Here is a 57,671-nt window from a genome sequence, read left to right as displayed (position 1 = left end):
ACGACCAGCGATTCTGGCCTGAAATGCCAGATTGTCTCTGACTCTGAGGCTAGGGATCAGATTGAATTGCTGGAATACCAGCCCCAGGTGACTGCGCCGGTAGTCAGCACGGTCCGACTCACTCAACCGACTGAGCTCCTGCGTTTTAAAGTGTATTTTGCCAGAATCTGGCGTATCCAGCGCAGCGATCAGGTGCAGCAGCGTGCTCTTGCCACTGCCGGACTCGCCCATCAATGCCAGGCTGCTACCCTCAGCGAGTGTCAGATTGATATCCTTCAATACCGTCAATGGCCCTTGTGGGGTAGGGTACTGCTTATTCAACGTCTCTATTGTCAGCATCTGTGCTCATTCATCAAAACTCATTTATCAAAAGTCAGTCATCAAAAGTCAGCCATCAAAAAGTGAGGTCAATCAGTCTCATACGCGTGTCAGTCAAGCTGGATTGCTCTTCGCAAGGAAAGTCCAGTATGCAGGACATCCAAGCCTGATACGTTATACAATCATAGCGAAATTAACCCACTATGAGCATGCACTGGGGTGCGGATACCATGATGAAGGAAAGTCAGGGGCTGAAATGGCTGCTGGGGCTGGCGGGTGTTATCGTCATTATTGCTGGTCTCAAATCAGCCGAAACTATTGTGATACCGATCATGCTGGCGCTGTTTGTCGCGATCATCAGTATGCCTTTTCAAAGACTGTTAACCAAGCGAGGAGTACCGCCAAGCCTGTCAGTGCTGATTGTACTGCTGACATTGGTCGTGTTTGGTAGTTTGCTGGTAACCATAGTCACTCAATCGATCGACAGTTTCATATCTCGCCTGCCAACCTATCAGGCTCGCATGCAGGAGATCATGGCCGAGCTGTTGCCTTATATCGAAGGACATGGCCTCCCGCTCAGTAAAGAGCTGGTGATGGAGCACTTCAATCCGGGTCAGGCGATGGGGCTGGTCGGGACCATGCTCGCCAATGTCGGCTCCCTGCTGACCAACCTGTTTCTGGTACTGTTTATCGTGATTTTCCTTTTGCTGGAAGAGGCGGCCTTCTCGAAAAAACTGCGTGTTGCATTACCCAATGCAACCAAGCAACTGTCCAGCGCCAGTGGTTTCATGCGTCAGGTCAATCAATATCTTATGATCAAAACAACCATCAGTTTTGCAACAGGGATTCTGGTGACCTGTTGGCTCTGGATTCTGGATGTCGATTTTCCAGTACTCTGGGGTCTTATAGCGATGCTGATGAACTACATTCCCAATGTCGGTTCACTGATTGCTGCAGTGCCAGCTGTTCTGTTGTCTCTGGTACAGCTCGGTGTGGGTGATGCGATGTTGGTAGCGGCAGGTTATATCGCTATCAATGTGGTCATGGGTAATCTTATCGAGCCGCGTTATATGGGGCGTGGGTTGGGGTTGTCGCCGCTGGTGGTGTTTCTGTCATTGATTATCTGGGGCTGGCTATTTGGTCCGGCGGGTATGTTCCTGTCTATCCCGCTGACCATGATCGTTAAAATTGCATTGGAGCAGAATCACAGCACTGCCTGGATCGGTATCATGCTCGGTAGCGAGCCACTGGATGAGGCGGTGGCTAAAGCTGATCAGTTGGCACAGCAATCCGGTGAGAGCTGATGCCGGTTATTGAGCCTGCAGTCTGGGGTGTACTGGCCTTGATATCGGCGCTGCTGTTGCTGGCAGTGATGGCCTGGCGCGGTCAGTTGCGGTTGCGTGAGCAGTATCAGTATTGGTTGGATGAGGAAAAAATTGCTCATAAGGATCTGCAGGCCGAGTACCATCTGCTGCAGACCCAGCATGCTGCCCTGAGAGCGACCACACAGCAAAAGGACGGACATTTTGCCGAGCAGATCCAACAACTGGAAAACAGCCGTGAACGACTGAAACAGGAGTTTGAACTACTCGCGACTGAGATTCTGGAGCGCAAGGGGCGTACCTTTACCGAATTGAATGAGAGAAGTATTACCGGACTGCTGCAGCCTATTCAGACCGAGATGAAAGGCTTCAGGGACAAGGTTGAGAAAATTCATGAGCAGGAGTTGCAACAGAGGACAGAGTTGCGCATGGAGCTGAAGCATCTTCAGGCTCTCAACCGGGAGATCACTGAGCAGACACACCAGCTATCCACTGCACTGCAGGGGCAGAAGAAGATGCAGGGTAACTGGGGTGAGCTGATTCTGGAAAATGTGCTGGACAGTGCCGGTTTGAGGCCAGATCTGGATTACCGTCGCGAGGTCAGTTTCAATACGCTTGAAGGGCGTTTCAGACCTGATGTCGTGGTCTATCTGCCACAGAACAAGCATCTGGTAATTGATGCCAAGACCTCCTTGTCGGCCTATACCCGATACGTCAATGCCGAAGAGGATGAACCTCGCCAGATCGCATTGCGAGAACACTGTAAGGCGATTGCAGCACGAATTGATGAGCTTGCCGGCAAGAACTATGACCGTCTGCCGGGTATCAACAGCCCTGATCTGGTGATCATGTTCATCCCGATTGAGTCGGCCTTCAGCGAAGCAATTCGACATGATTCAACGCTGCATCAGAGAGCCATCGAACGGCATATACTGGTAGCCACCCCGAGCACGCTGCTGACGAGCCTGAATCTGGTACGTCAGCTCTGGCGCCTGGAGGATCAGAGTCGACACACTGCAGAACTGGCTGATAAAGCCGAAAGTTTTTATCGCAAACTGAACAGTTTTCTCAACAGCATGATGGATGTCGGCAAAAAACTCGACAGCGCTCGGGACAGTTATGATCGTGCATTGGGGCAGCTGTGTGATGGCAAGGGTAATCTGATCAAGCAAGCCGCTGAATTTCGGGATCTGGGCGTGGCGGTCAAGCAGGAGTTACCCGCAGAGTTAACGGAAAGAGCTGCCCTTGAACTGGAACGCTCATCTGAGCAGAAGATGCAGTAAATAGAAAACCATTTAACCACTTGATATAAAACTTATTTTTTATTTTACAGGGAAATTTTTTATCATGCGTAAACTGATAGCGGGCGTAGTGGTTGTGCTGACTGGTCTGATGACTTCTGTGCAGGTTTCTGCACATGATTTCCATACCGGTGATCTGAGAGTGGTGCACCCTTTTTCGATGCCAACCCCTCCAGCGGCGAGGGTTGGGGGCGTCTTTCTGGATCTTGATAATCAGGGTGATAAATCGATAGCACTGGTGGATGCTCGCTCAACACTGTCGGATGTGGTTGAGATACATAATATGGAGATGAAAGACGGCACCATGCGCATGTTCCGCATCGAGGAGCTGAGAGTGGAGCCTGGTGATGTGATCAAAATGCGTCCCGGTGGTGGGTATCATCTGATGCTGATTGGTCTGAAACAGCCTCTGGTGGAAGGGGAGCACTTTCCACTCTGGCTGACATTTTCAGATGGCAGCGAGTTGGAAGTGGAGGTCTGGGTTCAGTCTATGAGCGAAGGTGCAGCGGCTGCTGATGGCCATCATCACCATCAGCATTGAGCTGATAAAGCTCAGGTGCTGAAGAACCCTCGGACGATTGATGGTTTTTGCTGGCAATCGCCCGATTTAAGCCCATTCCGTTATAAGTAGTATTTTTCAGCTATAGTGAACAAGGGTGTTCTGATGTCTGAATGAATCAGGCAGCAATGGATATATCAGGGAGTGAATTGTGCTGGAATATCAAAATGAATGATGACAGCTTGCAAGAGCCTGTGACCCAGGCTGGCAGAGAGTTGGATGTCCATCTTATCCATTCAGAAAAGATGGCCAGTATCGGACAGCTGGCGGCAGGTGTGGCGCACGAGATCAATAATCCGGTTGGCTATGTGTTTTCCAACCTCAAGATCATGGCGAAGTATATTCGCGATATGCAGACGATCATTGATACGATTGATACCTCAGCCAGTCTGGATGAGGTCAAGGCGGTCAAGCGCAATATCGATTATGACTATATCAAGCAGGACCTTGAGGATATGCTGGGCGAGTCGGTCTATGGTGTAGAGACGATTATCGGTATTGTTTCTGCTCTGAAAGACTTCTCCTATGATGATGGTGATGAGTTCAAAGAGGTTGATCTATACAAGGGACTCAACAGTACGCTGAGTGTGGTTAATAATGAGATCAAATACAAAGCCGAGGTGGTGAAGCAGTTCAGTGACCTTCCGTTGGTTGAGTGCATACCCTCGAAGATCAATCAGGTGTTTATGAATCTGCTGGTCAACGCCGCGCACGCAATAGAGGATTCAGGGGTGATCACCCTCACGACTGGTGTGGATGGTGATCGGGTCTGGTTTGAGGTAGCTGATGATGGCGTTGGGATGGATGAGGCTACATTAAGCAGAATATATGAGCCTTTCTTCACCACCAAACCACCGGGACAGGGAACCGGGCTTGGTCTGGCAATTTGTTACAGTATTCTGAAAAAACATGATGCGACGCTTGAGGTTGTTTCAGAGCCTGGTGTCGGCACGACGTTCAAGATCTATCTGCCGATCAAGCGAAAAACCAGCGTGACCTGATGTTCGTTGAACATCCCCGGCAAACGATTTTGCTCCTGCTGATCAAGCGTTCTTCTCCCGGAACAGTCCATCAATGCCCGTGTGCTTAATCCAGTTGTCGACATCATTTGCTGGCATGGGATGCGCAATGAGATATCCCTGAGCCAGATCGCAGCCGTTTTCGCGCAGGTAGATAAAAGTTTCCTGGTCTTCTATCCCTTCGGCAGTCGTGGCCAACCCCAGACTATGTCCCAGATCGATGATCGATTTCACGACGGTTCTGGATTCCTGCGACTGTCTGGCTGTCAGCACAAAGGATTTATCAACCTTGATTTCGGTGAAAGGCAATCTGACCAGCTGCAACATGGAGGAGAAGCCTGTGCCGAAATCATCCAGCGACAGTTGAAAACCCTTCATGCGCAATCGTGTCAGCGTATCCAGCGAGGCGGTGGGGTCCTCCATTGCACTGGTTTCAGTCAGCTCGAAAATGATCTGTTCCGGCAGTATGTTCAGATCCTGACAATAACTTTCAATCTGCTCAAACAGTGCGATATCACCTATCGACAGGGCCGAAATATTCAGCGATAGCTTCAGTAGTTGCCCTTGATTGATACCGGATGGTGATCGAATCTCTGGTTTCTGGCAAAAAGCTGAAAACCAGGTGAGAGAGGTTTTTGCCATCTGGATCGTCAGTTTTTCTATCAACTGGTGTGACTCTGCCAGCATGATGAAGTGATCCGGGGCGATGAAGCCAAAAGTCGGATGTTGCCATCTGGCCAGCGCTTCAAATCCCGATAGACTGCCATTACAGCAATTGATTTTGGGTTGATAGAACGCCTGAATCTGCTCCTGTGCCAGCGCCTGTTGCAGATCGGCGGGGTTAAGAGAGGGGTTGCTGCGGTTCTGCACAATACCTGCTGAAATGCCTGCAGTATTACCTGCATTAGTCTCTACCGATGTTTCTGATGTCAGCAAATTGCGTAGCTGAGCAGGAGAAAAGGGCTTGGGTAGCACTCCGATGATATTTAACCCGTGCTCGGTGGCAGAGCGACCGGCAGCGTCCAGTACACGCCCACCCATGCCGCTGGTTATGATGATGCCTGCTCTGCAGTCACGCTTAGCCAGTTGGGTCATCACCTGTACACCATCCTGGCCAGGCATGATCAGATCAATGGCAATCATATCCGGACACCAGTTTTCGACCTGAATAAAGAATAACTCCGCTTCAGTTGTGAACTCCGCATCCCAGCCTGCCATTTTGGCGATGCGACGTATCGTCTGACCGATCATCGGATCATCATCCAGTATCAGGAGCCTGTTGGCTGAAGATGAGGTTTCATTCATAGTGGTTTATTCATTATGGCTACTCAGTGCTTCGCGCACTTTTTGCAGGAGATCATGTCGTTTATAGGGCTTTTCAAGTAGCAGTACACCTGGATCAAGCCGCCCGTTATGAACAATAGAGTTCTGTGTATAACCTGAAGTATAGAGTACTTTCAGTGATGGGTTATGTAATTGGCAGAGCCCGGCAAGGTCACGGCCGCTCATACCTCCAGGCATCACAACATCGGTGAAGAGAAGATCAATATCTTCGCTGCTCTTGAATATATCCAGTGCAATCGGCCCATTTTCAGCCGTTATTACATTATACCCTGCGAGTTCCAGCTGGCGTTTGGCAAACTGAAGAACCAGTTCATCATCCTCAACCAGCAGCAGTGTTTCATGCCCTTCGTGACTGCTCTGAACTTCAGTCGGTGTAGTGGGCAGTTCTTCACTGCTGTCGGCAGCACGGGGCAGATAGATTCTGATAGTGGTACCTTCTCCGAGTTCAGAGTAAATGTTGATATGCCCTTCTGATTGCTTCACAAACCCATACACCATACTCAGACCAAGTCCGGTACCCTTGCCTTTTTCCTTGGTAGTGAAAAAGGGCTCGAAAACGCGCGCCAGATGTTCATGGGAAATGCCCGATCCGGTGTCAGAAAGCGCCAGCACCACATATTCCCCTGGGGCTATCTCCCCATGATGTGCTGCGTAGGATTCATCCAGCTCAACATTGTTAGTTTCAATAGTCAGTTTGCCACCTGAAGGCATGGCGTCTCGGGCGTTGATGGCAAGGTTCAGCAGCGCACTTTCAAGCTGTCCAGGATCAACCATGGCAGGCCAGATATCGGGCAAGGCGATCAGACTGATCTCAATATGCTCTCCAAGTGTGTGCTGCAGCAGAGAGGTCATATTTCTGACAGCTTGGTTGATATCAATGATTTTAGGATCCAGCGGTTGACGGCGCGCAAAGGCCAGCAATCGGCTGGTCAGTTGAGAGCCTCGGTTGGCGGCATTACTGATAATCTCAGCCAGAGGCCATTTGTCATCTTCCGGAGATATCTCCTCCATCAGCAGTTCAGCATTGCCCATTATGACGGTCAGCAGGTTGTTGAAATCATGAGCGATACCACCCGTCAGATGCCCGAGTGATTCCAGGCGTTGAGCCTGGCGTAACTGCTCCTGATCCTTACGCTGCTGAGTGATATCCTGGAGATAGGCTGTCAGACCATCAGTGGCCGGGTAGGTACGCACGTCAAGCCACATATCATCAGCTTCCCAATGCGTTTCAAAAGCGGTGGCCTGGTGTGAGTCCAGTGTTATATAAAACTGCCTGATCAGCTCACTGTCTTGTGGAATATCGGTGACTTCCCAGATGATATTACCAATCAGTTGGTCATGATCTCTTTTGAGTATTGTCTGGGCTTTACTATTGATGAAGGTAAATCGAAACTGTTTATCCAGTGTGAAAAAACCATCTGTGATGCTTTCAATTGTGCTGCGCAGGCGTTGGGCAAGATATTCAGTCTCGCTCTGAAGATCTTTCAACTCCTGAACATCAATGGACGTACCATAGTATCGAACGATGACTCCATCAGCATTGCGTATTGGTGTGGCGCGTGTCAGATGCCACACATAGATGCCATCAGCGCGCAGTATTCTGAATTCAACATGGTATGAATCCTGGTTGTATGCAGCTTTTTGCCAGCTTTCAACAGCGTTCTCACGATCGTCAGGATGGATGATCATCAGCCAGCCACCGGGCTTTGTCAGTGCATCAGTCGGTACACCGGTAAACCGCGATAATTGGGTATTAAAGTATTCGATTTTACCGTCGGGTTTAGTCGTCCAGACAATAATCGGCATGGCGTCTGCCAGTTTTCGGAAGTTGTTTTCACTCAGCGCCAACTCCTTTTCAATTCGCTTCTGGCTCGATACATCCATGAAGGCACCTTCCACGGCATAGACTTTTCTGTTGCTATCAAGCAGCGGCTGGCCTATGGCTCTGACCCAGAGTGTGTTGCCATGCAGTGCGTTGATCTGCAAGTGCAGATCGAAGGCTGTTCCTTTGGACACACATTCGCTGAAGGCTTTTTCAATTTTGGGGCGACTTGTCTCAGTATAGTAATTGAGCGCCTCTTCAATGGTTGGTCTGTAACCGGGGGCATGGCCATGGAGAATCGCCACCTCATCTGACCATGTCATGGTTTGACTGGCGACATCAAAGTGCCAGCCGCCAAACTGCGCAATTTTGCCCGCCATGGTCAGTATGCGATTCTGCTCTTTTAGCCTGGTATCAGTAATCTGCAGCTGTTTGTTAACCGCTTTTAACCCGGCAACATAGCGCAGAGTTTGCATGCACAGCAGCCCTGTCAGGCCGATCGCAATGATACTGATAATACGATTGCCTATGATCAGGTGAAGGGAAAAACCTTCAGGTGCAGGAGGGGATATAAAGTACCCCAGTGCAGTCAGGGTCATGGCGGCAGCTGTGGCGAAGGTAATCAAACGGCTGTCGTGTGAGAACACCAGAAGCAACAGAAGTGGGCAGTAAAGCATGCCATGCGCAAAACCCAACTGGGTATATATTTCCAGCAAGAATAGAACAGTAAGACTTATGGCAGTTAAGGGCACCCAGACAACGGAAAGATGTTTTTCAGGTGGCCACACTGGCCATTTTGAAAGTACTGAATTCCTTTTGAATAGCCCCATGCCTGATGTTCTCCTGCGCGCCTTGTGGTCCTGAATAGAGCGGACATACTCAGTGTAATACATATCTGTTGAACATTGTGGATGAGAATCTTTAATTCCAGTTGGTTAAGGTAGGCAATAGCAGCTCAATAGCGCAAAGTATTGATGTCGCTTGTATTGTCGGCTATTCCCAGCTATATCTTTTGGCAGTCTCAGGTTTTTTGAGGCAGGTTCTATTTCGGAGCAGGCTCGGCATTGTTGATGCGCGGTTGTCGATGGAAACCATACATGACTGGATACCCTGTATGTCAAAGCTAAAATTCTGCAGGATGCGCATTTCGGCTTTCATGCTTGTGCTCCTCCTCTTCTCTACCCATGGAATTGCTGATGGTTCTCCAGTGGTCCGGCTGGGTGGATCGGGTTGGGTGGCTGATGCACCTACAAAAGTTGCAGATCTCAAGGGGTATTTCAACCCGGATTCTGCAGCTCCTCTCATCGAAGTGATTTATTTCAATTCGGGTAAAGAGACACTTGATAGTTTGTTGAGTGGCGACCTGGAAATAGCCTTGGCCGCAACCTCTCCTGTAGCGGCTCAGCTTTTACAAAGCGCTGAACGCAGGGGGACAGATGTTGATGATCTGGTGATACTGTCGTCGGTCAGTCTTTCCAATCAATCCCACTATATTATTGCCACCACTGATCGCGGAATCCATTCATTACAGGACCTCAATGGACGGCGCGTCGGTGTCATGTTGGGTACATCGGGACATTTTGCCTGGTATCGCTTTGCCAATACTCATGCACTGAAGACAGAGGGTATTACCTTGATCGATATGCCGATATCCGAACAGTCCACTCAGTTGCAGGCAGGGGAGGTTGATGCTGTCGTGAGCTGGGATCCCTGGGGGCTGCAGGTGCAGCAGGCGTTGGGTGAGAATGCCGTCATTTTCTCGGCCAGAGAGGTTCATACGGTAGACTGGTTAATTGTAGTGCGCAGAGGTTTTGCTGAAGAAAACCCTGATGTCATGGATCGCATCATATCAGGCTATGCCAAGGCCATCGAACTGATTCAGAATCAACCTGAATCAGCTCGCCAGTTACATGCCAAGTTCAGTGGTATTCCCACTGAAGAGCTCGCACGCATGGAAGAGGGTATCATCTGGCGTATGGCATTGAACTGGGCGGTACTGGCAAATGTGGAAGCGCAGTTTCAGTGGCTTAATAGCTGGCCTGAATACACCGATATCACGCCGCCGACACCTGCACAGTATCTCCATGCTGAGCCTTTTAATCGGGTAATTCCCGGTGGCGTGAATCTGCCGTCCTATATGTACAGTATGGATTCAATTCCATGAAGCTACGTCAGGTTTCAAGAGTATTCATCTTCTTCACCCTGGTTTGCCTGGCATTACTCAGTATTCAGGGAGTCTTGACCTGGCGTCAGGTGACAGGCGGGCTGACAGAAATTGAGTCCTTGCTGGAGGTCAGACAGCAGACAAACAAGGTGGCGTCGGCGATCGATTTTGTTTCTCTGCTCCGATATGACTCGATTATCATCGAAGGTGTGAAACAGGATGTCCTGCAGGTGAGCCAGAGGCTGAGTAGCTTTACGCGCCTGGAAGCTGAGGTTGCTCAGCAGCATATCAAAGAAATTGCCTACATCTGTGATCAGTTACTCGCTATCGAATCTCCCGGACAGGAGATGGATCGCTTTATTGCCAGTCAGTTGCTTTTGCACATCAATGGATTGAATGAATCCCTGGAGTTGCTGTTGGCAACCCCTTATGAAAATCTGATGCAACAGTTGCTGAGCGCGATGGCCAGCTTTGTGATTGGTGTCGTGGTATTTTCCTGCATGGCGCTGTTTGGTTTTGTGCTTATTTTTCGTCGTATCGGGTTACCCATCAGAACCATTCAGAAGAGTGTGCATGAGTTTGCCAAGGGCAACAGGCAGATCAGGATTCATCTGGATGGGGAGGATGAGCTGGCACAACTGGCAGCTTCCTTTAACCATATGGCAGCCCGGCTGGTGCAGAAAGAGCAGGCTCTGGCTTCGAGCGAGGAGCGTTTTCGCCTGCTGGCCAGGGCGACGGTGGATGCCATTTGGGACTGGGATCTGACCAGTGATCGGATCTGGTGGAGCGAAGGCCTGAGTACAACTTTTGGCTATAACTTGAAAGCGCTTGAGCAATCGTCGCAAACATTGACAGATCCTGTCCATCCGGAAGATCTGGCCTTGATGAAGGGAACATTGCAGGAGGCAATATCGTCAGGTAAAGAGGGTTGGCGAATGGAGTATCGCTACCGCAAACAGAACGGCGATTATGCTCATATCGAGAATAATGCGTTTGTTATTCATGATGCCAGCGGTCAGGCGGTCAGAGTCATCGGTGGCATGACTGATCTATCTGAGCAGGTACAACTTGAAGAGCAACTGCGGCAATCTCAACGGCTTGAATCCATCGGGCAATTGACGGGTGGGATTGCACATGATTTCAATAACTTGCTGACGGTTATTCTCGGCAATGCAGAGCTGCTTGAGGATGAGCTGAGCAGTAATGATGAACTCAGGCCGCTTGCGGAAATGATTGGAAAAGCGGCGCAGCGAGGAGCTGGCCTGACTCAGCATCTGTTGGCTTATGCCCGTCGCCAGGTGCTCCAGCCAGACTTGTTGGATGTCAATCGGATGGTGAGGGATATGAGCGATCTGCTCAAGCGCTCGCTCGGTGAACAGGTCGAGATAGAGATAAAGCTCCATCCAGACCTGTGGCCGGTATTGGCAGACAGGACTCAGCTTGAAAGTGCCATACTCAATCTCTGTATTAATGCACGTGACGCAATGCCAACAGGTGGTTCATTGATTATAGAGACAGATAATGTGCATCTGGACGATCATTATACGGTTCACTATCAAGACCTTAATCCCGGAGAGTATGTTCGGCTCGCCATTTCTGACAACGGTATTGGGATCGAAGAGGATTGTTTGAATAAGGTGTTCGAACCCTTTTTTACGACGAAGGAGCAGGGCAAGGGAACAGGCTTGGGTTTGAGTATGGTCTTCGGGTTCATCAAACAGTCTAACGGGCATATCAATATATATTCAGAGCTGGGTGAGGGTACGGTTGTCAGGCTTTATTTACCCAGAGCAGAGGAGACGGAAGAGGAGGGCACTCTATCAGATGCGCTGCAGGTCAGTGAGGCTCGTTGCAGGAAGGTGCTGGTGGTTGAGGATGATGAACTGGTCCGGGGCCATGCTGCGGAGTTGCTTGAATCGCTTGAATATCAAGTGCTTTCTGCGGAAAATGGGGCCGTTGCGCTTGATCTGATTCGCCAGGATGACACGATTGATATTCTGTTTACGGATATTATCATGCCGGGTGGCATGAATGGTCGTGAACTGGCGGATCAGGCGCTGCAGATACGACCTGAATTAAAAATACTGTTTACATCAGGATATACCGAACATGCAATTCTTCATCAAGGCTGGTTTGAACCCGGCATACAGATGCTAAGCAAGCCCTATCGACGCCAGGATCTGGTGGATAAGCTGACAACTCTCATGGATGGTACCGAAAAAATATCATGATCGATCTTATCTGGTGGCAGTACGCCCTGATCGGGCTGATTTTCATCTGGAGTGGTTTTGTTCGTTCCGGACTGGGTTTTGGTGGTGCGGTGCTGGCTCTGCCGTTTCTGCTGCTGATTCTGAACGAGCCGTTGGTTTTTCTACCGATCATCTCTGTGCACCTGTTAATCTTTTCCAGCTGGATTGCGTTACCGGGCTTTTTGCAATCACGACGTCAGGCGAAAGAATCTGGTGTCAGAGCTGAAGGGAATATCGATTGGCAGTATCTGGTCAAGAGCCTCAAGATCATGGCTATTCCGAAACTGATCGGCGTGTTCGGATTATTGACGTTGCCAGGCAATATCATGACGATCATCATCTTCGGTATCATATTGGTGTATGCCGTTGGCTATATTCTTAACAAACCCTTTCGCAGTAATAATCGATATCTGGATGCTCTGTTCCTGATGCTGGGTGGCTATGTCAGCGGTACATCCTTGATCGGGGCGCCGTTGATAGTCGCTGTCTATGCCACACATGTCGCCAGGCATCAGCTGCGAGATACGCTGTTTGTTCTCTGGTTTATTCTGGTAGCAATCAAGATGACCTCTTTCCTTATCGCAGGAGTGGATCTGCAGCTGATTCACCAGCTCTGGTTGCTACCCTGCGCCTGGATAGGTCACTTGATCGGCGAGCACTTTCATCGTCGGTTGGTCAAAACGGAAACAGCCACATTCTTTCGCGTGCTGGGAGTCATGCTTGTGATTGTCAGCCTGGTGGGGATCACCAGGCTGTTGATGGCATAGATATGGTTGATAAAGAGGGTTGGGGCCTGTCAGGACTCCTGAGCCTCCGCCACGGGTGTTTTTGCCGTGGTTGCTGATTGGTCTGTGGGCTTACGTTCTGATGGCGTCAACTGAGTCAGTTGTCTGAAATCATGGCCTGTTGGGGTTTGATGCAGGCGTAAACCGAATTCAGGTACCACGGCGACAATATGATCAAATATATCGCCCTGAATGCTCTCATACAGCACCCAGGCGGTGGTATTCGTAAAGGCATAGACCTGGAGTGGAATACCGTCACTGGTAGGCTCCAGCTGCCTGACCATCAGTGTCATATCCTGATGAATGCCGCTGTGTGCTTTCAGATAAGCCGTCAGATAAGCGCGGAAGGTACCCAGGTTGGTCAGTCTGCGACCATTGATACGGCTGCTGAGATCGGCCTTTTGCTCTTCGTTGTAACGTTTAATCTCATCCAGTCGGCTTTCAATATAGCCTGACAGCAGGTTGGCTTTGCGCAGATGCTGCGTCTCCTCCTCAGTCAGGAAATGCACGCTGCTGGCATCAATCCGGATGCTGCGCATGATCCTTCTGCCTCCGGAGTCCTGCATGCCGCGCCAGTTTTTGAAGGAGTCTGAAATCAGCGCGTAGGTAGGCACTGTGGTGATGGTGTGATCCCAGTTCTGAACTTTTACCGTCGTCAGCGTTATGTCGACGACATCGCCGTCGGCACCATACTTCGGCATCTCCAACCAATCACCAACCGCCAGCATGCGGTTTGCTGACAGCTGTATACCGGCTACCAGGCCCATGATCGGGTCTTTGAACACCAATAGCAAAACGGCCGTCATGGCACCCAGACCGCTGATCAGAATCACCGGAGATTTACCGATCAGCACTGAGATGGCCAGCACTGTGATAATCAGTGCAGAGATCAGTTTCAGCCCCTGAAAGATGCCTCTCAGCGGCAGATCCTTGCTCAGGCCGCTGTAGCGAGACAGCTCAAGTAGTGCATCGAGCAGGGAATAGAGAGTCAGCAAGCCAAACAGCAGCATCCAGAGTTGTGTGGCACTGGTGATCAACAGTAACGAAAATGAGCCTGATTCAAGCCAGAGACCTGCCTGTATCTGGATAATGGCAGCCTGAATGGTGAAGGCAAAGTGATTGAACAACTTCCCCTCGAAGAGCGCCTTGTTCCAGACACGTTTGGAGCGGCTGGCCAGTCGCTCAACGATACGTCGTAGAATTCTGTGCAGCAGAAAGTGTGTCAGGATTGCGATGACCAGAATCAGCGTCAATGCAACGATCAGCGACGTCAGTGAGGTCGATTCAACATTGATGTATTCCAGCCATTTTGAAACAAGTTCGAGCATCATTAAGTCCATCTGGTCGTTGACACGGTATCAATAGCCCACAAGTTTAGCATGAGTGAGGGGTGTCTGATGAATGACGAAAATTACAGGCCCATCAAGGTGCAGTAATCAGTTGAAAACTGGCATATCTTGACTAAAGTCATAGTACACGCGCACTCGTGTCATGTACTATCGCCGCGCGGTGCTTAGATTGTAGCGGTGAGTGCAATAAGTTTTGTTACAAGAGTTGTTACAGTTATCGCAAAAGGAGTCATGGCAAGTGCACAACAGGACGTTGAATCAGTGAGTTTTTGTATAAAATATATGCGATTGTCTCTTATTTTTTCTGATGATGTGTTAGCATGCCGCGCTTCTGAATACCTCTCGCATGCAATGCATCAGATTACCCTTTTCTTCAGCTCCTTTTTCCGGATTGATACATGAGAACCGCCGCTCGCGCTTTGATATCGCTTTATTCCAGCTATGGTCTGCTGGTATTGGCAAATGCTCTGTTTACCACAGTGATCAGCCTGCGTGCCGATATAGAAGGTTTTGTCATGCAGACCATTGGTCTGTTGATGGCCTGTTACTTTCTGGGCATGTTTGTCGGCGCGCGTTTCACCTCCGGTATTATTGAGCGAGCGGGGCATATTCGTGCGTTTGGCGCGTTTGCATCCTTTATCTCCATCTCACCCTTGATGCATATTCTGTGGATTGATCCCTGGGTCTGGGGCGTGTTGCGTTTGATGGATGGCTTTTGTCTTGCCGGGCTTTTTATCATTACCGAGAGCTGGCTGAATGCCCGTTCAAGTAACGAGACTCGTGGCAGCATCATGGCGCTGTATATGGTAGTGAACTACCTTGCGTCCGGCTTGGGACAGCTGTTGCTGATCTTTGCCGAACCGGGTGATTTCCAGCTGTTTGCCATAGCTTCCATCTGTTTCTCCTTATCATTACTGCCGCTGTTGATGACGCGCACTGAGGCCCCAGCCCCGCAGCCGGTGAAAGGATTCACGGTCAAACCGCTGTTGAAGGTAGCACCAACAGGCTTATTTGGTGCGGTATGCTCAGGTTCAGTCAATGCTGCTTTCTTTTCAATGGCGCCTATCTTTGCCCAAGGGATGGGGATGTCTGTCAGGGATATCTCATTCTTTATGATGGCCGGTGTTTTTTCCGGTCTGGTGCTGCAGATTCCGATCGGTAAACTGTCTGACAGAATTGAGCGACGCAAGGTGATAGCCGGGGTCAGTTTTGGTGCGCTGATGTGCAGTCTGTCGATGATATTGATCGTGCAGTTGGGTTTGCCAATCTATTGGCTGTTTTTCAATGTCTTTGCCTATGGATCCCTGGCATTTGTGATCTATCCGCTGTCGGCAGCGCACGTGAATGACTGGAGCGACCCGGATCAGTTGATGCAGACCTCATCGGGGCTGTTGGTGGGCTATGGTTGTGGCGCGATATTCGGTCCGATGCTCAGTGCAGGACTTATGGGTAAATTCGGACCATCTGCTCTGTTTATCTATATTGCCGTTAACCTGTTCTTCATGATGCTGTTTGCCATCTATCAGTCTCGTGTGGCGGGTCTGCAGCGCGAGAAAATCGAGTTTATTCCTCAGGCTGCTGTCCAGTTCCCGACCGAAGAGCTTTATCATGCAGCGCAGGATGATGCTGATCCGGTCCCTGAAGAGTTGTACGACAGTGGAACTGATGAGCCGGAAGAGGCTAAACCGGAGCAGGCTGCCGGTGATGAGGACAATGAGACCAGTGGGCATGGTGTTGTTGAAGAGTATGTGACCGATGCACCGGATGATATGAGTTATGAAGAGCTGAAAAAAGAGCTCCAGGAAGAGATGCATGCTGATCCGGTAGAGATACAGGAAGATGCTGATTTTGAGGAAGAGCCGTCTGATAACGAGGCGAAAGAGGGCACGGATAAGAAAGAACCGAATAAGCCGAATGATTGAACGGTATCCGGTTTCAGTAATCCCGGTAGCAGTCATGTCGAGTGTGACATGACTGCTACCGGATCAGAAGGCGATGTTGCTGTTACTCTGCGTAAGCTTCCGTAGGAATGCATGAGCAGAACAGGTGGCGATCGCCGTAAACGTTATCTATGCGGTTGACCGTCGGCCACACTTTACCCTCTTTCAGCCAGGCAGCCGGGAAGGCGCCCTGCTCACGGCTGTAAGGGCGATCCCAGTCAGACAGCATATCATCCTGCGTATGCGGGGCGTTGCGTAGCGGGTTGTTTTCCGCATCGATCTGGCCCGATTCCACCAGTGCGATCTCTTCTCTGATCTTCTGCATCGCTTCGATGAAACGATCCAGCTCCGCTTTCGATTCTGATTCGGTCGGCTCGATCATCAAAGTGCCCGGCACAGGGAAAGACATGGTCGGAGCATGGAAACCAAAATCCATCAAACGCTTGGCGACATCCTCTTCAGAGATGCCAGTGCGCTCTTTCAGCGGGCGCAGGTCGATGATGCACTCGTGTGCGACATGCCCATTACGGCCGCTGTATAGAATCGGGAAGTGCTCGCCGAGCTTTTTAGCCAGATAGTTGGCATTCAGAATCGCTGTCTCGGTAGCTTGTCTCAGGCCTTGCCCACCCATCAGGGCGATATACACCCAACTGATGGACAAAATGCTGGCGCTGCCCCAGGGAGCTGCTGAAACCGCGCCATTTCCGGCATCCGGTCCGGCGATTGTCACAACCGGATGGTTGGCAACATGCGGGATCAGATGCTTCTTGATACCGATCGGTCCCATACCTGGGCCACCGCCACCATGAGGAATGCAGAAAGTCTTGTGCAGGTTCATGTGCGACACGTCGGCACCGATCTCTGCCGGTTGGCTGATAGCCACCTGCGCATTCAGGTTGGCACCATCCATATAGACCTGTCCACCATTGGTATGGATGATCTCGCAGATATCGCGAATACCCTCTTCGAACACGCCGTGCGTAGAAGGATAGGTGATCATCAGGCAAGAGAGGTCCTCTTTGTGCTGTTCCGCTTTCTGGCGCAGGTCATCAATCTCGACGTTGCCTTTGTCGTCACAGCTGACCAGCACCACCTTCATATCAGCAAGAGCCGCTGATGCTGGATTGGTGCCGTGAGCGGAGGTCGGGATCAGGCAGATGTTGCGGTGGCCCTGGCCCTGTGCCTGATGATAGCTGCGGATCGCCAGCAGGCCAGCGTACTCACCCTGAGCACCCGAGTTGGGCTGCATGCAGACCGCATCAAAGCCGGTGATGGCCATCAGCATCTGTTCCAGCTCGGCGATCATCTGCTGATAACCGTGGGTCTGTTCCTGTGGCGCAAAGGGGTGCATATTGCCCAGTTCAGGCCAGGTGACCGGAATCATTTCGGCGGTGGCGTTGAGCTTCATGGTGCATGAGCCCAGTGCGATCATGCTGTGTACCAGTGACAGGTCACGGTTCTCCAGACGCTTCAGATAACGCAGCATCTCGGTTTCACTGTGGTGCGTATTGAACACGGGATGGCTCAGGAAGTTGGATTGGCGCACCAGTGCTTCGGGAATCGAGCTTGAACCCTGAGCAACGATATCCGCATCAATGGCAGCCAGATCAAGTGAGTGATCCGCGCCGATGATGCAGTTCCAGAGGGTTTCGATCTCTTCGCGCCCGGTGCGCTCGTCGCAGGTGATACCGATACGGTCATCGCCGACTTTACGCAGATTGATCCCTTCGACCAGCGCACGGCTGGTGATGACATCGCGCATGTCACCGACACGGATGGTCAGAGTGTCGAACCAGTAGCGGTTGCAGATCTCGACATCGTACTTTTTCAAGCCGGCTGCCAATATATCGGTCAGTCGATGGACACGGTTAGCGATGGTTTTCAGGCCTTCAGGTCCGTGGTAGATGGCATAGAAGGCAGACATGTTGGCCAGCAGAGCCTGAGCAGTACAGATATTGGAGGTCGCTTTCTCACGACGGATATGCTGCTCGCGCGTCTGCATCGCCATGCGCAGGGCGGGCTTGCCGCGTGTATCTACTGAAACGCCGATAATACGTCCAGGTACTGAGCGTTTGTACTCATCGCGGGTGGCAAAGAAGGCAGCGTGAGGGCCACCGAAGCCCATCGGGACACCAAAACGCTGAGCGGAGCCGAATACAACATCGGCACCCAGTTCACCCGGTGGCGTCAGCAGAACAAGGCTCAGAATATCGGCAGCGACACAGAACAGCGCTTTCTTATCATGTGCCTTATCGATCAGGGTCTGGTAGTTGCTGATCTCACCGTGAGTATCGGGGTACTGCACGACAACACCGAAAATATCATGCTGATCAATCAGTTCGGCAACATCGCCGACAATCACGTCATAGCCGAGTGGTTCTGCTCGTGTCTGGATAACGCTGATATTCTGTGGGTGCAGGTTCTCATCCACCAGGAATACATTGGCTTTTTTGGCTTTGGACATGCGTTTGCACAGAGTCATCGCCTCTGCGGCGGCCGTGGCTTCATCCAGCAGCGAAGCGTTAGCCAGGTCCAGAGCGGTCAGATCCATGATCATCTGCTGAAAGTTCAGCAGGCCTTCAAGACGACCCTGAGCGATCTCGGGCTGATAGGGCGTGTAGGCAGTATACCAGCCTGGATTTTCCAGCACGTTGCGCAGAATTACATTTGGAGTGATGGTGTCGGTATAGCCCATGCCGATCATCGAGCGCTTAACCTGATTCAGACTGACCATCTGTTTCAGATAGCTCAGGACCTCGCTTTCGGTACGTGGTTCGGCAAGTGGTATCGGTTGCTTGACCTGGATCGACCCCGGGACTGTTTCCTTGATCAGTGCTTCCAGTGAATCAAGCCCCAGTGCATCAAGCATCGCTTGACGCTCATCATCTGATGGACCGATATGGCGACTGATGAAGTCTGCTTTCTGTTCAAGCGTATTCAGAGAGGACTGATTCTGTGCACTCATCGTTCAGGAATCCTGCGTTTAAAGTTCAGGGAGATTGAGAGTTCAGGCGTAAACTGCTTCTGGCAGCTTGAACTGGCCTGAAAATCGGTAGAGGCTATAATACTGCGTTTGTTTCTTTTTGTACAAAAAAATGATCATTTGTTTCCTATAGGAAACTTTTGTCCTGCCTCTATCACTTACGTGAAAATCGATGGTTATGATACACCTTAGAGCAGATTTTCACTAACGGCTATCGGATCATTCATGCAGACAAAGGTGAGGCTGGCTTAGAGGTGGTGTACAAGCGGGGAAAAGGGGGGAGTCATACAGACTGTCAGCCTCGATGAGCGAAAAGCTCAGGAGGCTGGCAGTTACTGTAAGGGTTCAGCTATTTTTTGCGCCACTGGCCATTGGCATCCTGAATATATTCGCCGGGCGCTGCTCGCTCATGCAGTCGTTGCCCCATTCTCTGCTCGAATATTTCCAGCGTGACGGATGCGCTTTCTGCGCTTGACTGGTAGTGCGCTTTACGTTTGTTGTTGATGTCATCCACCAGGGCTTTGAGATCTGCGTTCGGTGAAGTGGTTACAATGCCCAGATAGCCGTTGAGCTGCTCCCCCACTGCGCCGGATGACTTGGCCTCTTCAAGCGTCATGCTCCAGGCTGGCAGGGCAATCAGCAGGAGTGTCAGCAGGGCTAATGCTCGTTTAATGTGCCTTGTCATACTACCTCCTAGAACAGGTCGCTGTTCTCATTGAACAGATTGTCTATCTCTTTATCCACCTTGATCAGAATCTCATGCTGGATTTTGACATTGAGGTTGATTGTAATGGGCTCCGAAGGCGCTTCAACCTTCACTGTCGGGTTACAGCCGGTCAGAACGACCAGTAGGCCCGGCAGCAGAAGCCAGTGCCATCTGCGTTGTGTACCCATAACCGGATCTCCTTTCATTATCTTATGTAGTGCATGAGTCAAGTAGAACATACTTTAGCTGAACCTATCCCTAACAGCTGATGAAAACTATCTGCGTTGCCGCTATTGCATTAAAAACTACTGGGTGAAGTGCTGGTCGATACGATCCGTGATTCTGCCTGTCAGTTGCAGCGCCTTGAGAAGATCAAGTATGTTCTCCTCAATGCTGATAGTCAGATCAATCGGACGACCATCCTGCCATTCAGGGTTGCGGCCCTGAATTCTGGCAACAAGATTGGCATCGCCAGAGGGCTGATAATCCAAGGTCAGCTGTAACAGGCTGAACTGCATGTCGGTCAGGGCTTCAAAAGCCATTCTTAGCCCGAAGTTTCCTGTCGCCATACTCCCCAGAGCCTCATCAGGCGTATAACGTATTACTCCACCTTCTTCAGTACTGCGCAGAAACCCGCTGCTGATGCTGATCTGATTGTCTTTGATGGTCAGCGGCAGTTGTCCGGTAATGATCCCCTCTCCATAGATCCCTTGTTGGGCATAGAGCTCCAGTACATCCGTCAGTCTGATGCCTTCTATGCCAATCAGGAAGGTGTTTTGCGGATTCAGTGGGTTGATCTCGATGCCCGGCACATCAATTCTGCCGCCCAGCAGGGTGATATAGGAGGGTGTCAGCTTCAGCAATGGCGTTGTATCCGGGCTCATATTGAACTGATAACTGAGTGTGGGGCCACCGACTGGCAGGCCGATATCGATGTAACGGACACTGATCTCACCAATATCTCTGAGCTGACCCTGATCATTGAGCTGAAGCTCAGAGCGCCAGTTGATGCCCTCAATATGTGTCTCTTTCTGGCTCAGTTTCAGGTCGTCCAGCTGTTGTTGACTGGTCAATCTCCAGGTGTTGTTCTGAGTACTGAGTCGACCCTTGGCACTGAAATTACCCTGATGCAAAGTCAGATCAGCGGGTAGCTCCGGTATGAAACGTCTGAACAGTGGATACTGACCCTGTACAGAGAAGGGCGTCAGTTGCCAGTCGATAACCGCTTTTCCGGTTAGATCTGCCGATAGTTCGGCGTTGATCTCCAGCGGCAGTTCCGATGCCTTGATAAGAAGTTTGCTGCTGAGCTGCTGAGTCGCTGTATTGAAGGTGAAGTCGCTGTCAGCAGAGAACTTTGGTAGTTCACGGCCGTCAATGCTCGTGTTTACAGCCGGAAGGGTAATACGCCCCTTAAAAGTGTCATCACTCAGGGGGGCTGGCTGCAATGTGATGGTTACCGGTTCCATCTGCAGTTTATCAATCCCCTCAACTTTCAGGCTGGCTACCTTTATCTGCGTAGAAAGGGCAGAGCGCTGCCAGTCCGTTATTTGGGCTAGCGGACCACTGATCTGCAGGGGTTCCATTAATGAGACTTCCAGATCTGTCATTTTGAGGTCAGTCTGTATGACTTCTCGAATTTGAAAGCGACTGGTAGGAGCCAGATTGATGGTCACATCTCCAGCCTTTAATAGAGCGCTGCCCTGTGTTCTGATGCTCAGTTCGCCCAGATTCTGGTATCGCACTTGAGTATCTGCCAGCATGCCTACCTCAATATCCAGTGCTTGCAGCAGTGTTTCAGGGCCCAGGGGTAGTTGTTGTGGAAAACGTATCTGACTACCCAATGTCAGATCGCTTTTCAGTATATCCAACTCCAGGTTCAGTTCAGGTATCAAGGTGGCTATCCATTGCTTGATCTGTGATGGATCCAGTTGATGGCTGAGACTGAATAACCAGTCTTCTCCAGATGGCTCAAAATGGCCTGTTGCGTGGTAAAGGGTTTCTTCCAGATAGTGCAGCCGGGTAGTCAGTGCCAGATGCCTGTCGAGGGCAAGGTCGACATAGCCAACATGTTGGTTGTCATAACTGACATTCATTCGGGATTGAAACAGGTCTCTTGTAATCTCGACAAAACCGGAGGCTGAGACTCCGGGAGCCTCTTCAGCCAGGTAGTGAATATTCAGTTGGCCGATTATCAGGCGCTCAGAGGGGGCGAAAGCAAAGATGCTGCTCGGCAGCTCTGGTGGCAGTGGAAGAGTATCAAGCTTGCTCAGTTCATCCTCTATACGTTCAGGGATGCTGCTGTCGGCTTCTATGGTCAGATTGGCTTGCGCAACACGAACTTCGCTCAACTCCTGGAGCAGCAGTAGATTCAGTGGATCAAACATGACCTGCACAGGACCCGCTTCTACCTGCATGCGCCTGCCATCCTGCTCCTGAGTGAAGGCGAGATGGCTGATCTCTATCTGATTCCATCGTGGATGGGTCATCGTGAAACGGGTTTCTGAATAACCCTGCTCGGCAAACCAGTGTTCGATGGCATTACGTGCTAGATAAGGCAGGGCAGCATAGGATAGAGCAGCCATCAGTACTGGTAACAGCACCAGTAGTAATATCAGTTTGCGCATAGCTGCCCTCCCTTGTCTGCAATCAATCCCGTTTGCGGACTACATTCAGGCCATCGCGCAGTGTCAGAAAGATGTTTTCCACATCGGGATCCGTAGCAATGCGCTGATTGGTCTCGACCAGAATATCATCTATCTCGGATTCCGGTTGCAGAACTTTTCCAGACCAGAGCACATTATCCAGCACTATCAGGCCGCCAGGGCGGGTCATCTCCTTGACACGTTCATAATAGTTCAGATAGTTGCGTTTATCGGCATCAATGAATGTGAAGTCCAGCAGGATATCCAGTGTCTCAATTGTATCCAGTGCCCGACCGAATATGACCTCTATTTTGTGCCCATGTTCACTGCGATCAAAAAATGTCTGTGCCAGTTCAATGGCACGAGGATTGGTTTCGCAACAGATAAGGCGTCCGTCATCGGGCATGCCTTCGGCAATCGACAGGGCTGAATAGCCGGTAAACATGCCGATTTCAAGCGCAAATTTTGGACGTACCAGCGCTGACAGTATCTTCAGGCTCCGTCCCACAAGTCGGCCGGATAGCTTCTGTGGCCAACCCATATGCTCATGCGTGGCGTTAACCAGCTCCTGCAGTAGCGGGGGCTCCGAGGTGGTGCTGACGAAGGCATAGTCTTCGATACTTTCATCAACCAGATAAGGCGTATTAACCAGCTTCTTTGTCATGGATATCGGCGCATGTTAAGTGAGGTGAGGGCAAATTGTAGCACTAATCAACGCGTTAATTCAGCGTGATAGTGCGGTGCCAATCCAGTATCAGCCCAGAGCAAAACGAGATGCTCTGGATCGACTGGGGTTTGTTCTTGATTTCGAATACAATGCTCGGCCTTGATAAGGAGATGATAATGACTGACACCTTGATGATTTTTCTGCTGACCGGACTGGTATCCATGTCGGCTGCCCTGAGTGCCGGTACTCTTAATAAGTTGCCTGAGGATAAGCGCCCGGATTTTCTGAAAAGGCGCAATGGGCCTGTGACGGTTATCATGATAGGCAACTTTGCTGCTCTGACGTTGATCGGCGCTTTGGCCTTCGGTTTCAGAAAGCTGGACTGGTGGATTCCCCTGACCTGTATTTTTCTGACCTTTCCCGTGATTCATATTCTGATATTCCAGCGTCTGCTGGGTAACCTGCGTACTCTGTTCCTGATGGCGCCGTTGGTGCTGGTGTCTATAGTGGTGCTTTACCTTAACTGGTAAGAGGATGGTGTGCAGTCAGGTGTCGGTGCGTGTTTTTTCGTGCTGGCACTCAGGTTTTCAGAAGCAGGTTTATCAGAAGCAGGCTGATCAGAAGCATTTCTCAGGAAGTTTTCGGTATCTCGATATTCCCAGGGGACTCTTCTGGTTTTGTTTTCTACAAATACGCGTGTAAAACTGTTGCTTTTTGGTATTCGAAAATTCCATGAATAATCAAAATAGAAATTTGATTGTTTTGCGAGTATTCAAGACTAAAAAATGATATATCGTATTTTTTCAATATCAAATTTTGATTTAAATTAAAAATCCAATAATGAAAAAAATGCTATCAGTTATTTTGTAAGCGACAAAACTTTTCACCTTCATCTTTGCTACTCCATTGAAATTGATCAAAAATTACTCTAAAGATGTCAAAACACTGCCGATATACCTATGTAGAAAACAGTTGAATCTATACTGCTCCCTCGGTGATAATTGGTCTGTAACCGAGATTTTATTTGATTGAAAAGTTGGCCTGCAATTTGCGTTGTATTACACAGAGCCTCTTCTAATCGTTTTATAGGTGTGCTCAGAAACTATGCTGACTGGTAATAACATGATCGTAGCGCTCGATATCGGAACCTCAAAGGTGGTATGCCTGGTGGGTGAGCTACGGCCGGACGGCAGCATCGAAATCGTGGGGGTTGGCTCGCATCCTGCTACCGGGATGAAGCGTGGTGTTGTTGTTAATATCGATACGACTGTCGCAGCGATCCAGCGTGCGGTCGAAGAAGCTGAATTGATGGCAGGATGCAAGATTCATTCGGTATCTGCCGGTATCGCCGGTAGCCATATCAGCAGCCTGAACTCGCATGGAATCGTGGCAGTGCGCGATCGGGAAGTATCCGACTATGATCTGGAGCGTGTTATTGATGCTGCTCGTGCAGTGGCGATTCCTGCTGATCAGAAGATCCTTCATATATTGCCGCAGGAGTACATGATCGATAACCAGGAGGGTATCAAGGAGCCTCTGGGTATGTCTGGCGTGCGTCTTGAGGCCAAGGTCCACCTTGTGACCGGTGCAATCAACGCGATCCAGAATATCGATAAGTGTATCCGGCGCTGTGGACTGGAAGTTGATGCGATTGTACTTGAGCAACTGGCGTCCAGCTATTCAGTTCTGACCGAAGATGAAAAAGATCTGGGTGTCTGCATGGTGGACATCGGTGCAGGCACAACAGATATCGCTATTTTTACCGGTGGAGCTATTCGCCATACGGCCGTGATCCCGATTGCCGGAGATCAGGTTACAAACGATATTGCTATGGCGCTGCGCACGCCGACCCAGCATGCCGAGAAGATCAAGATCAAATATGCCTGTGCTCTGGCACAACTGGCTCATCCGGATGAGATGATAAAAGTGGCAAGTGTCGGTGATCGTCCGGCACGTGACCTGTCCCGCCAGTCGCTTGCCGAGGTGGTGGAGCCGCGTTATGAAGAGCTGTTTACTTTGGTGCAGGCAGAGCTGAGGCGTTCCGGCTTTGAGGATCTTGTGGCGGCCGGTATTGTACTGACGGGCGGCACTTCAAAAATGGAAGGAGCTGTTGAGTTGGCAGAAGAGGTGTTTCATATGCCGGTGCGTCTGGCGGTGCCTGATGGCGTTCGAGGTATGGAGAATCTGCTGCATAATCCAGTTTATGCCACGGGCATCGGTCTGCTGCATTATGCACGCCATGCGCAGAGCAGTATCAGTGAGTCAGGTTTGACTGTACCGGAGGCGGCCAAGAATCCGAAACAGCCTTCACGATTCATCATGCCGAATCTGCTGGGTCGGATGAAAACCTGGTTTCAGGGTAATTTTTAATACCTGGCCTATCACGCGGTAATAGATAGGGTAGGCGTAAGACAGTACAAGCGTATAACGAGCGTTTAATCAGTTAGATCAACTCGTCGCAGAGCGGGAAAATCCTGGAGGGATATGACAATGTTTGAGCTGGTTGATAGTCTGCCGCAGAGTGCGGTAATAAAGGTTGTCGGTGTTGGTGGTGGCGGTGGCAATGCGGTTGAGCATATGGTCACGACAGATGTCGAAGGGGTCGAATTCATCTGTGCTAACACCGATGCTCAGGCGCTGGCCAAGTTGGTCACGCGTACGGCGCTGCATATCGGCGGCGGCTTGACGAAGGGGCTGGGTGCCGGAGCGAATCCTGAAGTGGGCCGTCAGGCGGCTATTGAGGATCGCGAACGGATTGCTCAGTGTCTTGCCGGCGCCGATATGGTGTTTATCACTGCGGGCATGGGTGGTGGTACCGGTACCGGTGCTGCGCCTATCGTGGCTGAAGTGGCTAAAGAGATGGGTATATTGACGGTGGCAGTGGTCACCAAGCCTTTCCCATTTGAAGGTCGCAAGCGCATGAAGATCGCGGAAGAGGGGATTCGCGAGCTACAGGAACATGTTGATTCGCTGATCATCATTCCAAATGAAAAGTTGCTGCCTGTGCTGGGTAAGAACTGCAGTCTGCTGGAAGCTTTCAAGACGGCGAATGATGTTCTGAAAGGGGCGGTACAGGGGATTGCCGATCTGATTATTCGTCCGGGCATGATCAACGTCGACTTTGCTGATGTTCGCACTGTGATGTCCGAGATGGGCATGGCGATGATGGGTACAGGTTATGCGCGTGGCGAATCACGTGCGACGATTGCCACCGAGGCAGCCATCAACAGTCCGCTTCTGGAGGATATAGATCTGAAGGGGGCCAGTGGCATTCTGGTAAATATCACGGCAGGACTGGATCTGAGTCTGGGTGAGTTTACCGAGGTTGGTAGCATTGTTGAGGAGTATGCCTCCGAAAGTGCCACGATCGTTGTGGGTACCGTTATTGATCCTGAGATGCATGATGAGATCCGAGTCACGGTTGTGGCGACGGGCTTGTGTAAGGCGGGCTCTGTTTCATCCGTAGAGCCGATGCGTGTTGCCAGTGGCGACGCACGTGGCAGTAGCTTTACCAAGACAGCGGACTTCAGCCAGATGGACCTGCCAACGGTGGTTAGAAACAACCGCCAGCAGGATGATAAGTCAGCTGCGCGAAAAGCTGAGGAAAGGATCGAGCATCAACCAGCTATGAAGCGTACTGGAACGGATGATATGGAGTTTCTCGATATTCCAGCTTTCCTGCGCCGCCAGGCGGACTGAAAAAAGGCCCTGCAAGGGTTTGGATAGACTGTTTTAACCTCCAGGTTAGCCGCCCCACTGTGGGCGGTTTTTTTATGTGGAAGCACTTGAGTGTAGGTGTAAAGTGAATAAAAGTTACTTTTGATATAGTGATGAGTGCTGGAATCAGGTTTTTTAAAAATCTATAATCACCCTCTATCGTTTCATACATGCTATGGAATGCACGTACAGACTGCTCTTGAATAGAACGGTTGTTTAAATTGATAAAGGATTGAGTCATGAATCGATCAGTATTGCTGACCGTTTTTTCATTTTTGTTAACCTCAAGCATATCGTCTGCACTACTGGCAGATGATATTGTATCAGCCCCTTTTGTGCCTGATGATCCCTCATTTACTGAGCAGCATGATCAAGTGCGCATCCAGAAAAGAGATGCATTTCAGCCTCCCTCCGATCGCATTACGCTCGAGTTAATACCACTGCAAGGCGGTACCGATGAGTATGATCCAGAGTCAATAGACCGGGGTCGACCTCACGCGGCATTGATAGGAGAGGGATTTGAGTTGTCACGCAACCCTGTGTATCAGTTTGGTGATCTGAACTGGTTACCAGAAGGCGATCGGTTCAAAGCCGTGTTGGATTTCAGTATTTCAGAGCGAGCTGCTGCTTTCCGTTTAGGTATTGATACGGCCCAAGTTCCGCAGGGTCTTACGTTTTATCTATATAGCCCTACTCACTCTGATTTTTACTATGGGCCATACAGTGCAGATGATCTCACAGAAGACGAGATCTTCTGGTCCCCGGTTATTGAAGGCGAGATGGTTCGGGTAGAACTGTATGCCGAAACTCCAGCCACCCTTGCTGTTGCAGATCTGGGAATCAAGTATGTTTCAGTGCTGCATGACTCAGTCATGAGCAGACAATGGAAACGTCAAAGCGAAGTTGGTAGTGCGCAAGCTTGTAATGTCAACGTGGCCTGTGATTCAAAGGCGCTTGAATTGGCCAGTACTACGGCAAAGTACGTTATTACTGATTTTTTTGGGCGAAGTTATCTTTGCACAGGCGTATTGCTGAATGATACGAGGGGTAGTGGTGAGCCTTGGTTTATCACTGCAGAGCATTGTATTTCTGGCGGTGCCAAGCCCAGTAGTATGCAGTTTTACTGGAATTTCAGAACTCAGACTTGTAATGGTTCAACGGGGGCTTCATTTCGCACTTCGACAGGTGGTGCAACACGGTTGTATCGTAGCACATCCGATGATGTGGCGTTTCTCAAGTTAAACAAGCAACCACCAACAACGGCGCGAGCAGGCTGGAAAGATTCGACTCCAGCGCTGAATATACCGGTTCTGGGCATTCATCATCCAGGGGGGGATTATCAGAAACTCAGCAAAGGGACTCTGGTGGATAGCGTTAACTGGCGATCTTTCAGCTTCAAAGGTACTCATTGGGAAGTTCAGTGGAATAGCGGTGTCACTGAACCAGGTTCCAGTGGTTCTGGGCTATTCAATGCCAGTAATGAGTTGCTGGGAGTGCTAAGTGCAGGGAGAGCAAGCTGTTCAAATCCTATGAGTGTTTATAGTCGTTTTGATCGTCAGATAACATACCTGAAAAAATGGCTGGATCCGGTTGTGATTATCTCCACTCCTGTTTCAACTGGTAGTCGAGTTAAGGTAAAGGGTAAGGTGTCAGTTGGCTCCTCGACACCTGTTTGTGGGCTTGTGCTCATCAACGGTCAGCATGCCTTTACCTGCAATGGATCCGGCAGTTATGAGCTGGATGTGCCGGTTGATGGCAATGGAAAGGTTGCCATCCAGTTTTTTGCTGATGGGCTTGAGCCCTTGAGCAGAACCTTTTCTCCGACCTCAACGACTGTGACGCAGGATTTAACAGTTACTCATGCCAATCGTCATTCACCAGTTGTTTCGGTGAATGAGATATCGGCCCTTGATGGCAATCGTGCCCGTCTCAGGGGGCGGGTGACAAGTGCTCAAGGTGCTCCCATGTGCTCCATGGTACTGGCCAATGGTGCGCATGCCTTTACCTGTCAGGGTGATGGAACGTTTGATCTGAACGTGCCCAGAGCTGCTGATGGCAGCGTAACACTGTTTGGTTTTTCACATGGCTTGTCACCTTCGAGACAGGTCTTCAGTCAGTTCTGATAATCAGCTGTCTAGTGGTGTGCCGTGATCGCAAAAGGCCGGGTCCTTTGTTAAACAAAGAATCCGGCCTTTTTGCTACTTAGTAGTTGTAGGAGTAATCTTCTATAGCTGTAAACCACTTAAGTGATACCAACGAGGCTCTTTAGTATGATCTTCAAGCAATGTCTCGCGTTTGCTGTTGTGTGGATGGCCGGTGTGTCCTGGGCGGCTGAATCACAATATGAATCGGCGCCCTTTATTCCACATCTGGAGAGTAAACAGGAAGCTTTACAGGGTGGGGTGAACGGGGTTGTGAATAGCCTCAAGCGTTCAGAATTTACGCCACCGTCTGCACGCGTTGAGTTGCAATTGTTGCCTGTTGATGAGCCAGATACCAGCTCGTCTGATGATGTAGATCAGCAACAGCTGAAGGCCTACAAGGTAGGGGATGGGTATATCACTGTTGATTTCCCCTATCTTGACTTGGGATCATTGGACTGGTCACCGGTAGCAGACGATAAGTATCGTTCGGTTATTGATGTGAGCATTCCAGGCCAGCCTGCTGCATTTCGTGTCGGATTGAATCCGGACTATTTTCCTGAAGGGGTCGAAATATACCTCTACAGCCCTTTGTTACCCGAGCATTACTACGGTCCCTTTACTGCTGATATGCTTCGTGAGTACCCATCAGATGAGGTTTACTGGTTGCCGGTTATCGAAGGCGGTGTCGCTCGGGTCGAGTTCTATACCGACACTCCGGCACAGTTGGCGTTACAAACACTTGAGATAGACTATGTATCCGTGCTGCATGATTCAGTCATGACTCAGCACTGGAAGCGCTTGAGCGAAGTGGGTAATGCGTCAAGCTGTCATGGTGATGTCAGTTGTGATGCCGATAGTTTGCTGTTGTCTGATACGACAGCCAAATACTTGTTCACTTCCGGTTTCGGTTCAACGTTTCTCTGTACGGGGATGTTACTGAATGATGTGGCGAATAGTCAGGAACCCTGGTTTGCAACAGCTAATCATTGTGTCGGCAGTAACAGCGAAGCTGCATCTATGCAGTTCTACTGGCGTTTCAGAAGTACATCCTGTGGCAGTAACCAGGCAATTACTCCCTTGCAGACCACGGTTGGCGGGGCTGATCTTTTGGCGGCAGACAGTATTCTTGATGTCTCATTCATGCATCTCAACGAGAGGCCGCCTGTGACGGCAAGGGCTGGTTGGACCAGTTCGCCACAGCCGCTGCAAACGTCAATACGCGGTATCCATCACCCCAGGGGCGATCTCCAGAAGCTCAGCACCGGTCGAATTACGGGTACCGATTATTGGGACCGACCAACCTTTCCGGATACACATTGGGTTGTGCGCTGGAGTAAGGGAGTTGTTGAGTCCGGTTCAAGTGGTTCAGGGATATTCAATGGCAGTAACCAACTGGTTGGTATTTTGACAGGTGGATCTTCCAGTTGCTCCCTTTCAACCTTTCCTGATTATTATGGTCGCTTCGACCTTGCATTCCCAGGTCTCAGGGAGTGGTTGGTACCGGATCCGATAGACGCAGACAGGGTGGTTATCACTGGAACCGTCTCGACCATGATGGCGCAACCAATAGCTGTCTGCGCTATGGTGTTGATCAATGGACAGCACATGTTTTCCTGCGATGGTCAGGGAAGTTTTGAACTCGATGTGCCAGTCGATAGTAATGGTGAAATCACCATATTTGCCTTTGCGGATGGCTTCGCGCCGTTCAGTCGCATCATCCAGCCAATTGCCGAGAACATCACCTATCAGATCCCTATGGAGGCTGACTACAGTGTTCCGCCAGCGGTGTCGGTGGAGGGGTTGACTGCACTGGCTGATAATCGGGCACGAATATCCGGCAGGGTCACAACACAACAGGGCGCTTCGCTTTGCTCCATGGTGCTGGTCAATGGCCTGCACATGTTTACCTGTGATGGCGAAGGGCGTTTCGATCTGACGGTTCAGCGTGCAGCGGATGGTTCACTGACGCTGTTCAGTTTTGTGGATGGCTTTGCGCCCTTCAGGCAGGTCTTCAACGATTTCTGATGCTCCGGGGCTTTTTCAGGGAAAGTCCTGCGAGGGAGTGCTGGTGGGTTAACCTTGCGAGTTAACCCTTGAGGGCTGAAGGCTGTTAAAGCCAGAAAAACCAGATTGCGCCAACGGTGGTCAGGCCGGTGACCAGGTTCATGGGCAGGCCCACTTTGAGGAAGTCCGTAAAGTGGTAGCCGCCCGGACCATAGACCATCAGATTGGTTTGATATCCCAGAGGAGAGGCAAAGCTCGCAGATGCTCCCATCATGATGGCAATCACGAATGGCTCTGGTGCATAGCCTGCTGCATTGGTCATTTCCAGGGTGATGGGCAGCATCAGAATCGCTGCGGCATTGTTGGTTATCATCTCCGTCAGCAACGATACCGCCAGGCAGGTCAGCAGTAGCATCAGCAGCATATTGCCATTGCTGAAAGAGACCATATGTTCTGCCAGAAAGCTGGCCAGTCCGGTCTTATAGAGAGCAACACCCAGCGCAAAGGATGCCGCAATGGTGATCAGGACTGTCAGGTCGAGGCTTTTTTGCATATCACCAGAGCTGCAGCAGCCAGTGAGCAGCATGGCAGCAGCACCCATCAGTGCGGCATTGAGCATACTGGTGACACCGAAGGATGCCAGTGCCACCAGCCCGGCCAGAATCGTCCAGGCGATCCAGGCTTTCTGATGGCGGGGTGTCTGGGCTTCAAGATCATTGATCAGCAGAAAGTCATGTGCATGGCGCTGACGTGTCACAAACGCAGGGCGTGCTTCCAGCAGCAGGGTGTCACCTGCCTGAAGGCGAATACTGCCCAGATTGCCCTTGATGCGTCTGGCACCGCGAGCCACCGCGAGAACAACTGCGCCATAACGATCCCTGAAGCGTGAATCGCGAATGGTCTGTCCGATGCAGTCACAATGTGCGGAGACAACGGCTTCAACCAGGCTGCGTTCAGCTTTGTCTTTGGCGAGTGTCGGTGTGCTGTCATCAGTTGATGCGACGATGCCATGGATGCGTAACAGATCAATGATCGCTTCCGTATCGCCCGCGAATACCAGTCTGTCGCCACCTTTTAACCGCTCCTGTGAAGGTACGGCTGTGACGATATTACCGTCGCGTTCGATCTCAACCAGATACACCCGCTCAAGATCGCGCAGCCCCGCTTCGGCAACTGTTTTCCCGACCAGAGGACCGCCATAGGCAATGGCAACTTCGAGCGTGAATTCACGCAGGTTGCTGAAGGGTTGTTCTTTTTCGCGCTGTGGAAGGGCCTTGGGTAGCCACCAGAGCATGAACAACAGCCCGACCACCGCGACAGTCAGGCCGACACTGGTGATGGAGAAGAGTGACAGGCCCTCATGGCCGCTGAGGCTCTGGAACTGGCCATTGACGATCAAATTGGTGCTGGTGCCGATCAAAGTCAGGGTGCCGCCGAGAATGGCAGCATAGCTCAGAGGCATAAGCAGCAGGTTGACGGGCACGCGAATTTTTTTCGACCAGGAGATAACGGCCGGAATCATCGTCGCAACAACCGGTGTGTTATTCAGAAAGCCGCTGAGCAGCAGAACTGGAAGGCTCAGACGGAACTGAGCTTTTCTGACGGAGTCGGGTTTGCCCAGCAGATACTTGACGACGATATCAATACCGCCTGAGTGGTGGATCCCTGCTGCGACAACAAACATGGATGCGACCGTTATCAACCCAGGATTACTGAAGCCCGAAAGTGCTTCAGCCGGGTTGAGAATGCCGGTCACACTGAGAATGATCAACACGGCCGTCATCACCAGATGAGGGCCGATTCGTGTGAAGATGAGGGTAGCCAGCGCCCCGATAACGAGTGCGGCGCAGAGCAGTGCTTGCCAATCCATGATGTCCTGAATACCGTTTGCTGTATATATTCAGGGAGCAGGATAACCTTATCTATTTATCATATAAAGGAATAAAAAATAATTTGCTTATAACTAACCATCCATTCTCCAGCGCAGTCGATAGAGATCCAGTCGTCGATCCTTCAGATTGGTTACCGAGCCCTCGTTACGAATCACCCGAATACGTGAAAGATCAAGATCGGAGAACATGATCATCTCGGTGTTTGGTGTGGTTTCCGACATGATGGCATCATGTGGGAAGGCGAAATCGGAGGGTGAGAATACCGATGACTGAGCATACTGCACATCAAGGCTTTTTACTGAAGGGAGGTTGCCGACGCTGCCGCAGATCACGACGTAGCACTCGTTCTCGATTGCACGCGCCTGGGCGCAGTGACGAACGCGCAGATATCCGTTCTTGGTATCTGTCCAGAAGGGCACGAAGAGAATATCCATATCCTTGTCGGCCAGTATGCGTGCCAGCTCAGGGAACTCGACATCATAGCAGATCAGAATACCGACACGACCTGCATCCGTTTCGAACACCTCCAGCTCATCACCACCACGTATCACCCAGTCACGTCGCTCATGGGGTGTGATATGCAGCTTGCGTTGCTCTGCCACAGTCCCGTCCCGACGACACAGGTAGGAAACATTGTAGAGGTGCTCACCCTCCATGACTGGCATGGAGCCGGTGATGATGTTGATGTTATAGCTGACGGCCAGATTGGACATATAGGTGCGAATCTGGTCGGTCAGTGTCGCCAGGAAGCGGATCGCTTCGGTCTGGTTTGTCTGATCGGTCAGCCCCATCAGCGGCGCATTGAAAAACTCCGGCAGTACGGCAAAGTCGCTCTGGTAGTTGGTAATGGCGTCAATGAAGTATTCGACCTGCTCCAGCAACTCTTCAACCGAGCTGACTTTACGCATCTGCCACTGCACCGCCCCGACCCGGACCTGCGTCGGGCGGCTGTTTATAACGCTTGTTGACGGCTCAAACAGAATGTTGCTCCACTCCAGCAAGGTGGCGTAGCCCTGGGATTTATCGTCCTCAGGCAGATACAGCCCCAGCAGACGTTTGACCTCAAAATCATTCGCCAGCTGAAAACTCAGGATTGGATCGTAGATCTCACGGCTTCGAACCCGATTGATATACTCACTCGGAGACAGTTCATCAGAGTGCTCGTGATAATTGGGGATGCGCCCGCCAGCCAGAATGGCGCGCAGGTTCAGCTGCCGACAGAGCTCTTTGCGCGCATCGTACATGCGGCGGCCCAGTCGATAACCGCGATAATCGGGGTGGATCAATACATCAAGCCCATAGATGGCATCACCCTCGGGATTATTGAGGATGGTCATCCGCTTGCTGATCAGGTCATCGTAGTTGTGCGGGTTGCTGAACTTGTCATAGCTGACCTGAACCGTGAGGGCAATCCCGATCAATTGCTCGCCATCGAGTATGGCAATCTGCCCTTCGGGAAAATCGTCTATCAGTTTGTGAATGGTGTGTTCGGGCCAGGAGCCACCGATGTCGTTGTAGACTCGGTCCATCAATATTTCCAGCTGGAGATAGTCGCTATGTTCCAGATTCCTGACTATCAGATGCATATCGTCGTGCTGCATGGCGTGCCTCTTATGTCAGATGGCTGTTTCGTTGGTACTGAACAGCATGGGTTTGTTACTTACCGGACAGGTGAAGCCGAGTTCATAGGCTTCAAGCTGCAGACCTTCACGGTTTTTGTTCTGTTTGCCATAATTGGGGTCCCCCAGTAGAGGATGGCCAATCATCTCAAAATGGCGTCTTATCTGGTGAGTGCGTCCGGTTTCAATGCGGATACTAAGCTCGCTGACACCTTTGTCTTTGTCGAACTGCAGGCGCTGGAAGTGTGTCAGTGCAGTCTTGCCATCCAGCGGGAGATCAATGCTGCCTGTTTCTGCTGTTTCGCCGATCACGATGGCTCGATAGCATTTCTTGACTCGGTTTTCTCTGAACTGAGCCGACAAGCTGGCAGCACCCTGGCGATTATGGGCCAGCAACATCAGACCGGAAGTCTCTCTGTCCAGGCGGTGCACCAGAAAAACAGGCTTGTTCAGTTGTTTTTCTGCGATTCTCATCAAGGATAGGTGATCGCCGAAATTATTGCCCTGCGCGACGATTCCGGCGGGTTTGTACCAGACACTACAGGCCTTGTTTTCAAACAAACACTGAACGCCTTCGGGAGGGGTGCGCTGCAACAGTTCGGCGTCGTGGTAAAGCTCAAGGGTATTGCCTTTGCGGACGACGGTGGTGCTGCGGCGCAGGCGTTTACGCTGGCGCTGCACCAGCCACACGGCGCCTTTATTCATGGCATCCTTGATGCGCTGCTTAGACAGCTTGCTCAGTTGAGTCAAAACGGTTGCGGCATCCTGGCCGTCCTCTTCGGCGGTAATGGTATGCTTCAGTGACAACTTCATGACTCTTCCTCTTGGGCCGGTCTTCTGGCCAGCAACAGAAACTCATGATTGCCATCAGCACCTTGAATAGGACTTTCCCGGTAGGCAAAAGGTTCCAGTCCATGGGCTTCGCAGCATTGAATGATTTTGTCCTGCACTTCGTTATAGAGCGAGTTGTCGCGAACAATCCCACCCTTGCCGACCCCTTCGGGGCCTACTTCAAACTGTGGTTTGACCAACGAGATCAATACACCGCCAGGTTTCAGCAGTGGTGGCAATCCAGGCAGAATCAATGTCTGAGAAATGAAGGATACATCCATCACCACCAGATCAAAGCCATTACCCGCGGTGTGCTGAAGTAGTTCGTCCTTATCCAGATTGCGTGCGTTGCTACCTTCATAGCAGATCACTCTGGGATCCTGTCGCAGCTTCTGTGCCAGTTGATCATGGCCGACCTCTATGCCTATCACTCTGGTGGCTCCCTGCTGCAACAGACAGTCAGTGAAACCTCCTGTTGATTGGCCAATATCCAGCGCGATGGCACCTTTTATCGGGATCGGGCAGTATTCGAGTGCATCCAATAGTTTCAGCGCGCCGCGGGAAACAAAATGATCGGCGCCGCCGGGAGTGATATGCAGCTCGGTCTCTTCAGACAGTTTAAGGCCCGGCTTCGTGGTGGTTTTCCAGTGGTTATCGATTCGGTAGCTGACGCGTTCATCGGCAATAATCTGCTGGGCCTGGCTGCGGCTTCGGCACAGCCCGCGCTCGGTCAGTAGAAGGTCAAGACGTTGCATAGTGTTTTCCGGCGAATGAAACAATCACCATTATAGGAGATGTGCAGTGTATGTAATACAGTCTGCCGACTTGTGTCGCCATTTCTGCGACAGTAGGCGGGTTAGTCAAGGAGGTGAGATGGTGTCGTAAAAATAAGCGCCGGCGCTCCATCGAAGAGCCGGCATGGGTGATCAACGCTGCAGTAATGGCTTGTACCCGCCGGGGATACCCTTGCTGACAACTGCAACTGCATCATGGTCATGCAGGCTTTCATGATGCTCAACTCTTACCCAGAAATCCTTATAGCTGGATACGCGGTTAAGGGCCGATTTCAGGCGTCTTGCAGCATCTTCACAGAACATCATATTAGCGCCGTTGAGTCGTGCAAACTCCTGCTCATCTTCGCGTTTGACGGCTGTCTGAACCGGTGTCTGCAGCGCATCTTCAGCTCTGTTGATAAGATCTATAACCGGCAGGGCTGCCACTTCTGCAGGGTCCAGACGGATCCAGATGCGTGCATAGCTTCTCTGGCTGTGCGGAGTTGCCACGCTACCGCGCTCGGAGCGCAACCAGGATTCCACCTGCTCCCGGGGAACCATATCCTGATTGCTGAAATCATCACGAAATGCCTGCTGCAGCAACTGTCGTGACAATGCAGCAGAACAGGGGCAGGTTGAAGAGTAGGGGACGGTCACACCCAGTTCTATCGCGTACTCACCTTTACTCTGTACGACCTGAATAACGGTCGGGTAAGGCTTCCAGCCGCTGAACTCACTCTTCAGCGCAGGGCGCTTCAGTGGATAGTCAAAGCGGAACTGAATAATGGCGGATTCGCTGATCCCTTCGTGGCTTTCACAGATGTTACTCAGCAACTGATGCAGAGAGTTGGCGTCGATCACCTGGTCTGCCGCAAAATCATTCAGCAGCAGATAAAGGCGCGACATGTGAATGCCCTTGACCTCTGGGTTCACTACATCGACATGGATATCAAGGTGTGCAACAACAGGCTGCAGGCGTCCATCTTCCTGTAGCATGTTGACCGGTAGAGAGATCTGACTCATCCCCACCCAGTCGATTGTTTCGCGCGCCAGTGGGCGGGCAGTTGCGGCGATGTCCGGCATCTCCAGTTTCGCATTCATGAGCAGCCTCTTCATCAGCAGTGACGTAGTGATACCGTCATATTATACAATGTCGTGTCATTTCGCTTGTCCCTGTACGCCACCTGCGATCTTTTCGCAGTTGCTCCAACGACTCATTGCAACGTAACTACGCCGACATCTCCTTTATGGATCAGCAGATCAGTGCCGATTTTTAACGGATTCTGACAATCTCCACAGGCTCCCGTGAGTCCGTGCGATTGGAAACCGTGCATTATCGCCTCTTTGCGTCTCATTTTCAAAGATAAGTGTGTTTTAAAGCACCATTATCAATCGGGTTCCTCAATTTCGCTTGATGGGAAGCTGAAGACTCTCCTTGACGCTCTCCATGACAATGTAGCTTTTAGAGTTTTTCACTCCCGGCAGCTTCAGCAGCATATCGCCGAGCAGCTCACGATAGTGGGACATATCCTCAAGTCTTGCTTTGAGCAGATAATCGGCATCGCCCGAAACCAGATGGCACTCCATGATATAGGGCAGATCGGTGACCGCCTTGCTGAAATGCTCGAAAGCGTCAGCAGATTGGTAAGACAGGGCTATTTCGACAAACACCAGCAGGTCATAGCCGAGCCTTTCAGGGTTGATGTTGGCGTGATAGCCGGTGATGAAGTCATCACGCTCCAGACGTTTGACGCGCTCCATGCAAGGTGTGGTCGATAGCCCCACACGATCGGCGAGCTCTGTATAGGAGATGCGGCCCTCCTGTTGCAGGACATTCAATATGTTGCGATCAATACGGTCCAGCTTTCTCGGTGGTGATTTTACAGTCTTGCTACGCATGGAATTTCCTGAATTTTTCTTTATAGCGAAATAATCACCTGATTTGTCTCTGAAATCAAAAAAAATTTCTGTTTAATTTGGCCTAGAATAGACATATATCGCGTTTAAATTTTTCAGTTCCGGAGTGGTCGCTATGCACGTAATGATTCTCGGCAGTGGTGTGGTGGGCGTAACCAGCGCCTGGTATCTGTCACAGGCAGGACACGAGGTAACGGTGATTGACCGTCAGCCAGAGCCGGCACTGGAGACCAGTTTTGCCAATGCGGGGCAGATCTCCCCCGGTTACTCTGCACCCTGGGCTGCGCCTGGCATACCGCTCAAGGCGATCAAGTGGATGATGCAGGATCTTGCGCCGCTGCGCATAAAACCACAGATGGACCCCGTTCAGATGCGCTGGATGGCACAGATGCTGTCAAACTGCACTGAAAAAGCCTATGCGGTGAATAAGTCACGCATGCTCAGAATCGCCGAGTACAGTCGCGATTGCCTGATCGATCTGCGTGCCTCTGTGGGTATCGAATATGATAACCGTGCCAAGGGTCTGATTCAGCTGTTCAGAACTCAGAAGCAGGTGGATGGTGCTGAGCAGGATATGAAAATTCTGCTGGAGTGCGGCGTCAAGTTCGAGCAACTGTCTGTGGAACAGGTGGTGGGCTATGAGCCGGCACTGGGTCATGTTAAAGAAAAGCTCAAAGGCGGATTGCGTCTGCCCGGTGATGAAACAGGCGATTGCTTCCTGTTTACGCAGCGTCTGGCAAAGCTTTGTGAAGAAAACGGCGTCAAATTCCTGTTCAACACCTCGGTTGAGGGGCTGGAATCCGATGGGCGTGATGTCACTGGAATTCGCATTAAGGGCGAGACACTGAAAGCAGATCGCTATCTGCTGGCACTGGGTAGCTTCAGCCCGAAAATGCTCAAGCCACTGGGGTTGGATGTGCCGATCTATCCGGTAAAAGGCTACTCCCTGACGCTGCCCATCGTAGACGAAGATCGCGCGCCGGTGTCCACCGTAATGGATGAAACCTACAAGATCGCTCTGAGCCGACTCGGTGATCGTATTCGTGTGGGTGGTACGGCCGAGCTGACCGGCTATGATCTGTCATTGCCGGAAAGTCGTCGCAAGAATGTCGAATTTGTCGTGAACGATCTGTTTGGTGGCGGTGGCGATATGTCACGCGCTGAGTTCTGGACCGGGCTGCGTCCGATGACGCCAGACGGCACACCGATTGTCGGGGCAACACACTTCCCGAGTCTGTACCTCAATACCGGACATGGCACGCTGGGCTGGACCATGTCGCTGGGCTCGGCAAAACTGGTGACCGATCTGATCAGTAACCGCACACCGGATATCGATCCTGACGGTCTGGGGATTCAGCGTTACCGCAAATAATGGTTTAATCCGGCAGCGGGTGGGAAAGGGTAGTGCTTGCCCATGCCTGCTGCCAATATCATTAAAATTACTGGAGACATCATGTCCAACAAAACGATCATCAGCACTGACAAGGCACCTGCCGCTATCGGCCCTTATTCTCAGGCAGTCAAAGCAGGTAACACGGTTTACATGTCTGGCCAGATTCCGCTGAATCCAGCCACCATGGAGATGGTGACCGAATCATTCGAGGCTCAGGCCGTACAGGTGTTTGACAACCTGAGTGCAGTGGCTGAAGCAGCCGGTGGCTCACTGGCTGATTGTGTGAAGCTGACCATTCTACTGACCGATCTGGCAAACTTTGCCCAGGTCAACGAGATCATGACCCGTTACTTCAACGAGCCCTTCCCGGCGCGCGCTGCCTACGCAGTCAAAGCGCTGCCCAAGGATGCCGATATTGAAGTCGAAGCCGTCATGGTGCTGAACGACTGATCCATTTTTTGTGTAAGGCTGATCGGAAACCATCATGGCAAGACAAGCACGTGCAGTCATAGATCTGGCTGCAATCAAGCATAACTATCGATTGGCAAAGGCCCAGGCACCTGCTGCCAGAGCAGCCGCCATTATCAAGGCGGATGCCTATGGGCATGGTGCTGTTCAGGTAGCAAAGGCGCTGGCTGATGAGGTGCCGGCTTTCGGGGTGGCGGCCATAGAGGAAGCCATTGAGCTCAGAGAGGCTGGCATTACCCAGCCGATACTGCTGCTTGAGGGCTTTTTCGAAGCCTCCGAACTGGATCAGATAGAGTCTTATGGTTTCTGGTCGGCATTGCACACGGATGAGCAGTTGCTGGCACTGGAGAGCAGGCTCTCTGATCCGGCAGCTACGCTGACGCTGAATATCTGGGTCAAGGTTGATAGCGGCATGCATCGGCTGGGTTTTGCGCCCGAGCGGACTGCTGAGGTGGTTGAGCGTCTGCGCAGGCTGAAAGGGGTCAGGGATATCGTCCTGATGACTCATTTTGCCTGCTCAGACGAGCCTGAGCGGCCCGTGACCCGTGAGCAGATCACCTGCTTTGAACGTGTCGCATCGGGTCTGGATCTTCCGGTCAGTCTGTCTAACTCGGCGGGTGTCATGGCCTGGCCTGATGCGCATGGTCAGTGGTTAAGGCCGGGTATCATGCTCTATGGCGCCAATCCGTTTGCCGGTAGTCAGGAGGTGGCAGATCAGCTGCAGCCTGCCATGACTCTGACCTCTCAGATCATTGCCGTGCGCGATGTTTCGGCAGGTGAGGCGGTTGGTTATGGCTGCAGCTATGTGTGTGATCAAGTACGTCGTATCGGTACTGTGGCGATGGGTTATGGCGACGGCTATCCACGCCATGCCCGCAGCGGAACACCGGTTATCGTGCATGGGCAGAGAACCTCTCTGGCCGGGCGTGTGTCGATGGATATGCTGACAATAGATCTGACGGATATTCCACAGGCCAAAGTGGGTGATAAGGTAGAACTGTGGGGTAAACAGCTACCTGTTAGCGAAGTGGCAACCTGGTGCGATACCATCCCCTACACCCTGCTGACCTGCCTGACACGACGGGTCAAGCGTGAATATGTGAATGCCTGAGCTAGTGTGACCGGAGTGGTGGTACCACTCCTTGCAGCTCTAGTGCCAACTGATTGGTACATCCGGTTCGGTTCTTCATACAGTTTGTAGATGTCATGAGCCAGAAACTGCCTTCTGGCAATTGCAGCTGCCAATAATCTGAGCTAAGTTCGTTAAACAATCTGGAACTACCGACTTGCTGTGATGGAGCCCCAACGGGGCGGTAGCGTGTTTTTATACAGTATATTGAGCATACTCGAATTGCTTTAACTGGATAGTGTGGACTATTGTGATAGTGTATGTAAATCAATCTGATACATTGTCATGCTCTGGATATCAGAAATGGCAAAATGAGCATGTTTAGAATATAGAATGTTAAGTGAGAATGGCCGGTTTATGGAGTTTCTGAAGAGGATATTTAGAAGACAGGAACCTGCGCAGTCGAAGATTGAAATACGCGGTGCTGGACGGCTTCTGTGGGACGATCAAGAACAATATTGGATCGGTTCCTATAATGGGGTTCGATTGAGTGTGGCGTATGATGGGTTTTCTGAGCCGCCGGAGGACTTTTCGGACTTTATAGCTAGATCACTATCTCGCCCTGGTTTGGTTGAAGAGATTGTGATGGCAGCTAAGGAGGAGGCTATAACCAGGTACCCCAAAGAGCTGCATCACGAGATTGATAGGTTCGTGGCCAAGGAAATAGTATTTCAAGGGCTCAATTTTATTTTGGTGCAATTCTTCGGGGCTCATGATCATGAGCCATTTTGGTTCTGCGAGCTGCATGGAGATAAAATCTATGTCGGCCGAGACACGTGATCACTTAGCAAGCGCAGTCACAGCGATGACTTTTACGTTGCAGCTTCGCGTCCACTACAAAGCCACGTGTGCTGCGGGTGTTAAGCCTAGGGATTGCTATGAGCCAAGTTGAGATGATAGCTTTGTTTGTCGTGATGACGATTTTGGCGCTCGTTCCGAGCACTAGCGTCGCTTTGGTTGTTGCCCGATCTTCGACAGCCGGATTCTTAAACGGCTGTGCTGTTGCGGCTGGAATCGTAGTCGGTGATCTCGTTTTTGTTCTTCTCGCTGTTCTTGGAATGGCCGTGTTAGCCGAAGCTATGGGCAGCATATTCTTGATTCTAAAGTATTTGGCGGGTGCATACCTAATCTGGTTTGGTATAGGCCTTTTGAGATCGAAGCCTTTATCTCTAGTAGCGGCTTCTGGTCGGTCAGCATCGACATTGTCAGCAAGTTTTTTCTCTGGATTAATCCTCACCCTTGGAGATGTGAAGGCCATATTTTTCTATGCGAGCCTGTTTCCCGCTTTTGTCGATCTGGCCACCATCAATACTTTGGATATAGCAATAATTGTTGTTTTAACCATAGTCGCAGTGGGTGGCGTCAAATTGGGTTATGCATATTCTGCAATGAGAGTCGCATCATTTGCCAGAGGGTTCAAAGCAGAACGGGCAGTTAAAGGGGTCGCTGGTGGTTTTATGGTTGGCGCAGGTGCATACCTAATTGCAAAGCCTTAACAAGGCCAATAACGGCGCAGGGAAATATCATGAAACCCCTTTCTAGCACTGGCACATTGAGAGTAAATTGTACTGGTGTCTGGATGTTGGATTTAAAGAGGATGCCTGTCGGATACGTCGAGAAGATGCGACCGAGAACTTGGCAGCGATCAGACACGTTGCAATGAGCTTCTTGAATAGTGAAAAAACCTTTAAGGCAGGTATACAGCGAAAACGAAAGAAGGCAGCGATGAGCTGGGATACCTGTCGCAAGTCATAGAGACATGCGGGGTTTCATGATATTTCCGTGGATTGGAGCTCGTCGAGCTTGGCACTGTTGAAGCACCATCGCTGGCCCGACTGCGCAAGGACGGTGTTGGAGACGTGATCTTTGGTGGCTTTGTCGTGCGTACGTTCACTGGCGATGGTGGAATGGACATCGACACCCACTACGATACAGGCTTTACCGCCTGCCCAGAGGCCGAGAGAGTCATCGCTCTGTTTACCGAAGCCCACACTCACCGTCGCAAGACGTACGAGCGCGACGTGATCGAAGAGATGGGTCGAGATTATCAAGGTTATCTACGCCGTACCGGGCGGCTATGAATGCGCTCCAATGCGTCCAAGGAATAGTCTGGTACGTTTAAGGAGCTGGAACAAAAACGCCAGAAGCTCAAACGTCTGATTCACCATCACCTCAGTGAGCACCAGAAAGGCAAATATGGCAAGCGCCACCAGACACCCGGTAAACCTAAAGCTAAACACCTCATTCCGGCCAGTGAGTTCCAGTTCGATTCAGTGATGATGACGTGCATGTGTCCAGCGGGTGAGCAGATACCTCATCGAGGTATCAGAATCAATGAGCACGGCCAACCTACACCGACTGGATAAAACACCGTGTGGATAGCCCGAAGGGTAAGCAGATTTATAGTCACCGCATGTCTGAGGTGAAACTGTATTCGGCAACATTGGGACCAACAAAAGGTTAAACCGCTTTAGCTTGCGCGGCAAAAGCAAGGTTCAGGGCCAGTGGCAGTTATACTGCTTAGTGCACAATGTTGAAAAACTGGTGAAATACGGTCAGCTAAGTAGTTGAAGTAAAGAAGGCGGATTAGATTAGTTTTTCTACAGTAACCGTTCATTCTAAGGCGTCATTGACATTGTGACGACTGTAACCGGCAATGCCTCATATCAACGGACGATTGAGCATTTAGGATTTTTTCCTATATACACCCAGATAGTCAGGCGATAAGGTTATATCAGACAGAGGGGCCAGGGACGGCCGAACTCTCAAGACGAGAGCCTCTGTCCCTTTTCAGGACGAGACGAGCGCTGCAGGGATGCAGCGGAACCGTCAATCCGTGATGCGCTCTACCGCTCGGTACAGGTCCGACCGCAGTGGCTGCTCCGCGAACCGCTGCTTCCACACACGTGGTGTCAACTCCAGTACACGGCTGGCCGGATGCTCATTTACCCGCAGCAGTACGTCAGTCAAATAGGTATAGGGGTCGATTCCGTGCAGTTTACAGGTGCTGATCAGGCTCTGGATAATACCCACATGTTCGGCACCCAGCTCCGTCCAACAGAACAACCAGGCTTTACGCCCCATTGGGATCGGACGCAGGGTTCGCTCCAGATGATTGGTATCCAGCGGCACCTCCGGATCCTCCAGGAATACCCGTAGCTCTGTCTTCCGTTTCAGCACGTAATGAACCGCTTGCAGCAACGGATTCTTCGGCGTCAGATCGTTGCGTTGTAACTGGCGCTCACACCACTCGAAGAAGGTGTCCACCACGGGTTTGCTGCACGCCAGTCGATACAGATGTTTCTTCTCACTGCTCAGGCCTTGTGACCGGATCTGCTCCTCGATTCGGTACAGTTCAGCGATATGATCCAGCGCCTGGCGTACCGCCGCTGGCTCGTCCTGCTCCGCCTCAAGGAACTGACGACGGCTGTGTACCCAGCACTGAGCATGGGTGATCCCAGCATTCTGTTCAGCATAGCAGGCATAAGCCGCATAGCCGTCGCTGATCAGTGTGCCGGTGAACTGTTTCTTCAGGACGGCCTCGATATGCTGTCGTCCCCGACTGGCGGAGAAGGTGAACACCACTTCGTCCTGATCACCATACAATGGCCAGAACCAGCTCTGCTTCAATTTGCCTTTCGCGGCCTTGCCCGCTTTGATCGGGGTTTCATCCATCGCCAACACCTGGCTGCGCAGCACATTGATCAGTTGGGCATCCACGATTGGCCGCAGAAGTTCGATGGCGCGTTTGACCAACGTGGTCAGGGTCGCCCGGCTCAGCGTGATACCAGCCTGAGTGATACGTTGGTGCTGACGGTGCAACGGCAGGTGATACAGGAACTTGTCGACCAGCAGACCTGACAGCAGACTGACATCTGCCAGGCTACGATCCAGCACATTGCTCGGAGCCGGGCTGGGCAGTGGCTGATCAGCGCCCTTGCGTTTGACCACCGGGCGGTTGTACTGCAGCACCACATAGCTCGCCGGACGCTGGGCCAGTCGGAAGGTGCTTTTGGTGCCGATGATCTCGAACTGCTCCGCGTCAGCACTCTCCAGTTCTGGTGCGGGTAGTTCGATCACTTCAACCGGCACCTCGCTATTAAAGCGCAGGCCAGTGTCGTTGACGCAGTCGTCGGGACGTTGTTTGAGTGCTGTGCCACGCTGGTAGGTGATCGTGACCTGTTCGCCTTCTGGCTCCGTCAGCGGAGGCACTTCGCCCAGCAGGCTGGGCTGATGAGGATTGTCGACCGGACGCTTCTCCGATGTCTCGCCGAACAGCTGCTTCTCGAACCAGGCAACCCGACGTTTCAAAGCCGCGTTTTCATCACGCAGTACACCGTTCTCGGCGTTCAGGCGTGCCAGCTCTGCGACCGTCAGGTCGTCATCGGAGCAAGTTGTTTGAAGGGGTGTCGACATCATTTTCATGGCGGTGGATTATACCAGAACCGGTCTTACATCGGGTGTTGATAGCGTTTGTATTGACGGGTTTTTTGCACTTCAACGCCATCCAGAATCAGTTGCAGGTCGGTCCAGCTCAAGGCACGTTGTCCGCTCGATGAGGGGCTCACGCGGAACTGCCCCTGTTCCAGCCGCTTGCTCCATAGGCAATAGCCGGACGGTTCAAAATAGAGCACCTTCATATGGGTCTTACGCCGATTAACGAAGACGAAATACTGACCACTGAGCGGGTTGAGATCAAGCTGGTTCTTCACCAGTGCGCTCAGCCCCTGAAACGATTTGCGCATATCGGTCGGTTGGGTGCAGAGCCAGATCCGAGCCAGATTGCCGGGCGCGAACATCAGGGGCGACTCAGGCGTAGTTCGATGCCCTCGCCCAGGCTGAGTACGATCGACCAGCCACTCCCTGGGCTACTGGCTGACAAGGTACCGAGGTCAATGAAGGTCGCGTCTTCTGGTCTCTGGTATTGAGGGGCTGGAAGCCGCTCAGCTGCCAGCCGTTTGCGCCAGTTGCAGAAGCTGGCATAGCCTACGGCCATCTCTTCACAAAAGCGGGAGGCAGACAGGCCACTATCATGCCACTGATCGATAATGACTTGCCACTGTTGTGGGGTACGGCGGGTGTACTGCTTCATGTGATGGTCTCCTGAAAGATGAAGAGACCAGCTTAGCGCGCGACATATGGGATGGGCAGAACGCCTTAGAATGAACGGTTACTTTCTACAGGCTCGTTATACGTCAAAGAGGTGATATCGTGAACTTCCTCAAAATCGTCGCCACCACTTTCCTCGCGGTCTCATTCTTCGCTAGCGCAGCAAGCGAAAGCCACTCGCAGATTGGACAGCTTTCTAGTTCAATCCGATCGATGCTGGAACAGGAATACGACAAGTTCGTCATCGTTGAAATTCCGAAAACTAGAAACTATTTCCAGTATGCTGCAGAAGACAATGGTGCATATATCTTTGATGTACCCGTAATGTCACTTACGCCTGACCAGAATCAAAGAGCAGTGGTGTTTTTTTCTTCCCGAGGGATTGGGGTAACGTCTGTCAAGGCGACCAACTTCGAGACAATGGAGTCATTCACGTTAGAATCCTACCAAAAGCTTTACAAGGGGGATGACGCAAAAGGTGGCGCCTCAATGGGTATCAATTTCATGATTGAAGTACTTCAGTACACTGATGAGATCACGATTATTGAGGGGTGGCAATGACGTATCAAGGCGGTCAACGGCGAGTCGGCTGTGCTGGCATACGCCCATATATGGGCACGGTGTATTTTTTTTCTTACCCGGAGACAATATCGGAACCGGTGTTTCCACGCGTGCGAGTGCGGTGTCGCTGAACTGGATTATCCTCGATGTCATGCGAGATGAGCGGCAGCTTCGCATGTATATGCTTGGGCTGACTGCCGGTTTTATCCGGCAGTCAGCAAGGCAAAGTGTCAACTCTGCATTGTTGCAGTGATTGCTTCGCGCAGTGCCATGCCTACACCGCTGGCTGACTGTGGGTTCTGGCCGGTAATCAGGCGACCATCAACCACCACATGAGCTGTCCAGTTTGGCGCAGGCTGGTGGTGGGCTCCACGTTGCTCTAGCGTGCTAGCAAGCAAGAAGGGCACTGTATTTTCATGATTGACTTCTCGTTCTTCATCATCGGTAAAGGCAGAAACCTGCTTACCCTCAACCAGATAACTTCCATCACTTAGTTTGACGTTCACCAAAGCCGACGGACCGTGGCAAACGGCACTAACCAGACCACCGGCTTCATAGATGTCACGCGTAACCTGCTGCACGGCGGGGCTATCAGGGAAGTCCCACATGGTGCCGTGACCACCGGCAAAGAAAATCCCGCTGTATCGGTTGGCGTCTATGTCGGCCAAACGATGGGTCTGACGTATCGCCGCTCGGAATTTGTCATCATTCCAGTAACGGGCATTGACTGGATCATTCATATCCAGTCCGTCCACTGGTGGTTCGCCTCCTGCAATTGAGGCAAATTCCACAGCTATGTCAGCTTTGTCCAGTTCCTCCAACGGGTGAGTCACTTCAGACAGATAATAGCCGGTTGGCTCGCCGGAAGCCCCCTTGGTGGCGTGGCTGGTCAATACAAAAAGAATGGGTTTCAGAGTTGTGTTCATCGTTTATTCCTCACTGTTGTAGACGAGGAGCAGTTTATTCATGCCTCCTTTAAAGATAAACTACCGATCCTGACAGGTATTTGTTCGTAGGAGGTTAAAGTGGCACGTCGATTCGATCATCTGCCTGACGTAGAGGCGTTTCTCATGGTCGTGGAGCAAGGCTCGTTTAGCGCGGCAGCGGTGGCGCTATCAACTACGCCTTCAGTGTTGAGTCGGGCGGTCACGCGGCTCGAGACTCGCCTGGGTTGCCAATTGGTTCGCCGTACTACACGCCGCTTACGTCTGACCGACGCAGGCCAGCAATACCTGGAGCAGACGCGTATCGCTTTTGGTGTGATTGATGACGCCGAACGTGACATTCAGGGCCAGGAAGGCAACTTGGTTGGCCGGGTTCGACTAAGCGTACCAACTACCTATGGCCATTACCGACTGCCTCGATTGTTGCAGTTATTTTGTGAGGCCCATCCAGATGTTCAGGTGGAATTGAATATCGCTAATCGCAACGTCGACCTGAATGCCGAAGGATTTGATCTGGCTATTCGCCTCGGTCCGCTACCGGACAGCGGACTGGTGGGCCGTAAGCTGGAAGACGCTCCCCTGTGCCTGGTGGCTTCGCCGACGTACCTGAAACGTGCTGGCTTCCCGGCAAACCGTCACGCACTGAGTGATCATCAATGCTTGAGCTTTCTGATGCCCAGTACTGGCCGGGTCTCACCCTGGCTACTGCGCGATGGTGACAAGGAAGTGGATTGGCCGCCGCAGAGTCAGATTCAAGTAACTGACGATGTGCTGGGCGTCGTTTCGATGGCCGAACAGGGTTTCGGTATCTGCCAGACATTCGAGTTTATTGCGCAGAAATATCTGGAACAAGGTTCTCTGGTGGAAGTGCTGCCAGAGTTGCGCGGGCGCTCGCGATTGTTTTCACTCTTATATGCGCCGCATCGACGACGCTCAGCCATCTCTCGGGCCTTGATTGATAGCTTGGTCGCTGCGACTGAGGTGCCTGAGTAATTCCGATACTGCTGTTGGTGTTATTGTTTATTGGCCAGTTGAAGCCGGTCTCGTAGAAAGTCGGTAAAGGCCGAGATACGGTTCGATAAGGTGGTATTGCGGTAATACACTGCCTGCACTAACTCTCTGTCATTAGGCGACAACACACTGCCCGGCAGAACTTCGATCAGGCTTCCTTGCTGCATTTCCTTGTTAATCATAAAGCCTGACAGTAGCGCAATGCCGTTACCAGCCAGGCACAAGTGCTTTAACACCTCACCACTGCTGGAATGCATGGCTGATCCCGGTGGAATAGTAAATACCTCACCGCTACTGAGGGCCCAGCTGTTCAGTGTGGTCGGCGGAGTAAATGCCAGCCAGCGCTGGTCAGCCAGGTCTGCCACGCACTGCGGTATGTTGCTCTGCGCCAGATAAGCCGGGCTGGCAACCAAGTGCAGCTTACTTCGCCCCAATAGTTTTGCATGCAGGTTTGAATCGGCCAGTCGACCAATGCGGATCGCGACATCTGTTCTTTTCTCAATTAAATCAATTATATTTTCACTGCCAATCAACTCGGGCTCAATCAGTGGATATTGCTGACGGAATTCTGCCATCAGTGGCACCAGTTGATGCAAAATGAAGGGTGTGGCGGCATCGATACGTAAACGGCCGGATGGGGTACCTTTGGCCAGCCGCAATTGCTCTTCTGCACTACTGATACTGTCCAGCCCGCCGCGGATACGCTGCACAAACAGTGCGCCTTCTTCCGTTAAGGTGACGCGTCTGGTGGTGCGGTTGAATAAACTGCACTGCAGCTCCGTTTCCAGTCGTTGGATAGCCCGCGAGGCCTTGGCAACCTGAATATTCAACGCTATTGCGGCCGCTGAAAATCCGCCGCTGTCAGCCACCGCCAGTAGAATTTCCAGCTCTTCTGTCTTTGATATTATAGTCATAATTGAGAAAGTAAATTGCTATTTATGGCATTTTTAACAATAGTAGCAAGCAGCATAATGCAGCGCAAATCAATATCACGGAGTTTGCATTATGCCACTAGCACTGTGGGCGCTAACGTTAAGCGCCTTTGCCATTGGTACCACCGAATTTGTTATTGTCGGCTTGGTACCTACTATTGCTCACGATCTGGGCGTTTCTTTACCCTCGGCTGGCCTGCTGGTCAGCTTATATGCACTGGGTGTGGCCATCGGCGCGCCAGTATTAACGGCACTTACCGGACGCTGGCCGCGCAAAGCCTTGCTGCTCAGTTTAATGGCACTGTTTATTGGCGGTAACCTGCTGGCCTGGCTGGCGCCGGGTTATCAATCACTGATTATTGCCCGCATTATTACCGGTTTAGCCCATGGGGTATTTTTCTCGGTTGGTTCCACCATTGCCACCAGTCTAGTCAGTAAAGATAAGGAAGCCAGTGCTATCGCTTTGATGTTCAGCGGTTTAACGGTAGCGTTGGTTACTGGTGTGCCACTGGGTACCTGGATAGGCCAGCTATTTGGCTGGCGGGCAACGTTTTTAATTGTCGCACTGCTCGGTGTTATAGCGCTGCTTGGCAGTGCCCTGCTGCTACCGGCCAAACTCAAACAAACAGCACCCGCTAGGCTAAGCCAGCAACTAAAAGTGCTGACCCAACCACGTTTACTGCTGGTATACGCCATGACAGCAGTGGGTTATGGCGGCACCTTTGTAGCCTTTACCTATCTGGCACCTATTTTAGAGCAGGTAAGCGGTTTTGCCCCCAACGCCATCGGCCTGATTATGTTGGTATACGGTGTGTCGGTAGCGGTGGGTAACATTTGGGGTGGAAAGCTGGCCGACAAACTCGGCCCAGTAAAAGCGTTACAAATTATCTTTGCTGCGCTGGCATTGGTACTGTTTGTCTTTAGCTTTACCGCCGGGAACTCCATTACTGCGGTGCTCACCGTGCTGGTATGGGGCGCCTTTGCTTTTGGCAACGTGCCTGGTCTGCAGGTCTACGTGGTTCAATTGGCCGAAAAATACACGCCGGATGCGGTAGATGTTGCCTCTGGCCTGAATATTGCCGCCTTTAACGTCGGTATTGCTATAGGCGCCGTTGTCGGTGGCGCTGTGGTTGACAACATGCGTCTGACGGACACCGCCTGGATTGGCGCTGTAATTGTCGTGCTGGCTCTGCTGCTGACCCGCTGGTCCGGTGCGTTGGATAAGCAGGCTGCACCACATAACGCTGTGCAAACAGCCTGAGCATATTTAGCCCTTAGTCTGATGTGTGTCTTACGGCCTGCAGATGCAGGCCATTGAGGCTGAAGGTACGCAGGGTCGCCCAACTGAATTGATCATCTGGTAATAAATCTTTTTGCATTACTGGTATCGTAACTTTGCTCTGCGCTATCGCGTCTGATATATTTTCGTTGTTATTTCTACCATGAAGGAGAATGTGATGATTGTAGTAACTACCCACCCGGTAAAGGCCGCGGCGTAGCTGAAACTGTTACCTTTTTCGCTTTAACCTGCCTTTGCCCGGTGTTTGTCGACCGGGATCTCTGAAAATCATTTAATTCGGTTTTTGTAAGCCGTTTACCAGAGCTCCTAACCATTTTTTACTGTGCGTGCAGTGTATTGCTGTGCGTAAAAGGAAATGAGATGAACTTACCCTCAACATTACAGCAACTTGGGTGGCAGGCGTTTTTTCAACAACAACTTAATCTTCAGGAATTTGAACACTGCGTTATTGCCCGTGTAATAGCGAATCATCGTAGCGGCTATGAGCTGGCGACAGAGCAAGGGCTGCGCAGCATAGCTATTCATCCTGCACTGCCCCAGATGGTCATTGGTGACTGGCTGCTGCTGGATGACCATGGACGCTTTGTGCGCTTATTGTCGCGAAAATCATTGTTTAAACGTAAAGCAGCTGGCAGCCAGCTGGCTGAGCAGTTAATTGCCGCCAATGTCGATACACTGCTGATTGTCTGCTCGTTGAACCATGATTTTAATTTAAGCCGGATAGAACGTTACCTGGCGTTGGCGCATGACAGCGGGGCAGAGCCGTTGCTGGTACTAACCAAAAAAGACCTGTGTCCAGATGCCGAAAGGTTACAGCAAAGGGTGCAGCAGTTAGATCCTTTGTTAGTGGTCGCAGCGGTTAATGCACTCGATAGTGATAGCTGTGACGAGCTTCGTCACTGGTACAAAGCCGGTAGCACTCTGGCCGTGGTGGGCTCGTCTGGCGTCGGCAAGTCTACTCTGGTCAATACGCTGACAGGCAACACTGAGCAGAAAACGGCAGCTATCCGTGATGATGACAGCAAAGGCAGGCACACAACCACGGCGCGCTCTATGCATTTTACTGAGGATGGCACTGTGCTGATTGATACACCGGGTATGCGCGAATTGCAGCTGACCGAGTGTGACGATGGCATTCGCCGTACCTTTTCTGACATTGACGAGCTGGCTACACAGTGCCGCTTTAGTGACTGTCAGCACAAAGCGGAACCGGGCTGTGCGGTGCGGCAGGCAATTGATGAAGGTACACTTGATGCACGACGATTAACTAATTTTCAGAAACTTAATGCTGAACAGGCTAGGAACACGGCATCGCTGCAGGAGCGACGTGCGGGGGAACGACAATTTAGCAAGATGGTGAAGGCAGTGGTGTCTACCAAGGCGAGGAGGAAATAGAGTAACTCTGATAAAGCCGCCCACAAGCGGCTTTATCAATCTAGGTTAAAGCTAATAAATGTCAGGGGCAAAGGGCAATACTTGACCCTGGGGATTTCGCAAATTTTAAAGGATTGGCTTTTATTGTCAGTTGTGCGGGATATAAAACAGATCTTGGTAAAACAAGGCGCTTATAACAAAACCCAGCATGAACGAATCCTTGCGATGTGCTGGATGCACAAATGAAATTACCCACCGATGTGGGTTGAGTTGTGTGTCTTGATCACACTGTTAATCAAGAATACGTTGCAACAGCTTCTTTACGGTTTCCGGCTCAAAGGGCTTGTCGACCAGTGCGTTCACACCACTTTGATTGATGTTGCTCAGGTGTGTCTCATTGGCCTCTGAGGTCACCATCAGGATCGGGATATGGGCGTGGTAGGCGGAGTTGCGTATGAACTCCGTCAACTGCAGGCCGTTCACTTCCGGCATATTGTAGTCTGTCACGACCAGATCTATGGTTTCCCGCTCCAGTATCTTGATCGCCTCTGAGCCATCATTGGTTTCGGTCATTAGGCGTATACCGAGATTGCCCAACACCTTTTGAATCATCTTGCGGGCCATGCGGCTGTCATCAACCACCAGTACGCGCAGATTATCCACATTGTAGTTTTCCAGCTCCAGCTCATCCGGTGACAGCAGATCCAGTGTGGCATTGATGGCAGCGCCAAGGTGTTGTCGGGTAAAAGGCTTGGGCAGGATCGCAACGGCGCCGGATTGTTTGAATACTTCCAGATGCCAGCGGCGGTTCTCGCTGGAAACCAGCATGAAGGGCAGGTCGGCCAGCTTGGGCTGCTGGCGTATCGACTTGAGCAGCTCTTCAGCTGAGCCGTCCGGCAGGTGAAGTGAGCTGATGATCAGGTCTGGGCGGACCTTGTTGATCTGCGCTATCGCTTCCTTGATGCTTTCAGCCGTATCAATCGCCATCACCTCCTCTTCCTGCAGCAGTTGCACGATAATTTTGCGCTGAACCTGAGAGGGTTCGACGAGCAGGATATGTAGATTGGAGGCTGAAATCTGTTGCATGCATCTATCTCGTTGTTGTTTTTATTGCTGAAATCAGTATAGCGCCTTTGTCAGCTTGCTTGTACCGCTTCCAAGAGCTGGTTCATGCGGTAACCCAGAGTATTTCTGCATCCTCCTTGCTCAGTGAGACGAGTGCATGCCCCATTTCGCAGTCATAATAGGCGCTGTCACCCTCATCAAGTTCCACAGGAGCATAAAACTCAGTATAGAGCACGATTCGCCCGCTCAGTACATAGAGAAACTCTTCGCCGCCATGTCTGACCCAGCCGTTATAATCGCTGAAGTCACGAGCTCTGACGACGGTTTTATAAGGGATCATCTTCTTTCCGGTCAATTGAGTGGCCAGAATTTCATGTTCATAAGTGGGGGTAGGATGAGGCTCGCCCTCACCCTTGCGCGTAATATCTCGTCGTCCTCCTCCGGGTAAGGCTTTGCTCGGTTGAGAAAAGAGTTGAGGAATATCGATACCCAGGCCTTTGACGAGCTTGCTCACCGCTGTAAAGGTGGGTGAGATCTGCTCATTTTCGATCTTGGAGAGAGTGGACCGAGCGAGTCCTGTGCGTTTGCTGGCCTCTTCAAGTGTCAGATTCTGACTGAGGCGAATCTGTCGCACACGCTGACCCAGCTGAAGTGGTTCAACCATGACTTCAGCTTTCTTGCTGCCATCTGCCTCGGATCCGGATTTTTCGACCCGTAAAAGATGGGGCTGGTCAGGCATCAGTGTGCTCCTTTGAATTGTTGGTGCAAGATATTGGTACTCAGAATACTACATGCAATCATCGGGGTGAACAAAGCCTCCCCGGCTTTCGTTAGGTTGAGGCCGGTATACAGACGCTCAGAGAATGACCAAGGTCGTATCAGGATTGTTAAATTTGCATCCGAGGCGTTTGCAATCAGCTGTTTTGCTGCTTATACTGCGCGCCTGTCTGAAGCCGATGCGTTTCAAGGCAGGGCGGAAGCCACGTTATGGTGGTTCTGCCGGTCCTCTCGCAATGATACACCGTGAACCTGGTCAGGCCCGGAAGGGAGCAGCCACAGCGGTCGACTCGTGTGCCGGGATGTGGCTGGTGGAGCCACCCCCATCTCCAGATTTTTCCCAATATTCAGTATTTCGTAAATTTCCGTAAATTTGTTCGCATTTTCTAAAGTTTTATCCCTGTTTCCGATGGTTCTTATTGTTGGAAAATGATAATATTCGCGCACTTTTTCAGTGGGCGAAATGGCCACATTTTGCCCGTCCTGTAACACACTTTGTGATAGGCAGATGAATAAAAAAATAAGCTTCACAATTCTCACTGGGCTCTTGCTGCTCGGCATGAGTGTGCCCGCTTTTGCGGCCGCTGGCCCGATTGATCTTACCTCTTCTGTACCAGGCATGATTGCCTTGGTTGTCTTTGTTTTTGCCTATGTTCTCGTCATGGGCGAAGAAAAACTGCATCTCCGTAAATCCAAGCCTGTGCTGGTGGCTGCCGGTATCATCTGGGCGCTTGTTGGCTGGGTGTATGTGCAGCAGGGGATGACCGGACTCCCGGAAGAGGCCTTCAGGCATACGTTGCTTGAGTACTCCGAACTGATGCTTTTCCTGCTGGTCGCGATGACCTATATCAATGCCCTGGAAGAGCGTCGTGTATTTGATGCACTCAGAGCCTGGATGGTGCAGCGTGGTTTCAGTTACCGCACACTCTTCTGGATGACTGGCTTTCTCGCATTCTTTATCTCACCTATCGCAGATAACCTGACAACAGCGTTGCTGATGTGCGCAGTGGTAATGAAGGTGGCAGAAGGCGATAAGCGCTTTGTTAATCTTTGCTGTATCAATATTGTTATTGCGGCCAATGCCGGTGGTGCGTTCAGCCCTTTCGGCGATATCACGACGCTGATGGTCTGGCAGGCGGGGCTGGTGCGCTTTGATGAGTTCTTTGCACTGTTTATTCCTGCACTGGTCAATTATGGCTTACCGGCCGCCATCATGAGTTTCTTCGTCGAAAACCGTAAGCCTGAACCTTCTGATGAGGTTGTGGAGCTCAAGCGTGGGGCGCGGCGTATTCTGGCGCTCTTCCTGCTGACCATCGCAACGGCTGTTGCCTGCCATACGCTGCTGCACCTGCCACCGGTTCTGGGTATGATGGCCGGTTTGGGTTATCTGCAGTTCTTCGGTTATTTCCTGCGCATGACATTGCCTGGTTCGCTGGCTAAAAAGCGTACTCAGGCCGAGCTGGCGGGAGATAAGGAGCGAATGAAGCGTCTGGGTAGTGTGGTGCCATTCGATGTCTTCAGTCGTGTTGCGCGAGCAGAGTGGGACACGCTGTTGTTCTTCTACGGCATCATCATGTGCGTTGGTGGTCTGGGCTTTATGGGTTATCTGGCAATGATGTCGGATATTCTCTTTACTCAATGGGACCCTACTTACGCCAATATTGTGTTGGGTCTGGTGTCTGCCGTGATTGATAACATTCCGGTGATGTTTGCAGTGTTGACCATGGAGCCGGATATGTCACATGGTCACTGGCTGTTGATTACACTGACAGCGGGTGTCGGCGGTAGCCTGTTGTCGGTTGGTTCGGCCGCAGGTGTCGCGCTGATGGGGCAGGCTCGAGGCGTCTATACTTTCTTCGGACACCTGAAGTGGGCACCGGTGATCATGCTTGGATATATTGCCAGTGTGTTGGTGCATCTGTGGTTGAATAAAGCGATGTTCAGTGTCTACTGAGCAGCGTTTAGCCCTGCTCGAAGTGAGAGACTGAGTGGCGACGTGAAGCTGGAACCGTGTTAGGATAACCGCTTTCAGAAACATCGGTTTCAAGGGTTGATACACGGATAATGAGCTATCAGGTACTGGCGCGCAAATGGCGTCCAAGACGCTTCACCGAGATGGTTGGGCAGGAACATGTGCTCAAGGCGCTGGTCAATGCGCTGGATGATGGTCGTCTGCACCATGCTTACCTGTTTACAGGGACGCGTGGTGTCGGCAAAACCTCAATTGCCCGCCTGTTTGCCAAGTCGCTCAACTGTGAAGTGGGTATCTCCTCAGAGCCCTGTGGCAAATGTACCGCTTGCCTTGAAATAGCCGAGGGTCGCTTTGTCGATCTGATTGAGGTCGATGCGGCCTCTCGTACCAAGGTGGAAGATACCCGCGAGCTGCTCGAAAATGTTCAATATGCACCCACCCATGGTCGATTCAAGATATACCTGATCGACGAGGTGCATATGCTTTCAGGGCACTCCTTCAATGCCCTGCTGAAAACACTCGAAGAACCACCTCCGCATATCAAGTTTCTGCTGGCGACTACCGATCCGCAGAAACTGCCTGTGACGATTCTGTCGCGCTGTCTGCAGTTCAATCTGAAAAACATGATTCCTCAACGGATTGTGGATCATCTGGCGCATGTGCTGACGGAAGAAAGTATTCCCTATGACGAGCCGTCACTGTGGCTGTTGGCAAGGTCTGCCGAAGGGTCGATGCGAGATGCATTGAGCCTGACAGATCAGGCGATCGCTTTCGGAGGAGGGCAGGTTAATGAGACAGATGTGCGGGCAATGCTGGGCACCATTGACCATCGCCTGGTATATCGCATCCTTGAGGGGTTGGCCGATCATGATCCGCATGCAGTAATTGAAACGCTGGCTGAGTTGTCTCGCTTCTCACCCGATTATCAGATGTTGCTGGGCGATATTGTCTCCCTGCTGCACCGCATTGCACTGGCGCAGATGTTACCGGATGCCATCGACAATAGTCTCGGCGATAAAGAGCAGTTGCTGTCGCTGGCAAGCCGTCTGCGGGCTGAAGAGGTTCAGCTCTATTATCAGATAGGTCTGGTCGGGCGCAAAGATATGCCTTATGTGCCGGATGCGCGTGAAGGGCTGGAGATGGTGCTGCTCAGAATGTTGGCTTTCCGCCCGGCATCTGTCCAGCCGCTGGCGGCATTCTCTGAGCTGAAACAGACTTCGGCATCTGCGCATACTGCCAGTCCTGCCGCACCGGCTGAGCACTCAGTCGAAACTGCCCCGAATACACCCGCTCAGAAGCCCTTTTCAGAACCAGGGTCAGAACCAGGGTCTGGACCAGAATCTGAGCCGGACCCTGTGGTAGACAAGCCGGCTCCGATGAAGCGCGATAGTGCTCCAGCAGATACACCAGCATCATCCGCTGCAGAACAGAATACCCCTCCCTGGGATGATGAGGTTCCGCCCTGGCTGGAACAGGAGGGGGAGGTAAGCAGCACAAAAAAGCCTGAACAGCAGTTTGATGCACCAGTGACGATGGTTATGCCGCCTGTCATGGAGGCGGTGCAGTCTC

47 protein-coding genes, 1 other RNA gene and 2 pseudogenes (2 of these 50 only partly in view) are annotated in these 57,671 nt (G+C 51.4%); 28 read left to right on the top strand and 22 right to left on the bottom strand.

Features of this window, described 5'->3' with window-relative positions; all coding sequences use genetic code 11:
• A protein-coding gene (locus tag ACK3CJ_RS15260) for an ABC transporter ATP-binding protein (protein ID WP_409523071.1) crosses the window boundary here: on the bottom strand, positions 1-339 show its 5' portion. It extends 315 nt beyond the left edge of the window; the window shows 339 of its 654 coding nt (coding positions 1-339); the start codon lies at positions 337-339; the stop codon falls past the left edge of the window.
• A gap of 209 nt (positions 340-548) precedes the next feature.
• Here ACK3CJ_RS15260 and ACK3CJ_RS15255 point away from each other — a divergent pair, with 209 nt between their 5' ends.
• The 4 genes from ACK3CJ_RS15255 to ACK3CJ_RS15240 all read left to right on the top strand — a co-directional run bounded on the left by ACK3CJ_RS15255 (position 549) and on the right by ACK3CJ_RS15240 (position 4,501).
• Positions 549-1,622: an AI-2E family transporter gene (locus ACK3CJ_RS15255; protein ID WP_409523070.1), complete on the top strand. Its 1,074-nt coding sequence runs from the start codon at positions 549-551 to the stop codon at positions 1,620-1,622.
• On the top strand, positions 1,622-2,923 hold the full coding sequence (locus tag ACK3CJ_RS15250) for a DNA recombination protein RmuC (RefSeq protein ID WP_409523069.1): 1,302 nt from the start codon (positions 1,622-1,624) through the stop codon (positions 2,921-2,923). The genes ACK3CJ_RS15255 and ACK3CJ_RS15250 overlap by 1 nt, the downstream gene beginning before the upstream one ends.
• Positions 2,924-2,987: 64 nt before the next feature.
• On the top strand, positions 2,988-3,482 hold the full coding sequence (locus ACK3CJ_RS15245) for a copper chaperone PCu(A)C (protein ID WP_409523068.1): 495 nt from the start codon (positions 2,988-2,990) through the stop codon (positions 3,480-3,482).
• Between the two features lie 185 nt (positions 3,483-3,667).
• Entirely contained in the window at positions 3,668-4,501 is an 834-nt protein-coding gene (locus ACK3CJ_RS15240) for a sensor histidine kinase (RefSeq protein WP_409523067.1), read from the top strand.
• Between the two features lie 42 nt (positions 4,502-4,543).
• On the opposite strand, the gene ACK3CJ_RS15235 is transcribed toward ACK3CJ_RS15240, so the two are convergent.
• Positions 4,544-5,824, bottom strand: a complete 1,281-nt coding sequence (locus ACK3CJ_RS15235) for an EAL domain-containing response regulator (RefSeq protein ID WP_409523066.1) — start codon at positions 5,822-5,824, stop codon at positions 4,544-4,546.
• 6 nt (positions 5,825-5,830) lie between these two features.
• Entirely contained in the window at positions 5,831-8,401 is a 2,571-nt protein-coding gene (locus ACK3CJ_RS15230) for a PAS domain-containing protein (RefSeq protein ID WP_409523065.1), read from the bottom strand.
• Between the two features lie 398 nt (positions 8,402-8,799).
• Here ACK3CJ_RS15230 and ACK3CJ_RS15225 point away from each other — a divergent pair, with 398 nt between their 5' ends.
• From ACK3CJ_RS15225 to ACK3CJ_RS15215, 3 genes are read left to right on the top strand one after another with little or no spacing between them, the layout of a single operon-like run.
• Entirely contained in the window at positions 8,800-9,849 is a 1,050-nt protein-coding gene (locus tag ACK3CJ_RS15225) for an ABC transporter substrate-binding protein (RefSeq protein WP_409523064.1), read from the top strand.
• Positions 9,846-12,080 (top strand): ATP-binding protein, encoded by a 2,235-nt coding sequence (locus ACK3CJ_RS15220; RefSeq protein WP_409523063.1) that lies wholly within the window; start codon positions 9,846-9,848, stop codon positions 12,078-12,080. Before ACK3CJ_RS15225 ends, ACK3CJ_RS15220 begins: the two co-directional genes overlap by 4 nt.
• Complete coding sequence (locus ACK3CJ_RS15215) at positions 12,077-12,865, top strand: TSUP family transporter (RefSeq protein WP_409523062.1); 789 nt, start codon at positions 12,077-12,079, stop codon at positions 12,863-12,865. Before ACK3CJ_RS15220 ends, ACK3CJ_RS15215 begins: the two co-directional genes overlap by 4 nt.
• 29 nt (positions 12,866-12,894) lie before the next feature.
• Here ACK3CJ_RS15215 and ACK3CJ_RS15210 read toward each other — a convergent pair whose 3' ends face one another.
• Complete coding sequence (locus tag ACK3CJ_RS15210) at positions 12,895-14,214, bottom strand: mechanosensitive ion channel family protein (RefSeq protein WP_409523061.1); 1,320 nt, start codon at positions 14,212-14,214, stop codon at positions 12,895-12,897.
• A gap of 416 nt (positions 14,215-14,630) precedes the next feature.
• Between ACK3CJ_RS15210 and ACK3CJ_RS15205 the strand changes: the two genes are divergently transcribed.
• A complete protein-coding gene (locus ACK3CJ_RS15205) occupies positions 14,631-16,154 on the top strand; it encodes an MFS transporter (protein ID WP_409523060.1) in 1,524 nt (507 codons plus the stop codon).
• Positions 16,155-16,236: 82 nt separating this feature from the next.
• Here ACK3CJ_RS15205 and gcvP read toward each other — a convergent pair whose 3' ends face one another.
• From gcvP to ACK3CJ_RS15180, 5 genes are all read right to left on the bottom strand, one after another.
• A complete protein-coding gene (gene gcvP / locus ACK3CJ_RS15200) occupies positions 16,237-19,137 on the bottom strand; it encodes an aminomethyl-transferring glycine dehydrogenase (RefSeq protein ID WP_409523059.1) in 2,901 nt (966 codons plus the stop codon).
• 367 nt (positions 19,138-19,504) lie between these two features.
• Positions 19,505-19,840 carry a YdbL family protein gene (locus ACK3CJ_RS15195; RefSeq protein ID WP_409523058.1) on the bottom strand — a complete coding sequence of 112 codons (336 nt, stop codon included), beginning with the start codon at positions 19,838-19,840 and terminating at the stop codon, positions 19,505-19,507.
• An 8-nt stretch (positions 19,841-19,848) separates the two neighbouring features.
• Entirely contained in the window at positions 19,849-20,049 is a 201-nt protein-coding gene (locus ACK3CJ_RS15190; RefSeq protein ID WP_409523057.1) for a YnbE family lipoprotein, read from the bottom strand.
• Positions 20,050-20,166: 117 nt separating this feature from the next.
• A complete protein-coding gene (locus ACK3CJ_RS15185) occupies positions 20,167-22,485 on the bottom strand; it encodes a YdbH domain-containing protein (RefSeq protein ID WP_409523056.1) in 2,319 nt (772 codons plus the stop codon).
• A 22-nt stretch (positions 22,486-22,507) separates the two neighbouring features.
• Positions 22,508-23,167: an O-methyltransferase gene (locus tag ACK3CJ_RS15180; RefSeq protein ID WP_409523055.1), complete on the bottom strand. Its 660-nt coding sequence runs from the start codon at positions 23,165-23,167 to the stop codon at positions 22,508-22,510.
• 179 nt (positions 23,168-23,346) lie between these two features.
• Between ACK3CJ_RS15180 and ACK3CJ_RS15175 the strand changes: the two genes are divergently transcribed.
• The 5 genes from ACK3CJ_RS15175 (at position 23,347) to ACK3CJ_RS15155 (ending at position 31,056) form a co-directional block, all read left to right on the top strand.
• The gene (locus ACK3CJ_RS15175) at positions 23,347-23,700 is read left to right on the top strand and encodes a hypothetical protein (RefSeq protein WP_409523054.1); all 354 of its coding nucleotides are present in this window, start codon (positions 23,347-23,349) and stop codon (positions 23,698-23,700) included.
• A gap of 574 nt (positions 23,701-24,274) precedes the next feature.
• Positions 24,275-25,540 carry a cell division protein FtsA gene (gene ftsA / locus ACK3CJ_RS15170; RefSeq protein ID WP_409523053.1) on the top strand — a complete coding sequence of 422 codons (1,266 nt, stop codon included), beginning with the start codon at positions 24,275-24,277 and terminating at the stop codon, positions 25,538-25,540.
• A gap of 120 nt (positions 25,541-25,660) precedes the next feature.
• Positions 25,661-26,869 (top strand): cell division protein FtsZ, encoded by a 1,209-nt coding sequence (gene ftsZ, locus ACK3CJ_RS15165; protein ID WP_409526598.1) that lies wholly within the window; start codon positions 25,661-25,663, stop codon positions 26,867-26,869.
• 611 nt (positions 26,870-27,480) lie between these two features.
• Positions 27,481-29,010: a trypsin-like serine peptidase gene (locus ACK3CJ_RS15160; RefSeq protein ID WP_409523052.1), complete on the top strand. Its 1,530-nt coding sequence runs from the start codon at positions 27,481-27,483 to the stop codon at positions 29,008-29,010.
• A gap of 147 nt (positions 29,011-29,157) precedes the next feature.
• On the top strand, positions 29,158-31,056 hold the full coding sequence (locus ACK3CJ_RS15155; RefSeq protein ID WP_409523051.1) for a trypsin-like serine peptidase: 1,899 nt from the start codon (positions 29,158-29,160) through the stop codon (positions 31,054-31,056).
• An 85-nt stretch (positions 31,057-31,141) separates the two neighbouring features.
• Here the strand turns inward: ACK3CJ_RS15155 and ACK3CJ_RS15150 are convergent, their stop codons facing one another.
• The 6 genes from ACK3CJ_RS15150 to ACK3CJ_RS15125 all read right to left on the bottom strand — a co-directional run bounded on the left by ACK3CJ_RS15150 (position 31,142) and on the right by ACK3CJ_RS15125 (position 38,049).
• Positions 31,142-32,905, bottom strand: a complete 1,764-nt coding sequence (locus ACK3CJ_RS15150) for an SLC13 family permease (protein ID WP_409523050.1) — start codon at positions 32,903-32,905, stop codon at positions 31,142-31,144.
• A 93-nt stretch (positions 32,906-32,998) separates the two neighbouring features.
• Positions 32,999-34,528: a carbon-nitrogen hydrolase family protein gene (locus ACK3CJ_RS15145; protein WP_409523049.1), complete on the bottom strand. Its 1,530-nt coding sequence runs from the start codon at positions 34,526-34,528 to the stop codon at positions 32,999-33,001.
• A gap of 15 nt (positions 34,529-34,543) precedes the next feature.
• Complete coding sequence (locus tag ACK3CJ_RS15140) at positions 34,544-35,359, bottom strand: RluA family pseudouridine synthase (RefSeq protein ID WP_409523048.1); 816 nt, start codon at positions 35,357-35,359, stop codon at positions 34,544-34,546.
• Positions 35,356-36,132 (bottom strand): TlyA family RNA methyltransferase, encoded by a 777-nt coding sequence (locus tag ACK3CJ_RS15135; RefSeq protein WP_409523047.1) that lies wholly within the window; start codon positions 36,130-36,132, stop codon positions 35,356-35,358. The genes ACK3CJ_RS15140 and ACK3CJ_RS15135 overlap by 4 nt, the downstream gene beginning before the upstream one ends.
• Positions 36,133-36,303: 171 nt before the next feature.
• Positions 36,304-37,251: a GTP cyclohydrolase FolE2 gene (gene folE2, locus ACK3CJ_RS15130; protein WP_409523046.1), complete on the bottom strand. Its 948-nt coding sequence runs from the start codon at positions 37,249-37,251 to the stop codon at positions 36,304-36,306.
• Positions 37,252-37,551: 300 nt separating this feature from the next.
• Positions 37,552-38,049, bottom strand: a complete 498-nt coding sequence (locus ACK3CJ_RS15125; RefSeq protein WP_409523045.1) for an Lrp/AsnC ligand binding domain-containing protein — start codon at positions 38,047-38,049, stop codon at positions 37,552-37,554.
• Between the two features lie 133 nt (positions 38,050-38,182).
• Between ACK3CJ_RS15125 and ACK3CJ_RS15120 the strand changes: the two genes are divergently transcribed.
• The 8 genes and pseudogenes from ACK3CJ_RS15120 to ACK3CJ_RS22195 form a co-directional block, all read left to right on the top strand.
• Positions 38,183-39,439, top strand: a complete 1,257-nt coding sequence (locus ACK3CJ_RS15120) for a D-amino acid dehydrogenase (protein ID WP_409523044.1) — start codon at positions 38,183-38,185, stop codon at positions 39,437-39,439.
• Between the two features lie 81 nt (positions 39,440-39,520).
• Positions 39,521-39,910, top strand: coding sequence for a RidA family protein (locus ACK3CJ_RS15115; protein ID WP_151703185.1), 390 nt, complete (start codon positions 39,521-39,523; stop codon positions 39,908-39,910).
• A 34-nt stretch (positions 39,911-39,944) separates the two neighbouring features.
• Positions 39,945-41,039 carry an alanine racemase gene (alr, locus tag ACK3CJ_RS15110; protein ID WP_409523043.1) on the top strand — a complete coding sequence of 365 codons (1,095 nt, stop codon included), beginning with the start codon at positions 39,945-39,947 and terminating at the stop codon, positions 41,037-41,039.
• Positions 41,040-41,414: 375 nt separating this feature from the next.
• Complete coding sequence (locus tag ACK3CJ_RS15105; protein WP_409523042.1) at positions 41,415-41,837, top strand: hypothetical protein; 423 nt, start codon at positions 41,415-41,417, stop codon at positions 41,835-41,837.
• Positions 41,838-41,935: 98 nt separating this feature from the next.
• The gene (locus ACK3CJ_RS15100) at positions 41,936-42,553 is read left to right on the top strand and encodes a LysE family translocator (protein ID WP_409523041.1); all 618 of its coding nucleotides are present in this window, start codon (positions 41,936-41,938) and stop codon (positions 42,551-42,553) included.
• A 46-nt stretch (positions 42,554-42,599) separates the two neighbouring features.
• Positions 42,600-42,812, top strand: a pseudogene (locus tag ACK3CJ_RS15095) (transposase); the annotation flags it as partial.
• A gap of 125 nt (positions 42,813-42,937) precedes the next feature.
• The gene (locus ACK3CJ_RS15090) at positions 42,938-43,138 is read left to right on the top strand and encodes a hypothetical protein (RefSeq protein WP_409523040.1); all 201 of its coding nucleotides are present in this window, start codon (positions 42,938-42,940) and stop codon (positions 43,136-43,138) included.
• A gap of 263 nt (positions 43,139-43,401) precedes the next feature.
• Positions 43,402-43,628, top strand: a pseudogene (locus tag ACK3CJ_RS22195) (transposase); the annotation flags it as partial.
• A 258-nt stretch (positions 43,629-43,886) separates the two neighbouring features.
• Here ACK3CJ_RS22195 and tnpC read toward each other — a convergent pair.
• From tnpC to tnpA, 3 genes are read right to left on the bottom strand one after another with little or no spacing between them, the layout of a single operon-like run.
• Entirely contained in the window at positions 43,887-45,482 is a 1,596-nt protein-coding gene (tnpC, locus tag ACK3CJ_RS15080; RefSeq protein ID WP_409523038.1) for an IS66 family transposase, read from the bottom strand.
• Positions 45,483-45,508: 26 nt separating this feature from the next.
• Positions 45,509-45,856, bottom strand: coding sequence for an IS66 family insertion sequence element accessory protein TnpB (gene tnpB, locus ACK3CJ_RS15075; protein ID WP_409523037.1), 348 nt, complete (start codon positions 45,854-45,856; stop codon positions 45,509-45,511).
• The gene (tnpA, locus tag ACK3CJ_RS15070) at positions 45,856-46,149 is read right to left on the bottom strand and encodes an IS66 family insertion sequence element accessory protein TnpA (protein WP_409523036.1); all 294 of its coding nucleotides are present in this window, start codon (positions 46,147-46,149) and stop codon (positions 45,856-45,858) included. The genes tnpB and tnpA overlap by 1 nt, the downstream gene beginning before the upstream one ends.
• A 119-nt stretch (positions 46,150-46,268) precedes the next feature.
• Between tnpA and ACK3CJ_RS15065 the strand changes: the two genes are divergently transcribed.
• Positions 46,269-46,727, top strand: a complete 459-nt coding sequence (locus ACK3CJ_RS15065; RefSeq protein ID WP_409523035.1) for a hypothetical protein — start codon at positions 46,269-46,271, stop codon at positions 46,725-46,727.
• Positions 46,728-46,957: 230 nt separating this feature from the next.
• On the opposite strand, the gene ACK3CJ_RS15060 is transcribed toward ACK3CJ_RS15065, so the two are convergent.
• On the bottom strand, positions 46,958-47,653 hold the full coding sequence (locus tag ACK3CJ_RS15060; protein WP_409523034.1) for a type 1 glutamine amidotransferase domain-containing protein: 696 nt from the start codon (positions 47,651-47,653) through the stop codon (positions 46,958-46,960).
• 99 nt (positions 47,654-47,752) lie between these two features.
• On the opposite strand from ACK3CJ_RS15060, the gene ACK3CJ_RS15055 reads away from it, so the two are divergent.
• Complete coding sequence (locus ACK3CJ_RS15055) at positions 47,753-48,664, top strand: LysR family transcriptional regulator (RefSeq protein WP_409523033.1); 912 nt, start codon at positions 47,753-47,755, stop codon at positions 48,662-48,664.
• A gap of 20 nt (positions 48,665-48,684) precedes the next feature.
• Here the strand turns inward: ACK3CJ_RS15055 and ACK3CJ_RS15050 are convergent, their stop codons facing one another.
• Positions 48,685-49,596 carry a LysR family transcriptional regulator gene (locus ACK3CJ_RS15050; protein ID WP_409523031.1) on the bottom strand — a complete coding sequence of 304 codons (912 nt, stop codon included), beginning with the start codon at positions 49,594-49,596 and terminating at the stop codon, positions 48,685-48,687.
• Between the two features lie 91 nt (positions 49,597-49,687).
• Here ACK3CJ_RS15050 and ACK3CJ_RS15045 point away from each other — a divergent pair, with 91 nt between their 5' ends.
• Positions 49,688-50,875, top strand: coding sequence for an MFS transporter (locus tag ACK3CJ_RS15045; protein WP_409523030.1), 1,188 nt, complete (start codon positions 49,688-49,690; stop codon positions 50,873-50,875).
• A 399-nt stretch (positions 50,876-51,274) separates the two neighbouring features.
• Entirely contained in the window at positions 51,275-52,309 is a 1,035-nt protein-coding gene (gene rsgA / locus ACK3CJ_RS15040) for a ribosome small subunit-dependent GTPase A (protein ID WP_409523029.1), read from the top strand.
• A 270-nt stretch (positions 52,310-52,579) separates the two neighbouring features.
• Here rsgA and ACK3CJ_RS15035 read toward each other — a convergent pair whose 3' ends face one another.
• Positions 52,580-53,374: a response regulator gene (locus ACK3CJ_RS15035; protein WP_409523028.1), complete on the bottom strand. Its 795-nt coding sequence runs from the start codon at positions 53,372-53,374 to the stop codon at positions 52,580-52,582.
• 82 nt (positions 53,375-53,456) lie between these two features.
• On the bottom strand, positions 53,457-54,017 hold the full coding sequence (locus ACK3CJ_RS15030) for a helix-turn-helix domain-containing protein (protein WP_409526597.1): 561 nt from the start codon (positions 54,015-54,017) through the stop codon (positions 53,457-53,459).
• A 333-nt stretch (positions 54,018-54,350) separates the two neighbouring features.
• Between ACK3CJ_RS15030 and ffs the strand changes: the two genes are divergently transcribed.
• The 3 genes from ffs to dnaX form a co-directional block, all read left to right on the top strand.
• An RNA gene (gene ffs, locus ACK3CJ_RS15025) (signal recognition particle sRNA small type) lies at positions 54,351-54,447 on the top strand.
• A 191-nt stretch (positions 54,448-54,638) separates the two neighbouring features.
• A complete protein-coding gene (gene nhaD / locus ACK3CJ_RS15020; RefSeq protein ID WP_409523027.1) occupies positions 54,639-56,084 on the top strand; it encodes a sodium:proton antiporter NhaD in 1,446 nt (481 codons plus the stop codon).
• A gap of 110 nt (positions 56,085-56,194) precedes the next feature.
• A protein-coding gene (gene dnaX / locus ACK3CJ_RS15015; RefSeq protein ID WP_409523026.1) for a DNA polymerase III subunit gamma/tau crosses the window boundary here: on the top strand, positions 56,195-57,671 show its 5' portion. It continues 542 nt past the right edge of the window; only the first 1,477 of its 2,019 coding nucleotides appear in the window; the start codon lies at positions 56,195-56,197; its stop codon lies off the right edge, out of view.

The organism is Nitrincola salilacus (assembly GCF_046271865.1).
In the GTDB taxonomy this organism is placed as follows: Bacteria; Pseudomonadota; Gammaproteobacteria; order Pseudomonadales; family Balneatricaceae; genus Nitrincola; species Nitrincola salilacus.
This window is presented reverse-complemented; position numbering and strand designations above follow the sequence as displayed.

Excerpts from the sequence above, each read along its gene's own strand:
- ACK3CJ_RS15235 (WP_409523066.1), bottom strand. The coding sequence starts at position 5,824 with ATGAATGAAACCTCATCTTCAGCCAACAGGCTCCTGATACTGGATGAT.
- ACK3CJ_RS15225 (WP_409523064.1), top strand. The coding sequence starts at position 8,800 with ATGTCAAAGCTAAAATTCTGCAGGATGCGCATTTCGGCTTTCATGCTT.
- ACK3CJ_RS15120 (WP_409523044.1), top strand. The coding sequence starts at position 38,183 with ATGCACGTAATGATTCTCGGCAGTGGTGTGGTGGGCGTAACCAGCGCC.
- ACK3CJ_RS15060 (WP_409523034.1), bottom strand. The coding sequence starts at position 47,653 with ATGAACACAACTCTGAAACCCATTCTTTTTGTATTGACCAGCCACGCC.
- ftsZ (WP_409526598.1), top strand. The coding sequence starts at position 25,661 with ATGTTTGAGCTGGTTGATAGTCTGCCGCAGAGTGCGGTAATAAAGGTT.
- rsgA (WP_409523029.1), top strand. The coding sequence starts at position 51,275 with ATGAACTTACCCTCAACATTACAGCAACTTGGGTGGCAGGCGTTTTTT.
- folE2 (WP_409523046.1), bottom strand. The coding sequence starts at position 37,251 with ATGAATGCGAAACTGGAGATGCCGGACATCGCCGCAACTGCCCGCCCA.
- ACK3CJ_RS15180 (WP_409523055.1), bottom strand. The coding sequence starts at position 23,167 with ATGACAAAGAAGCTGGTTAATACGCCTTATCTGGTTGATGAAAGTATC.
- ACK3CJ_RS15100 (WP_409523041.1), top strand. The coding sequence starts at position 41,936 with ATGAGCCAAGTTGAGATGATAGCTTTGTTTGTCGTGATGACGATTTTG.
- ACK3CJ_RS15135 (WP_409523047.1), bottom strand. The coding sequence starts at position 36,132 with ATGCAACGTCTTGACCTTCTACTGACCGAGCGCGGGCTGTGCCGAAGC.
- tnpA (WP_409523036.1), bottom strand. The coding sequence starts at position 46,149 with ATGAAGCAGTACACCCGCCGTACCCCACAACAGTGGCAAGTCATTATC.
- ACK3CJ_RS15155 (WP_409523051.1), top strand. The coding sequence starts at position 29,158 with ATGATCTTCAAGCAATGTCTCGCGTTTGCTGTTGTGTGGATGGCCGGT.
- ACK3CJ_RS15035 (WP_409523028.1), bottom strand. The coding sequence starts at position 53,374 with ATGCAACAGATTTCAGCCTCCAATCTACATATCCTGCTCGTCGAACCC.
- ACK3CJ_RS15150 (WP_409523050.1), bottom strand. The coding sequence starts at position 32,905 with ATGGATTGGCAAGCACTGCTCTGCGCCGCACTCGTTATCGGGGCGCTG.
- tnpB (WP_409523037.1), bottom strand. The coding sequence starts at position 45,856 with ATGTTCGCGCCCGGCAATCTGGCTCGGATCTGGCTCTGCACCCAACCG.
- ACK3CJ_RS15045 (WP_409523030.1), top strand. The coding sequence starts at position 49,688 with ATGCCACTAGCACTGTGGGCGCTAACGTTAAGCGCCTTTGCCATTGGT.
- alr (WP_409523043.1), top strand. The coding sequence starts at position 39,945 with ATGGCAAGACAAGCACGTGCAGTCATAGATCTGGCTGCAATCAAGCAT.
- tnpC (WP_409523038.1), bottom strand. The coding sequence starts at position 45,482 with ATGAAAATGATGTCGACACCCCTTCAAACAACTTGCTCCGATGACGAC.
- ACK3CJ_RS15195 (WP_409523058.1), bottom strand. The coding sequence starts at position 19,840 with ATGACAAGGCACATTAAACGAGCATTAGCCCTGCTGACACTCCTGCTG.
- ACK3CJ_RS15050 (WP_409523031.1), bottom strand. The coding sequence starts at position 49,596 with ATGACTATAATATCAAAGACAGAAGAGCTGGAAATTCTACTGGCGGTG.
- ACK3CJ_RS15145 (WP_409523049.1), bottom strand. The coding sequence starts at position 34,528 with ATGCAGCACGACGATATGCATCTGATAGTCAGGAATCTGGAACATAGC.
- ACK3CJ_RS15215 (WP_409523062.1), top strand. The coding sequence starts at position 12,077 with ATGATCGATCTTATCTGGTGGCAGTACGCCCTGATCGGGCTGATTTTC.
- ACK3CJ_RS15250 (WP_409523069.1), top strand. The coding sequence starts at position 1,622 with ATGCCGGTTATTGAGCCTGCAGTCTGGGGTGTACTGGCCTTGATATCG.
- ACK3CJ_RS15245 (WP_409523068.1), top strand. The coding sequence starts at position 2,988 with ATGCGTAAACTGATAGCGGGCGTAGTGGTTGTGCTGACTGGTCTGATG.
- ACK3CJ_RS15175 (WP_409523054.1), top strand. The coding sequence starts at position 23,347 with ATGACTGACACCTTGATGATTTTTCTGCTGACCGGACTGGTATCCATG.
- nhaD (WP_409523027.1), top strand. The coding sequence starts at position 54,639 with ATGAATAAAAAAATAAGCTTCACAATTCTCACTGGGCTCTTGCTGCTC.
- ACK3CJ_RS15220 (WP_409523063.1), top strand. The coding sequence starts at position 9,846 with ATGAAGCTACGTCAGGTTTCAAGAGTATTCATCTTCTTCACCCTGGTT.
- ACK3CJ_RS15125 (WP_409523045.1), bottom strand. The coding sequence starts at position 38,049 with ATGCGTAGCAAGACTGTAAAATCACCACCGAGAAAGCTGGACCGTATT.
- ACK3CJ_RS15240 (WP_409523067.1), top strand. The coding sequence starts at position 3,668 with ATGAATGATGACAGCTTGCAAGAGCCTGTGACCCAGGCTGGCAGAGAG.
- ACK3CJ_RS15205 (WP_409523060.1), top strand. The coding sequence starts at position 14,631 with ATGAGAACCGCCGCTCGCGCTTTGATATCGCTTTATTCCAGCTATGGT.
- ACK3CJ_RS15255 (WP_409523070.1), top strand. The coding sequence starts at position 549 with ATGATGAAGGAAAGTCAGGGGCTGAAATGGCTGCTGGGGCTGGCGGGT.
- ACK3CJ_RS15190 (WP_409523057.1), bottom strand. The coding sequence starts at position 20,049 with ATGGGTACACAACGCAGATGGCACTGGCTTCTGCTGCCGGGCCTACTG.
- ACK3CJ_RS15105 (WP_409523042.1), top strand. The coding sequence starts at position 41,415 with ATGGAGTTTCTGAAGAGGATATTTAGAAGACAGGAACCTGCGCAGTCG.
- ACK3CJ_RS15210 (WP_409523061.1), bottom strand. The coding sequence starts at position 14,214 with ATGATGCTCGAACTTGTTTCAAAATGGCTGGAATACATCAATGTTGAA.
- ACK3CJ_RS15140 (WP_409523048.1), bottom strand. The coding sequence starts at position 35,359 with ATGAAGTTGTCACTGAAGCATACCATTACCGCCGAAGAGGACGGCCAG.
- ACK3CJ_RS15030 (WP_409526597.1), bottom strand. The coding sequence starts at position 54,017 with ATGGTTGAACCACTTCAGCTGGGTCAGCGTGTGCGACAGATTCGCCTC.
- ftsA (WP_409523053.1), top strand. The coding sequence starts at position 24,275 with ATGCTGACTGGTAATAACATGATCGTAGCGCTCGATATCGGAACCTCA.
- gcvP (WP_409523059.1), bottom strand. The coding sequence starts at position 19,137 with ATGAGTGCACAGAATCAGTCCTCTCTGAATACGCTTGAACAGAAAGCA.
- ACK3CJ_RS15115 (WP_151703185.1), top strand. The coding sequence starts at position 39,521 with ATGTCCAACAAAACGATCATCAGCACTGACAAGGCACCTGCCGCTATC.
- ACK3CJ_RS15185 (WP_409523056.1), bottom strand. The coding sequence starts at position 22,485 with ATGCGCAAACTGATATTACTACTGGTGCTGTTACCAGTACTGATGGCT.